55 protein-coding genes and 1 pseudogene (2 of these 56 cut by a window edge) are annotated in these 57671 nt (G+C 41.5%); 30 read left to right on the top strand and 26 right to left on the bottom strand.

Annotated features, from left to right (window positions below):
• On the top strand, window positions 1–238 hold the end of the coding sequence (locus tag AC4CU3_RS15945; protein WP_279044150.1) for an alpha/beta fold hydrolase. The gene continues 884 nt to the left of window position 1, outside the view; 238 of the gene's 1122 nt are visible here — the last part of the coding sequence; its start codon lies beyond the left edge, outside the window; its stop codon occupies window positions 236–238.
• Between the two features lie 32 nt (window positions 239–270).
• Here the strand turns inward: AC4CU3_RS15945 and AC4CU3_RS15950 are convergent, their stop codons facing one another.
• Both AC4CU3_RS15950 and dkgB read right to left on the bottom strand, forming a co-directional pair.
• A complete protein-coding gene (locus tag AC4CU3_RS15950) occupies window positions 271–1440 on the bottom strand; it encodes an MFS transporter (protein ID WP_279044149.1) in 1170 nt (389 codons plus the stop codon).
• Between the two features lie 8 nt (window positions 1441–1448).
• On the bottom strand, window positions 1449–2255 hold the full coding sequence (gene dkgB / locus AC4CU3_RS15955) for a 2,5-didehydrogluconate reductase DkgB (RefSeq protein ID WP_279044148.1): 807 nt from the start codon (window positions 2253–2255) through the stop codon (window positions 1449–1451).
• A gap of 110 nt (window positions 2256–2365) precedes the next feature.
• On the opposite strand from dkgB, the gene AC4CU3_RS15960 reads away from it, so the two are divergent.
• A complete protein-coding gene (locus tag AC4CU3_RS15960; RefSeq protein ID WP_279044146.1) occupies window positions 2366–3256 on the top strand; it encodes a LysR substrate-binding domain-containing protein in 891 nt (296 codons plus the stop codon).
• A gap of 58 nt (window positions 3257–3314) precedes the next feature.
• Here the strand turns inward: AC4CU3_RS15960 and AC4CU3_RS15965 are convergent, their stop codons facing one another.
• On the bottom strand, window positions 3315–3716 hold the full coding sequence (locus tag AC4CU3_RS15965) for an internalin (protein ID WP_263507048.1): 402 nt from the start codon (window positions 3714–3716) through the stop codon (window positions 3315–3317).
• Window positions 3717–3942: 226 nt separating this feature from the next.
• Here AC4CU3_RS15965 and pyrG point away from each other — a divergent pair, with 226 nt between their 5' ends.
• The 6 genes from pyrG to rodA all read left to right on the top strand — a co-directional run bounded on the left by pyrG (window position 3943) and on the right by rodA (window position 10160).
• Window positions 3943–5583 (top strand): CTP synthase, encoded by a 1641-nt coding sequence (pyrG, locus tag AC4CU3_RS15970; protein ID WP_004696627.1) that lies wholly within the window; start codon window positions 3943–3945, stop codon window positions 5581–5583.
• Between the two features lie 31 nt (window positions 5584–5614).
• Complete coding sequence (kdsA, locus tag AC4CU3_RS15975; RefSeq protein WP_005401052.1) at window positions 5615–6472, top strand: 3-deoxy-8-phosphooctulonate synthase; 858 nt, start codon at window positions 5615–5617, stop codon at window positions 6470–6472.
• 60 nt (window positions 6473–6532) lie between these two features.
• On the top strand, window positions 6533–7822 hold the full coding sequence (eno, locus tag AC4CU3_RS15980) for a phosphopyruvate hydratase (protein ID WP_004696631.1): 1290 nt from the start codon (window positions 6533–6535) through the stop codon (window positions 7820–7822).
• A gap of 7 nt (window positions 7823–7829) precedes the next feature.
• Window positions 7830–8231, top strand: a complete 402-nt coding sequence (locus AC4CU3_RS15985; RefSeq protein ID WP_078388790.1) for a septum formation initiator family protein — start codon at window positions 7830–7832, stop codon at window positions 8229–8231.
• Window positions 8200–8910 carry a 2-C-methyl-D-erythritol 4-phosphate cytidylyltransferase gene (gene ispD / locus AC4CU3_RS15990; RefSeq protein ID WP_058869804.1) on the top strand — a complete coding sequence of 237 codons (711 nt, stop codon included), beginning with the start codon at window positions 8200–8202 and terminating at the stop codon, window positions 8908–8910. Before AC4CU3_RS15985 ends, ispD begins: the two co-directional genes overlap by 32 nt.
• 113 nt (window positions 8911–9023) lie before the next feature.
• Window positions 9024–10160, top strand: a complete 1137-nt coding sequence (gene rodA / locus AC4CU3_RS15995; RefSeq protein ID WP_058869803.1) for a rod shape-determining protein RodA — start codon at window positions 9024–9026, stop codon at window positions 10158–10160.
• Window positions 10161–10241: 81 nt separating this feature from the next.
• Here the strand turns inward: rodA and AC4CU3_RS16000 are convergent, their stop codons facing one another.
• The 6 genes from AC4CU3_RS16000 to betI all read right to left on the bottom strand — a co-directional run bounded on the left by AC4CU3_RS16000 (window position 10242) and on the right by betI (window position 18139).
• Entirely contained in the window at window positions 10242–10727 is a 486-nt protein-coding gene (locus tag AC4CU3_RS16000) for a hypothetical protein (protein WP_279044142.1), read from the bottom strand.
• 56 nt (window positions 10728–10783) lie between these two features.
• Window positions 10784–12058, bottom strand: a complete 1275-nt coding sequence (locus tag AC4CU3_RS16005; protein ID WP_279044140.1) for an MFS transporter — start codon at window positions 12056–12058, stop codon at window positions 10784–10786.
• A 73-nt stretch (window positions 12059–12131) separates the two neighbouring features.
• Window positions 12132–13766, bottom strand: coding sequence for a malate dehydrogenase (quinone) (mqo, locus tag AC4CU3_RS16010; RefSeq protein ID WP_236770011.1), 1635 nt, complete (start codon window positions 13764–13766; stop codon window positions 12132–12134).
• A gap of 497 nt (window positions 13767–14263) precedes the next feature.
• Entirely contained in the window at window positions 14264–15928 is a 1665-nt protein-coding gene (gene betA, locus AC4CU3_RS16015; protein ID WP_279044139.1) for a choline dehydrogenase, read from the bottom strand.
• Between the two features lie 119 nt (window positions 15929–16047).
• Complete coding sequence (betB, locus tag AC4CU3_RS16020) at window positions 16048–17520, bottom strand: betaine-aldehyde dehydrogenase (RefSeq protein WP_279044137.1); 1473 nt, start codon at window positions 17518–17520, stop codon at window positions 16048–16050.
• Window positions 17513–18139: a transcriptional regulator BetI gene (betI, locus tag AC4CU3_RS16025; protein ID WP_279044136.1), complete on the bottom strand. Its 627-nt coding sequence runs from the start codon at window positions 18137–18139 to the stop codon at window positions 17513–17515. The genes betB and betI overlap by 8 nt, the downstream gene beginning before the upstream one ends.
• A 545-nt stretch (window positions 18140–18684) precedes the next feature.
• Between betI and AC4CU3_RS16030 the strand changes: the two genes are divergently transcribed.
• Window positions 18685–20745, top strand: coding sequence for a choline transporter (locus AC4CU3_RS16030; protein ID WP_490738385.1), 2061 nt, complete (start codon window positions 18685–18687; stop codon window positions 20743–20745).
• A 12-nt stretch (window positions 20746–20757) separates the two neighbouring features.
• On the top strand, window positions 20758–21372 hold the full coding sequence (locus AC4CU3_RS16035) for a MarC family protein (RefSeq protein ID WP_004981851.1): 615 nt from the start codon (window positions 20758–20760) through the stop codon (window positions 21370–21372).
• A gap of 54 nt (window positions 21373–21426) precedes the next feature.
• Here the strand turns inward: AC4CU3_RS16035 and AC4CU3_RS16040 are convergent, their stop codons facing one another.
• The 8 genes from AC4CU3_RS16040 to AC4CU3_RS16075 form a co-directional block, all read right to left on the bottom strand.
• Window positions 21427–21729: a cyd operon YbgE family protein gene (locus tag AC4CU3_RS16040; protein ID WP_279044132.1), complete on the bottom strand. Its 303-nt coding sequence runs from the start codon at window positions 21727–21729 to the stop codon at window positions 21427–21429.
• A gap of 3 nt (window positions 21730–21732) precedes the next feature.
• Entirely contained in the window at window positions 21733–21834 is a 102-nt protein-coding gene (gene cydX, locus AC4CU3_RS16045) for a cytochrome bd-I oxidase subunit CydX (RefSeq protein WP_002120988.1), read from the bottom strand.
• Window positions 21835–21858: 24 nt separating this feature from the next.
• Window positions 21859–23004, bottom strand: coding sequence for a cytochrome d ubiquinol oxidase subunit II (gene cydB, locus AC4CU3_RS16050; protein WP_279044130.1), 1146 nt, complete (start codon window positions 23002–23004; stop codon window positions 21859–21861).
• Complete coding sequence (locus tag AC4CU3_RS16055) at window positions 23001–24581, bottom strand: cytochrome ubiquinol oxidase subunit I (RefSeq protein WP_004696658.1); 1581 nt, start codon at window positions 24579–24581, stop codon at window positions 23001–23003. Before AC4CU3_RS16055 ends, cydB begins: the two co-directional genes overlap by 4 nt.
• Window positions 24581–24772 carry a cytochrome oxidase putative small subunit CydP gene (gene cydP / locus AC4CU3_RS16060; protein ID WP_004696660.1) on the bottom strand — a complete coding sequence of 64 codons (192 nt, stop codon included), beginning with the start codon at window positions 24770–24772 and terminating at the stop codon, window positions 24581–24583. Before cydP ends, AC4CU3_RS16055 begins: the two co-directional genes overlap by 1 nt.
• Window positions 24773–25478: 706 nt before the next feature.
• Window positions 25479–26096, bottom strand: coding sequence for an OB-fold-containig protein (locus AC4CU3_RS16065; RefSeq protein WP_148825878.1), 618 nt, complete (start codon window positions 26094–26096; stop codon window positions 25479–25481).
• Between the two features lie 18 nt (window positions 26097–26114).
• Window positions 26115–26426, bottom strand: a complete 312-nt coding sequence (locus tag AC4CU3_RS16070) for a Rieske (2Fe-2S) protein (protein WP_010326961.1) — start codon at window positions 26424–26426, stop codon at window positions 26115–26117.
• 14 nt (window positions 26427–26440) lie between these two features.
• Complete coding sequence (locus tag AC4CU3_RS16075; RefSeq protein ID WP_279043887.1) at window positions 26441–27445, bottom strand: adenosine kinase; 1005 nt, start codon at window positions 27443–27445, stop codon at window positions 26441–26443.
• A 139-nt stretch (window positions 27446–27584) separates the two neighbouring features.
• Between AC4CU3_RS16075 and AC4CU3_RS16080 the strand changes: the two genes are divergently transcribed.
• The 3 genes from AC4CU3_RS16080 (at window position 27585) to AC4CU3_RS16090 (ending at window position 32295) form a co-directional block, all read left to right on the top strand.
• Window positions 27585–28034, top strand: coding sequence for a GNAT family N-acetyltransferase (locus tag AC4CU3_RS16080; protein ID WP_004696669.1), 450 nt, complete (start codon window positions 27585–27587; stop codon window positions 28032–28034).
• Window positions 28035–28192: 158 nt separating this feature from the next.
• On the top strand, window positions 28193–31132 hold the full coding sequence (locus tag AC4CU3_RS16085) for an insulinase family protein (protein WP_279043886.1): 2940 nt from the start codon (window positions 28193–28195) through the stop codon (window positions 31130–31132).
• A 17-nt stretch (window positions 31133–31149) separates the two neighbouring features.
• Entirely contained in the window at window positions 31150–32295 is a 1146-nt protein-coding gene (locus AC4CU3_RS16090; RefSeq protein ID WP_279043885.1) for a phospholipase A, read from the top strand.
• A gap of 60 nt (window positions 32296–32355) precedes the next feature.
• On the opposite strand, the gene AC4CU3_RS16095 is transcribed toward AC4CU3_RS16090, so the two are convergent.
• Both AC4CU3_RS16095 and AC4CU3_RS16100 read right to left on the bottom strand, forming a co-directional pair.
• Window positions 32356–33705, bottom strand: coding sequence for a TrkH family potassium uptake protein (locus tag AC4CU3_RS16095; RefSeq protein WP_279043884.1), 1350 nt, complete (start codon window positions 33703–33705; stop codon window positions 32356–32358).
• Window positions 33702–34355, bottom strand: a complete 654-nt coding sequence (locus AC4CU3_RS16100) for a potassium channel family protein (protein WP_058869788.1) — start codon at window positions 34353–34355, stop codon at window positions 33702–33704. Before AC4CU3_RS16100 ends, AC4CU3_RS16095 begins: the two co-directional genes overlap by 4 nt.
• Window positions 34356–34505: 150 nt before the next feature.
• Between AC4CU3_RS16100 and AC4CU3_RS16105 the strand changes: the two genes are divergently transcribed.
• Entirely contained in the window at window positions 34506–35000 is a 495-nt protein-coding gene (locus tag AC4CU3_RS16105) for a hypothetical protein (RefSeq protein ID WP_234955940.1), read from the top strand.
• Between the two features lie 36 nt (window positions 35001–35036).
• On the opposite strand, the gene ilvA is transcribed toward AC4CU3_RS16105, so the two are convergent.
• Window positions 35037–36575 carry a threonine ammonia-lyase, biosynthetic gene (gene ilvA / locus AC4CU3_RS16110; protein ID WP_004981822.1) on the bottom strand — a complete coding sequence of 513 codons (1539 nt, stop codon included), beginning with the start codon at window positions 36573–36575 and terminating at the stop codon, window positions 35037–35039.
• Between the two features lie 107 nt (window positions 36576–36682).
• Between ilvA and rpiA the strand changes: the two genes are divergently transcribed.
• From rpiA to AC4CU3_RS16150, 8 genes are all read left to right on the top strand, one after another.
• Window positions 36683–37354: a ribose-5-phosphate isomerase RpiA gene (gene rpiA / locus AC4CU3_RS16115; protein WP_004696685.1), complete on the top strand. Its 672-nt coding sequence runs from the start codon at window positions 36683–36685 to the stop codon at window positions 37352–37354.
• 128 nt (window positions 37355–37482) lie between these two features.
• Window positions 37483–38166, top strand: coding sequence for a YgjP family zinc-dependent metalloprotease (locus tag AC4CU3_RS16120; RefSeq protein WP_279043883.1), 684 nt, complete (start codon window positions 37483–37485; stop codon window positions 38164–38166).
• Between the two features lie 259 nt (window positions 38167–38425).
• Complete coding sequence (locus AC4CU3_RS16125) at window positions 38426–39460, top strand: GGDEF domain-containing protein (protein ID WP_279043882.1); 1035 nt, start codon at window positions 38426–38428, stop codon at window positions 39458–39460.
• Between the two features lie 107 nt (window positions 39461–39567).
• Window positions 39568–40623 carry an N-acetyl-gamma-glutamyl-phosphate reductase gene (gene argC, locus AC4CU3_RS16130; RefSeq protein ID WP_178927735.1) on the top strand — a complete coding sequence of 352 codons (1056 nt, stop codon included), beginning with the start codon at window positions 39568–39570 and terminating at the stop codon, window positions 40621–40623.
• A gap of 79 nt (window positions 40624–40702) precedes the next feature.
• Window positions 40703–41449, top strand: a complete 747-nt coding sequence (locus AC4CU3_RS16135; RefSeq protein WP_178927699.1) for a DUF6776 family protein — start codon at window positions 40703–40705, stop codon at window positions 41447–41449.
• A 17-nt stretch (window positions 41450–41466) separates the two neighbouring features.
• Window positions 41467–41883 (top strand): ATP-dependent Clp protease adapter ClpS, encoded by a 417-nt coding sequence (clpS, locus tag AC4CU3_RS16140; RefSeq protein WP_004981811.1) that lies wholly within the window; start codon window positions 41467–41469, stop codon window positions 41881–41883.
• Between the two features lie 9 nt (window positions 41884–41892).
• On the top strand, window positions 41893–44169 hold the full coding sequence (gene clpA / locus AC4CU3_RS16145) for an ATP-dependent Clp protease ATP-binding subunit ClpA (RefSeq protein WP_178927698.1): 2277 nt from the start codon (window positions 41893–41895) through the stop codon (window positions 44167–44169).
• 87 nt (window positions 44170–44256) lie between these two features.
• The gene (locus AC4CU3_RS16150; protein WP_178927697.1) at window positions 44257–44610 is read left to right on the top strand and encodes a YnfA family protein; all 354 of its coding nucleotides are present in this window, start codon (window positions 44257–44259) and stop codon (window positions 44608–44610) included.
• Between the two features lie 28 nt (window positions 44611–44638).
• Here the strand turns inward: AC4CU3_RS16150 and AC4CU3_RS16155 are convergent, their stop codons facing one another.
• The 3 genes from AC4CU3_RS16155 to AC4CU3_RS16165 all read right to left on the bottom strand — a co-directional run bounded on the left by AC4CU3_RS16155 (window position 44639) and on the right by AC4CU3_RS16165 (window position 46893).
• Window positions 44639–45112, bottom strand: coding sequence for a hypothetical protein (locus AC4CU3_RS16155; RefSeq protein ID WP_279043881.1), 474 nt, complete (start codon window positions 45110–45112; stop codon window positions 44639–44641).
• A gap of 89 nt (window positions 45113–45201) precedes the next feature.
• Complete coding sequence (argF, locus tag AC4CU3_RS16160) at window positions 45202–46122, bottom strand: ornithine carbamoyltransferase (RefSeq protein ID WP_178927695.1); 921 nt, start codon at window positions 46120–46122, stop codon at window positions 45202–45204.
• Window positions 46123–46242: 120 nt separating this feature from the next.
• Complete coding sequence (locus AC4CU3_RS16165; protein WP_178927694.1) at window positions 46243–46893, bottom strand: TetR/AcrR family transcriptional regulator; 651 nt, start codon at window positions 46891–46893, stop codon at window positions 46243–46245.
• Window positions 46894–47139: 246 nt separating this feature from the next.
• Here AC4CU3_RS16165 and prpB point away from each other — a divergent pair, with 246 nt between their 5' ends.
• From prpB to AC4CU3_RS16195, 6 genes and pseudogenes are all read left to right on the top strand, one after another.
• A complete protein-coding gene (gene prpB, locus AC4CU3_RS16170; protein ID WP_062033198.1) occupies window positions 47140–48024 on the top strand; it encodes a methylisocitrate lyase in 885 nt (294 codons plus the stop codon).
• 2 nt (window positions 48025–48026) lie between these two features.
• Complete coding sequence (gene prpC / locus AC4CU3_RS16175; protein ID WP_125273344.1) at window positions 48027–49163, top strand: bifunctional 2-methylcitrate synthase/citrate synthase; 1137 nt, start codon at window positions 48027–48029, stop codon at window positions 49161–49163.
• Window positions 49164–49351: 188 nt separating this feature from the next.
• Window positions 49352–49813, top strand: a complete 462-nt coding sequence (locus AC4CU3_RS16180) for a DUF2147 domain-containing protein (protein WP_078424939.1) — start codon at window positions 49352–49354, stop codon at window positions 49811–49813.
• A 351-nt stretch (window positions 49814–50164) separates the two neighbouring features.
• Window positions 50165–50344, top strand: a complete 180-nt coding sequence (locus tag AC4CU3_RS16185) for a hypothetical protein (protein ID WP_490738392.1) — start codon at window positions 50165–50167, stop codon at window positions 50342–50344.
• Window positions 50345–50410: 66 nt separating this feature from the next.
• A protein-coding gene (locus tag AC4CU3_RS16190; protein WP_490738394.1) for an IS3 family transposase occupies window positions 50411–51543 on the top strand; the annotation gives its coding sequence in 2 pieces (ribosomal slippage) (window positions 50411–50663 and window positions 50663–51543; 1134 coding nt in all).
• Between the two features lie 59 nt (window positions 51544–51602).
• Window positions 51603–52274 (top strand): annotated as a pseudogene (locus tag AC4CU3_RS16195) (alpha/beta hydrolase); the annotation flags it as partial.
• Between the two features lie 68 nt (window positions 52275–52342).
• Here AC4CU3_RS16195 and AC4CU3_RS16200 read toward each other — a convergent pair.
• On the bottom strand, window positions 52343–53980 hold the full coding sequence (locus AC4CU3_RS16200) for a long-chain-fatty-acid--CoA ligase (protein ID WP_279043879.1): 1638 nt from the start codon (window positions 53978–53980) through the stop codon (window positions 52343–52345).
• A gap of 602 nt (window positions 53981–54582) precedes the next feature.
• Here AC4CU3_RS16200 and AC4CU3_RS16205 point away from each other — a divergent pair.
• Window positions 54583–54819, top strand: coding sequence for a hypothetical protein (locus tag AC4CU3_RS16205; RefSeq protein ID WP_490738397.1), 237 nt, complete (start codon window positions 54583–54585; stop codon window positions 54817–54819).
• A gap of 68 nt (window positions 54820–54887) precedes the next feature.
• Here the strand turns inward: AC4CU3_RS16205 and bioB are convergent, their stop codons facing one another.
• Both bioB and queG read right to left on the bottom strand, forming a co-directional pair.
• Complete coding sequence (bioB, locus tag AC4CU3_RS16210; RefSeq protein WP_058869775.1) at window positions 54888–55877, bottom strand: biotin synthase BioB; 990 nt, start codon at window positions 55875–55877, stop codon at window positions 54888–54890.
• Between the two features lie 301 nt (window positions 55878–56178).
• Entirely contained in the window at window positions 56179–57273 is a 1095-nt protein-coding gene (gene queG, locus AC4CU3_RS16215; RefSeq protein ID WP_058869796.1) for a tRNA epoxyqueuosine(34) reductase QueG, read from the bottom strand.
• Between the two features lie 22 nt (window positions 57274–57295).
• On the opposite strand from queG, the gene AC4CU3_RS16220 reads away from it, so the two are divergent.
• Window positions 57296–57671: the start of a bifunctional ADP-dependent NAD(P)H-hydrate dehydratase/NAD(P)H-hydrate epimerase gene (locus tag AC4CU3_RS16220; RefSeq protein ID WP_058869774.1), read on the top strand. Its footprint extends 1094 nt past the window's final position; 376 of the gene's 1470 nt are visible here — the first part of the coding sequence; the start codon lies at window positions 57296–57298; its stop codon lies beyond the right edge, outside the window.

A 57671-nucleotide genomic window follows, 5' to 3' on the forward strand; every position in this document is an offset into this window, starting at 1 on the left:
TCCATTGCTGATTTTAAATGCAGAGGATGATCCCGTCTGTCATATTAAAAATTTTGAACCGTATAAAGACATGATCCGTCAAATGCCGAATATTGCGGTAGTGACCACCAAAAAAGGCAGCCATTGTGGCTTCTATGAAGGGGTACTCAATACCGAGTCTTGGGCAACCAAGCTGATTGCGGACTTTTTGAAACTGGAACATCAAAAAACACTAAAAAAAAGACCTACAGCAGTGTAGGTCTTTTTTGATTGGTTCAGCAGTGTAAAGGCTTAAACGGCTTCACAGGCTTTCTTGCTAAGACCGAACTTCATTTGCAGTAAGACCAAGATCAAGGCCATAAAGCTGAGTGCGGCACCTGCATATGAAACTGCTGCATAGCTGAGTTGCATACTCAGTACCGTTGCACCTGCAAAGGCACCTAAGGCATTGCCTAAGTTAAACGCGCCAATGTTAACCGAAGAGGCGAACCCAGGCGCATCTGCTGCGATTGACATGACGCGCATTTGTAGTGGCGGTACTACCGCAAATGCTGCCGCACCCCAAATCACCAAGCCAATCGCTGCACCAATAGTTGTTTGCGCTAATACTGGGAAAACAAGCATCATCACCATTAAAAGTACAAGGAAGCCTATCAGGGTTTTCTCTAGGGATAGATCGGCAAACTTTCCACCCAAATGATTACCAATGGAGAAACCGATCCCGATTAAAACCAACATCAAGGTGATGGTTTGCGGTGATGCCTGCATAAATACATGTAGGCTCGGAGCAATGTAGGTATATAACGCAAACATTGCGCCCGCGCTCATGACCGTGGTTAATAAAGCAAGGACGACAGGCGCACGTGTTAAAACACGTAATTCTTCTGCTACATTCGGTTTAACCACATCGTGATCTTGCGGTAGCGCTTTCCATAGTGCCAACATGGTCATAATGCCTAAGATTGAAATCGCAGCAAAAGCCATGCGCCAACTGGTATTTTGACTGAGCCATGTTGCAAGTGGTACACCGCCAATGTTGGCAATGGTGAGACCCATAAACATCATGGCGACTGCACTGGCTTGTTTGTCTTTAGGCACAACACTGGCTGCCACCACCGAACCTAAGCCAAAGAATGCACCATGGTTTAAACTGGTAATTAAACGTGCACCCATGAGACTCATATAATCAGGTGCAACGGTTGCCAACACATTCCCAATCGTGAAAATAGCCATCAATAGGATTAAAGCTGTTTTCTTAGGAAAGCGTGCCAACCATAAGGTCATGAGCGGAGCCCCAAGCATGACGCCTACAGCATAGGCACTAATTAGCAGTCCGGCTTGTGGAATTGAAACGGACAAATCGTTGGCAATTTCAGGCAAAAATCCCATGGGTGAAAACTCGGTAGTTCCAATGGCAAAAGCACCCACCGCAAGCGCCAAAAGTGGAAAATTAATTTTCATAGCGATGCTCAATCCCAAATCGGTGCTAATCCGGCAGGATTAACTTCACGTTGATTTCGGTCTAATTGCGTAATTGCCATCATTTCTTCAGTCGACAGTTGAATCTCTTGAGCTTTTAAGTTGGACATCAAGTGTTCACGTTTGGTTGAAGAAGGTATGACTGCAAAACCACGTTGTAATGCCCAAGCCAAGCTAATTTGTGCAGTCGATACTTGATTTTGCTGCGCGATGTGCATTAAAACAGGATCATTCAAAACCTTACCGTAAGCCAGTGTCATATATGAAGTGACATCAATGTTTTGCGCTTGGAGGAAATCAACCAGTTGATGGTTTTGTAGGTAAGGACTGAGTTCAATTTGGTTGGTTGCGATATTTTCTAGCCCAATACTCTCAATCGCCTGTTGAGTCAGCTCAATATTGAAGTTAGAAATACCAATGTGTTCGGTCAAACCTTGTTGTTTCGCTTGCAATAAGTTCTGCATGAGTTCTGTAATGTTTACACCTGTACTTGGGGCAGGCCAGTGGATCAAGGTTAGATTCACGGTATCGGTTTTTAGTTTATGCAAACTTTCTTTTAAGCTTGGAATCAATTTTTCTGCTGAGTAATTTTCCGTCCAGATTTTTGTGGTGAGAAAAAGATCTTGACGATTGATACCACTGAGTTCAATGGCTTGACCAACTTCGGCTTCATTACCATAGATTTGAGCAGTATCGACCGCACGATAACCGACTTCTAGTGCAGTTTTCACAGACTCAATGACAGTGTCACCTGTTAAACGAAAAGTACCTAGGCCGAATTGAGGAACGATATTCATTTTTTACTCGATAACTTGTTGCATTGAATGAGGCTATTTTGTAGAAAAAAGACTTGCTTAAAAACTGGGTAATTTGCAAAATATTATTGACTATTAATCAATAATTACACATGAAATCAACCATAGAAGAATTAACGGCTTTTGTGAGCATTGTTGATAGTGGCTCTATCGTCAAAGCTGCGCAGCAATTGGATCAAACCACATCGGGTGTCAGCCGAGCCTTGCAACGTCTAGAGTCAAAGTTGAATGTGACTTTGCTAGAGCGAACGACACGGAAGCTCAAGTTGACCTATGAAGGACAGCAGTTTTTGGCAAAGGCGCGTAAAATTTTACTGGATCTGACCGAAGCTGAAGAAAGTCTGCAAAATACTGATGCTGAGGCGTCTGGTTTAATTCGGATTGATTCAGCAACGCCTTTTGTACTGCATGTGATAGTGCCGCTGATTGAAGAATTTATGCAGCACTACCCAAAAATTGATATAGAAATTACCAATCACGATCAGGTTATAGACTTACTTGAACATAAAACCGATGTCGCGATTAGGTTTGGTGAGTTAGCGGATTCCAGCTTACATGCCAAGCTGCTTTGTAAAAGTCGGTTATATATTGTGGCTAGTCCTGTTTATGCGCAAAAACATGGTCTACCCAAAAATGCAGCAGAATTAAGCTCACATACCTTGCTTGGTTTTAGTCAGCCTGCGCATTTAAATACGTGGCCTATTCAGTTGGAGGATGAACCTTTAACCATTCAGGCCAAAATTAAATGTTCAAATGGTGAAACTGTTCGTCAGTTGGCATTGCAGGGGGCAGGGATTGCCTGTTTGTCACGCTTTATGGTCGAGCAAGATATTCAAGATGGGCGGTTTATTGCTTTGTTGGAAGACCAAATTCAGATTAAAGAGCAGAAAATACATGCGGTCTACTATCAACAAAACTATGTGCCAAAGCGTATTCGCTTATTTATTGACTTTCTTGCCGAAAAATTAAAAGCTTATTTATAAGCCAGCAATAAAAAACCCGATATCAATCGGGTTTTTTTAATCATCTAAATAGTGATGATTAGTTTTCTAAAGCTGGTGTCGCTGCTGCAATGGCTGCTGCAACCGCATCATCTTCAGTTTGCGTATTTGGGTTTGTATTACTTGGACGTGCTTGCGTTGGTTTTTCTTCAGCTTTAGGTGCTTCTGCTTTAGGCGCAGGCTCTGCTGCTGGAGCAGGTGCTGGTGTTTCACGACGGATCTCAGTAGTTGTATTAGGTGTTTCTTCGCGAATCACTTCAACTTGCGCTGGAATCTCAGGCTCAGACGCTGCTAAAGGTTGAAGTTCAACAGTTTGTTGTTGCTCTGTAGTGACGACTTCAACTTGTTCTTGTTCATCTTCTTTAGGCGCTTCTTTCTTTACACATGCTGTTAATAGTAAGCCTGCTGTAATGGCACCACAAATTAAAAGTTTTTTATTCATAATTACATAAAATCGAGTGTTTGAAGGATCGCGCCATTATAACAGCAAAATGCAAGATGAAAATCCTATGAACTTAGCTTAATTTTATCTGCCAAATGCTGATAGAATATCCAATTGTTTATTGTTCTATGAATTGATGCGGATTGACTTTGCTTTATTGGTACAAGGTAAAGTAAAATTGCGCAACATTGCAGGCCGAATTAGGCTCGATTGTACGAGAAACCCAATGACCCATTTTATTTTCGTGACTGGTGGTGTAGTTTCATCACTAGGTAAAGGTATTTCAGCTGCTTCAGTTGCTGCGCTTTTAGAAGCCCGTGGATTAAAAGTAACCATGGTAAAAATGGATCCATACATTAATGTCGATCCAGGGACTATGAGCCCGTTCCAACATGGTGAAGTTTTTGTCACAGAGGATGGTGCAGAAACCGATTTAGACTTGGGTTATTACGAACGTTTCTTGCGTCGTGCGAAAATGACCAAGTTAAATAACTTTACATCTGGTCGCGTATACCAAGACGTTTTAAATAAAGAACGCCGTGGTGACTACCTTGGTGGAACTGTTCAAGTTATTCCACACATTACAGACAACATCAAAGAACGTGTACTTCGTGCAGGCGAAGGTTATGACGTTGCGATTGTTGAAATTGGCGGCACAGTAGGTGACATCGAATCTCTCCCATTCATGGAATCGGTACGTCAACTTATGGTTGAACTAGGTCATAAGCGCACTATGCTTATGCACTTAACTTTGCTTCCATATATCAAATCTGCGGCAGAGTTGAAAACTAAACCAACTCAGCACTCGGTAAAAGAATTGTTATCGATTGGTATTCAGCCTGACATTTTAATTTGTCGTACTGAATATGATGTTGATGCAGACACGACCCGTAAAATTGCCTTGTTCACAAACGTTGAAGCACGTGCAGTTGTGGTGTGTAAAGATGCGCGCAGCATTTACCAAATTCCGCGTACATTCTATGAACAAAATGTTGACGACTTAATCTGTGAACGTTTTGGTTTCAATGACTTGCCTGAAGCTGATTTAACAGACTGGGACAATGTTGTAGAAGCACTACTAAACCCTGAATACACTGTACGTGTTGCAATGGTTGGTAAGTATGTTGAACTTCCAGATGCGTATAAGTCTGTAAATGAAGCGCTTTTACATGCGGGCATTCAAAATCGCGTTAAAGTTCAAATTGACTATGTCAATGCTGAAGAACTTGAAAGCCAAGATGTCAATGAAGTATTGAAAGATATGGATGCAATCTTGGTACCGGGTGGTTTTGGTGAACGTGGTACTGAAGGGAAAATGCAAGCGATTAAATTCGCACGTGAAAATGGTGTTCCATTCTTGGGTATTTGTTTAGGTATGCAGTTGGCTGTGATCGAATATGCACGTAATGTCGTGGGTATTAGTGACGCGAGTTCGACTGAATTCAATCGTTCGACTAAGTCTCCATTGATTGGTCTAATCACTGAATGGTTAGATGAGCGCGGTGAAGTTCAACAGCGTAATGTTGACTCTGATCTTGGTGGTACGATGCGTCTTGGTGCTCAAAAATCAGAATTGGTTGAAGGGACTAAAACACGTGAAGTGTATGGTTCAGCAGATATTATTGAACGTCACCGTCACCGCTATGAGATGAATAACCGTTTTATTCCAGCGCTTGAAGAAGCTGGCATGAAAATTTCGGGCTATTCACCTGTACAGCACTTAGTAGAAACAGTTGAAATTCCTCAACATCCTTGGTTTATTGCTGTACAATTCCACCCGGAATTTACAAGTTCACCACGTGATGGACACCCATTATTTGCTAGTTTTATTGATGCTGCGAAAGCACAGTACAAAAAAGCGAAGTAATTGGGGTTAAGCAATAAACTAGGAAGTTTAAATGTCACAATTAAAACCACAAGAAATTGTACGTTTAGGCGATATACAAATGGCAAACCACTTGCCATTTGTACTATTCGGCGGAATGAACGTACTTGAGTCTAAAGATTTGGCTTTTGAAATTGCAGAGACCTATGTCGATATCTGCAAGCGTTTGGAGATTCCTTACGTATTTAAAGCCAGTTTTGATAAAGCCAACCGTTCAAGCTTGAACTCGTTTCGAGGGCCAGGCCTAGAAAAAGGGATTGAGTGGTTAGCTGACATTAAAAAACATTTTAATGTACCCATTATTACTGATGTACATGAACCTTACCAAGCTGCACCTGTAGCGGAAGTTGCGGATATTATTCAACTTCCTGCTTTTCTAAGTCGTCAGACGGATTTGGTTGAAGCGATGGCCAAAACGGATGCCATCATTAACATCAAAAAAGCACAATTCCTTGCACCTCATGAAATGCGCCATATTTTGCATAAGTGTTTAGAGGCAGGGAATGACAAGCTCATTATTTGTGAACGTGGTTCGGCATTTGGTTACAACAATTTGGTTGTAGATATGTTGGGCTTTGACATCATGAAAGAAATGAATGTCCCTGTGTTCTTTGATGTAACCCATGCGCTTCAAACTCCGGGTGGTCGTGCAGATTCTGCGGGCGGTCGCCGTGCGCAAATCACGACACTTGCTCGCGCGGGAATGGCAACAGGTCTAGCAGGTTTATTCTTAGAAGCGCATCCAGACCCAGAAAAAGCCAAGTGTGATGGACCATGCGCGTTGCGTATGTCTCAACTTGAGCCTTTCTTGGCGCAGCTAAAAGAATTGGACACCTTGGTTAAAGGTTTCAAAAAGCTAGATACACACTAAATTATAAACTCATTGATGCCATCTAAAGCATCTCGTTATTAATCAACTGAGGAATTGTTCATGAGCCAAATCGTTGACATTCGTGCACGTGAAATTTTGGACTCTCGTGGTAACCCAACCATCGAAGCAGACGTAATCTTAGCATCTGGCGTAGTTGGCCGTGCATGTGCACCATCTGGTGCTTCAACTGGTTCTCGTGAAGCTTTAGAACTTCGTGATGGTGACAAAGCACGCTATTTGGGTAAAGGTGTTAAAACTGCGGTTAACAACGTAAACACGATTATCCGTGATGCTTTAGTGGGCAAATCAGTATTTGAACAAAAAGACATCGATAACACGATGATCGAACTTGATGGTACTGAAAACAAAGAAAAATTGGGTGCGAATGCAACTTTAGCTGTATCACTAGCTGCTGCACGTGCTGCTGCTGATGAAAAGAAAATTCCTCTTTTCCAATACATCGCAGACTTACGTGGTCAAACCATTTTGACTATGCCTGTACCAATGATGAACATCATCAATGGTGGTTCGCATGCAGACAATAATGTGGATATTCAAGAGTTCATGATTGAGCCTGTGGGCTTCACTTCATTCTCTGAAGCATTACGTGCGGGTGCTGAAATCTTCCATTCTCTAAAATCAGTTTTAAACAAAAAAGGTTTAAACACTGCTGTAGGAGATGAAGGTGGTTTTGCGCCGAACTTACGTTCAAACGAAGAAGCAATCACAGTTATTCTTGAAGCGATTGGTCAAACGGGTTACAAAGCAGGTTCTGACATTATGCTTGCGCTTGACTGTGCGTCTTCAGAATTTTACAAAAATGGCCAGTACATCCTTGCTGGTGAAGGCAATAAAGCATTCACAAGCAACCAGTTCTCTGACTATTTGGCTGGACTTGTAAACCAATATCCAATTATCTCTATTGAAGATGGTCTAGATGAGTCAGATTGGGAAGGTTGGTCTTACTTGACATCAATCCTTGGTGACAAAATCCAGTTGGTGGGTGATGACTTGTTCGTTACAAACCCGAAAATCCTTCAACGTGGTATTAATGAGAAAGTGGGTAACTCTATCTTAATTAAATACAACCAAATTGGTACGTTGACTGAAACTCTAGATGCAATCTATCTTGCGAAAGAAAATGGTTACTCTACAGTGATTTCACACCGTTCCGGCGAAACTGAAGATTCTACGATTGCAGATCTTGCGGTGGGTACTGCTGCTGGTCAAATCAAGACAGGTTCACTTTGTCGTTCTGACCGCGTAGCGAAATACAACCAATTGCTTCGTATTGAAGAATTGACAAATGCTGCTTACCGCGGTAAAGCTGAGTTTAAAGGTTTAAACTAAGCGACTGATGTCAATGTTCAATGTATTCGACTCGTTGATGAGTAAAGTACTACTAGGCCTTGCGATCATTTTGATCGCAGGGTTTCAGTATTTATACTGGTTTGGTGAGGGTGGTTATCAAGACCATTTGCAACTCACACAAAAAATCCAACAACAAACTGAAATTAATAACGACTTAAAAGAACGTAATCGTGTCTTGGCGGCAGAAGTGTATGATTTGAAAAATGGTATTGAAGCCATTGAAGAGCATGCGCGCTTGGACTTGGGTTTAATCAAACCTCGAGAAACGTTTATTCAAATGAGTACCATCAGTACTCAATATAAGCCTGTTTATATTAACCCTAACGCCCAAATTGATTTGCGAACCAATGAAGACGATGAGCCTGAAACCCCTCCAGCTACCCCATAAATTGTGGGCTATTATTCCTGCTGCTGGCTCGGGTAGTCGCTTTTCTCAAACTGAACTAAAACAATATCAAATGATTGGACAAAAGACCGTACTTGAACATACGGTTTTACGTCTTAACCAATTGCCTTTACAGGGCTATGTTTTGGCGATTGGTTCAGATGATGATGTCGCTCAAAGTTTGCCTTTTACCAACATGGAAAAAGCACATTTCTGTGAAGGTGGTGCTGAGCGTGTAGACTCAGTGCTCAATGCACTCCATTATCTTTCCACAATCGCTGATGCTGACGACTGGGTCTTTGTGCATGATGCTGCACGTCCATGTGTCACGCAGGATTGTTTATTCAAACTGTTTGATACTGCTATTCAGTCCAATACAGGGGCGATTTTAGCTATTCCTGTAAGAGATACTTTAAAGCGTGTGATCTTGGCGCAAGATATTCAAGAAACCGTTGATCGTTCACAGCTTTGGCAGGCACAAACCCCGCAGATTGCTAAACTGGGGGTGCTGAAAAAAGCAATTGAACATGCACTAGAGGCACAAGCCTTAATTACTGATGAAGCCAGTGCTTTAGAGTTTGTTGGTGAAAAGGTTCAAGTTGTACAAGGGCGCTCCGATAATATTAAAATTACCTATCCAGATGACCTTGAGCTTGCGCGCCTGATTTTGGCGGCACAATAAAAATTATTTGGATTTATTGAGCTAAAACTACAGAAATATGGGTTTGAATGATGTTATCTAAAACACTTTGAACTTATAATTTGCCCTGTCTTTAGCTCATTCAATTTACGCAAATGATACCATCACAGCAGTATCGTTTTTTACGTCAGTCTTTACGTGACGGTAGAAGCATTAAACATGACTCATCTCGTTGGGCTAAATTACATTTAGATCCATGGCTTTTATGTTTTCTTATTTTAAATGCCGTGTTGGGGTTGTTGGTCATTTATAGTGCTTCAGCGCAAGATATGGGCATGGTGTTTCGCCAAGGCACGAGCTTTGCTGTGGGCTTCATTGTGATGATTATCTGTGCACAAATCCCACCCAAGGTCTATCAGGCCATTAGTCCTTATTTTTTCATCTTTGCTGTGATTTTAATGGTATTGGTCTTGGTGGTGGGGGAAACCCGCATGGGAGCCAGACGTTGGATTAGTCTACCTGGTATTGGTAGCATGCAGCCTTCTGAGTTTATGAAGTTTGCCATGCCTTTGATGATGGCGTGGTACTTTGCAGGCCGCGCATTCCCGCCGAAGTTTATGCATATTGTGATTTCGTTGGGTATCATGATGTTGCCGTTTTTATTGGCAGCTTTACAGCCCGACTTAAACCTAGGTCTCTTGATTCCTGGTGTGTGCGTCATTTTCCTCAGCGGTATCTCTTGGCGGCTCATTGCTTTGGCCTGTGGTGCGTTGGCTGTTGTGGCTCCCTTACTTTGGATGTTCTTTTTGCAAGAGTACCAAAAAAAGCGAGTGCTCACTTTATTTGATCCAGAGTCAGATGCATTGGGTGCGGGTTGGAATATTATCCAATCCAAAATTGCCATTGGTTCAGGTGGCTTAATGGGGAAGGGCTTTACAGAAGGTACGCAGTCACATTTAGGGTATTTGCCTGAGCACCATACCGACTTCATTATGTCGACGTATGCGGAAGAGTTTGGCTTTATTGGGGTGTTCTTGCTGTTTAGTTTGTTTGCGGCCATTATCATTCGTTGTTTGATTATTGGTATGAACAGCTTCCATAATTTTGGACGTTTATATGCGGGTGCTGTGGGCTTAACGTTCTTTTTCTTTGTATTGTTAAACTCTGGGATGGTGAGCGGGATTTTACCTGTAACAGGTGATCCATTGCCACTGATGAGTTATGGCGGAACCGCGGTGATTACCATGCTAGCGAGCATGGGCATCGTGATGTCGATTCATACTCATCGCTAAAGTCTAGAAGAATCAAGCCAGCGATATTGCTGGCTTTTTGTGCTTAAAATAAGAAGAAAACTCTAACGGTTTTTTTGATCTTTATAAAGCACCATATTGCTGCCATGTTTCACCTGTATGCAGGCTATTATAATAGTTTTGTAGAGTATTCAAGTCATGGTATTGCGTATAGGCTAATACTAAAAGCCCAAAAATTAAAGCCGCCTTCAATAGATTTAAACGCGAATGTTGCTGTGAAAAATAGCCTAAGCTAAGTAAGGTGAGTATGACTGAGGGAAGAATGGCAATACTTTCAGTCTGAGAAAGAAACATCCAATGATTGAGATAAACCAGACTTAAAATGAGTCCAATCAATCCCATATAGTTATAGATCTTTTTATTTACAGATGTTTTAAAAATAGTAATCGTTTGAAATATTAAAATCAGATTACTGAAAAGGTATGCGCTTTTTCCACCAATAATCACACTATAGATTGCATTGAATAGGCAATAAGCCAACAACACGGATAGTACGAAAGAATAGAGTTTGGCATAGAGTGTGTGTGAAAAGGGGAGAATCTGTTTCATAATTTGCTCTATTGAAAACTCACATCATATTAAAAGAGGATTTGAAGCTTAACATGCTATTCACTTTTTGCCACTGTGGCATGTTTTTGTTGTGTTGGAGATGGCTTGAGTAAATGTCGCGTACGAGTAGAACTTAGACCACAGATTATTAAACACAACGTCCCTCCAATAAGTACTGCTGGCACCACAGAAAAATAGCGCGTCATCAGGCTCATGTGTAGGGCGCCGAGCTGATTGCCTGAAGTGACTAATATGCCATTTAAAGCCGCTACACGCCCTAATAGTGCTTTTGGGGGGAGTTGCTGTAATAAAATTTGTCGAATGACCATGCTGATGCTATCAAAGGCACCGATTAGAACAAGGAAGAAGACTGAGAGCCAAACATGGGAGGATAGTGCAAAGGCTAAAGTACACAAAGCAATTGCAAAACTACTATAGAGCATATTTCTCCATGCATTTTGCATCGGAGAATAACAGGTCAACATCAACATCATGATACAGGCGCCAATAGCTGGTGCAGCTCTGAGTATACCTAAGCCTTCAACACCAAGATGCAGGATATCGTGTGCAAAAATAGGCAGTAAGATAATGACACTACAAAAAAGCATGGCGCTGAGATCCAGCAACATACTCCAAAACATTAGTGGATGTTTAAAAATAAACAAATAGGCTTCTTTCAAACTTTTGCTTAAATGCTGTTTATGTGGGCTAGGGAATTGACGAGGACTTAATCCGAATAAGCAGATGCTACCCACGCAACACAAGAAAAAAACAATAAAGAGGGTCTTTTCAAGCCCAAGTTGGCCGAGTAAAAGTCCTGCGCATAAAGGCGCTAAAATGCCGCCTATTTGCCAAATGAGCGCGGTCCATGTGGCTGCATTGCTATAGGCTGACTCGGGGGTTAGAAAAGGGCGTAATGAATTAAAAGATGGGCTGTAAATGCCTCTAAGTATGCCTAAGCAAAAGATGAGGCTATAAATGCCGCATAAAAGAGTATTTTGTTGAATGTGCTGTTGTTGGTACTGAGAAAAAAGAACAATAAATAATAATGGAATTAGAGTGCTACAGCTAAAACTCCACTGCACAATTTTTTGTCGGTTATAGCGGTCAGCCCAGTCGCCACTAATCAGGGAGAGGCAAATAAAGGGAAGTAACTCAATTAATGCAATCATGCCAAGGCTGAGTGGGTTCTGAGTGAGTTGGTAGACGCTATAGGCAATGACGACTTCTTGAATCATGATGGCTAGAATTAAGCACAACTGATTGACACTCAGAAGTGAAAAATCACGTGAACGAAAAGCCAAAAAAGCGTCGGAATGGAAAAGCGACATAAACAGAATAGTTTCAAATATGAATTAAAAAAAGGATGGTGCAAAGTCCATCCTTTTTAGGGTTTAAAGCAGATTACTGTGCTTTTGCTACCGCAATAGTTTCGTCATTTGCAGCCTTAGCCATAGGTGTGTATTTCAAACCTAGTGTTGTGCTGGTGTACTGGCGAACTTGGTCAAGAAGAACAGGATTAGTGCTAAGTTCTTGTTGGTACGATTTTACAATTTCATGTAATTTCGGATTCCATTTACCTTCTACGTGTTGTGGGAATGCTTTCTCAAGCAAGCTCAACATAATATAAGGAGAAGTTGAAGCACCTGGTGAAGCACCTAATAGGGCAGTCACAGCACCGTCTTGTGACGCAAAAATCTCGGTACCAAATTGCAAGCTTGCAGGTTTACCTGGTTCTTTCTTAATGATTTGAACACGTTGACCACCTTGATTCATGCGCCAGTCTTCTGGTTTTGCATCAGGGTAATATTTTTTCAACTCATTAAAACGGTCAGCATCGGTCATCATTACTTGGCTAACTAAGTATTTGACCAAATCAAGATTTTCCATACCCACAGCAGTCATTGGTAAAACGTTGTTCTTCGTGGTTGATTTCAATAAATCAAGCTGAGAACCTTGTTTTAAGAACTTATTTGAATAAGTCGCAAATGGACCAAACAACACATATTTTTTACCGTCGATATAACGTGTATCAATATGTGGAACAGACATTGGGGGTGCGCCTAATTCAGCACGACCATAAACTTTTGCAGTATGACCTTCAGTGACTTTCGGGTTGTCGGTCATTAAGAACACGCCACCTACAGGGAAGCCAGCATATTGCTTCGCTTCTGGTAAGCCTGTCATTTGTAAAAGTTTAACCGCTGCACCGCCTGCACCAATGAAGACAAAGCGCGTTTTCACGTGATCTGTTTTACCTGTAGTGAGGTTTTTAAATGCAACGGTCCACGTTTTATCATCGTTTTGGCTAATGCCAGTCACTTCAGTCGATGTTTGTAGTTTGAAGTTAGATTGTTTTTTAAGGTGATCGACCAATTGAGTGGTGATCGAACCATAGTTCACATCCGAACCGACATCCATGCGTGTTGCGGCTACTTTTTGTGCAGCATCACGGCCATTCATTACCAATGGCGCCCATTGTTTAATTTCAGCAGGATTCTCAGAGAATTTCATGCCATAGAACATTGGGTTTTTAACCATTGCAGCATAACGTTTTTCTAGGAAATTCACGTTATCGCCCCAAACGAAGGCAATGTGCGGTACAGGATTGATAAAGCTATTTGGTTGACCCAAAACGCCTTCTTTCACCTGATAAGACCAGAACTGTTTTGCAACTTCAAATTGTTCCGCAACGTTCACCGCTTTAGAAATGTCCATTTTTCCATCTTTTTCAGAGGTATAGTTCATTTCCATAAAGCCAGAGTGGCCTGTGCCGGCATTGTTGAAGCCGTTTGAGCTTTCTTGCGCAACATTGTCTAGGCGTTCATACATGCGAATTTGCCAGTTTGGCTCAAGCTCGCTTAGATATGTGCCTAAAGTTGCACTCATGATTCCACCGCCGACTAAGACTGCGTCAACAACAGGCTCATTGCTGGTGGTTTGAATTTTTTTAGACGTGATGGGTCTAAATAAGAAAATTACGACTGCAATAATAAGCAGTACGATCAATACCAAAAGGTATTTTAAAAATTTGTTCATGCGATTATGACCTTGGGGAGCAGGTTTTGGATCGCTTTATAGCGAAAAGAATAAAAAAATAAGAAGAATGATAGAGCTGCTTATAAATGACCAGCTTGGTATAGTTGAAGTAATACTTAAAAGCTGAAAAGCGCACAAAAATATAACTTTTGAGCCTATCACACAGTCCTAATTTATGAATATTTTAGACTAAATATGTATTGACTTAGTAATTTTTATTGTAAATGGGTTGGATTGAACTATAAATATGAGTGATGTATAAGATTAATCATTGTTTTTATTGGTGTTTATTTTTGTTAAGATTTGATATTTAAGATATTGATGTTGAATATATATACAGGCATTCAATTTTTTAAAAGCTAAAATGTATAAATTGGATGTTAATAGGAATAGCACTGTCTATACAAAACGCAGCACTGTTGTTTAAGAAAAAATGAATAATCACCTGACCTTATTATTTTAAAGATAATTAAAGTCAGGCGCTGAGCTATTAAAAATTATTCAGTTTCAGCTTGATAAAAAGGTGCATGAGAGCGAGGTAGGGCTGGGCGGCCACGGATTTGATCCGCGATTTTTTCAGCCATCATAATAGTGGTTGCATTTAAGTTACCCGTGATAATCAGCGGCATAATTGATGCATCCACCACACGTAAACTTTGCAGGCCATGCACGCGACCTTGTCCATCAACTACCGCCATATCATCTTCACCCATTTTACAACTACAGGATGGATGATAAGCCGTTTCGGCGTGATTGCGTACAAATTCGTCTAATTCAGCATCGCTACTCACATCTTTTCCGGGACTGATTTCTTCGCCACGGTAAGGATCAAGCGCAGGTTGCTGCATGATTTCGCGAGTAATACGGATGGCATCACGAAATTCCTGCCAGTCTTGTTCTGTCGACATGTAGTTAAATAAAATACTTGGATGGTCGAAAGGATTTTTAGATGTCACCTGTACTCGACCGCGTGAAGGCGAGCGCATCGAACCGACATGGGCTTGGAATCCATGCTCTTTGACTGCATTACTGCCATTATAGTTAATTGCAACAGGCAAGAAGTGGTATTGAATATTTGGCCAAGCAAACTCTTTAGATGATCGAATAAAGCCACCTGCTTCAAACTGGTTGCTTGCTCCAATCCCTGTTCCGTTAAACAACCACTCTGCACCAATTGCAGGTTGATTTTGCCATTTTAAAGCAGGGTAGAGAGAAACAGGTTGCTTACACTTATATTGTAAGTACATTTCTAAATGGTCTTGCAGGTTTTCACCGACACCCGGTAAGTCATGCACGACTGGAATGTCGAGAGACTGAAGTAAAGTACTTGAACCAACACCCGAACGTTGCAAAATTTGCGGTGATGCAATTGCCCCTGCACAGAGTAAAACTTCCTTATCGGCATAGACCTGAAGCAAGTTGTTTTGATTAGCACCTTGAATATATTCAACACCAATCGCTTGTTTGCCACTGAACAAAATTTGATTGGTCATGGCATGGGTAATAATGGTTAGATTCGCTCGACCTTTGGCCATATCTAAATAGCCACGTGCAGTGCTTGAGCGTCGACCTTTGGGGGTCACGGTTCGATCCATTGGACCGAAACCTTCTTGTTGATAACCATTTAAGTCATCGGTGCGTGGATAGCCTGCTTGCACACCAGCTTCAACCATGGCATTGAATAAAATATTGTTGTCTGATTTAGGCGTGGCGACAGAAACAGGGCCAGCATCGCCATGATAATCATTGCCACCAATATCACGGGTTTCAGCTTTTTTGTAGTAAGGCAAGCAGTCCGCATAGCTCCAATTTTCAAGACCTTTAAGGCTGGCCCATTGTTCTAAATCCATGGCATTTCCACGGATATAACACATACCATTAATGAGGGACGAACCACCTAGGCCTTTGCCGCGACCACATTCCATACGACGGTTGTTCATGTGGGGTTCTGGGTCAGTTAAATATGCCCAGTTATAACGACGCCCTTGCAGAGGATAAGCCAAAGCTGCAGGCATTTGAGTACGAAAGTCGAGACGATAATCAGGTCCACCCGCTTCGAGTAACAGTACTGAAACATCGGGGTCTTCGGTTAAGCGAGCAGCCAGTACATTACCTGCTGAACCTGCGCCAATAATAATATAATCGTAGTGTTGAGAATGCATAATGATCCTTTTTCTATGGCAGGGCCACGTTGCATGAGAACGTGGCCACATGTTGAGTTGAGGATGAAAAAAGAATAAATAAAAATGGAGTAAGGATTTAGATAGTTAAAATTCAGACTTTAAAAAATACTTTGGTATTCACCCAGTTCAACTTGAACCGATTTGATGTGGGTATAGTGTTCAAGTGTGGTGATGCCATTTTCACGTCCGACCCCTGACTGTTTATAACCACCTACAGGCATTTCAGCAGGGGATTCGCCCCATGTATTGATCCAGCAAATACCTGCCTCAAGCTGATGAATAATGCGATGTGCTTGGGAAATATCTTGTGTGACCACACCTGCGGCTAAACCATAACTGGTGTTGTTGGCACGTTGAATGGCTTCTTCAATACTGTCATAGCTTAAAATGCTCATCACCGGACCAAAGATTTCATCTTGCACAATGTGCATGTCGTCATGACAGTTGGTGAACACGGTCGGTAATACATATGCACCCTGAGCAAGTGCTGCTTCGGTGGCACGTTGTCCACCAATCAATAAGGTCGCACCTTGTTGTTTGCCTGACTCAATATACGACAAGACTTTTTCCATATGCGGAAAGCTGACTAAAGGTCCAAAGTTGGTTTCAGCCTGCATAGGGTCACCCATACGGATACGTTTTACACGCTCAATCACTGCTTGTTCAAATGAAGCCTTGAGGGTTTGTGGTACAAACACACGGGTGCCATTGGTACATACTTGACCTGAGCTAAAGAAGTTCGCCATCACCGCAATATCGGCTGCGCGATCAAGGTTGGCATCGGCACAAATAATCAGAGGTGACTTGCCACCGAGCTCCATGGTAACTTCTTTGAGACTAGAAGCCGCAGCACTGGCCATGACCTTTTTACCCGTTGCCACACCACCTGTGAATGAAATTTTTTGAATATCTGGGTGTTCAGTCAACCATTGACCCACTTCAGCACCAAAACCTTGTACAACGTTGAAAACCCCAGCAGGTACGCCTGCTTCAGTATAGATCTCTGCCAACTTTAAGGCGGTAAGAGGGGTCACTTCGCTCGGTTTAAAAATCATGGCATTCCCAGCAGCGAGGGCCGGAGCTGATTTCCAAAGTGCAATTTGAATGGGATAATTCCAAGCACCAATGCCTGCTACCACACCTAAAGGTTCACGGCGCGTGTAGAAAAAACTACTTTCACGTAGCGGCACTTGTTCACCTTGAATGGCCGTTGCAAGTCCTGCGTAGTACTCTAAAACATCTGCACCAGTGACAATATCGACGGTAGAGGTTTCACTGAACGCTTTACCTGTATCCAGTGTTTCTAGGCGTGCTAATTCGTCATTACGAGCGCGTAAAATATCGACTGCACGACGTAAAATACGGGCACGCTCGACCGCTGTTTTGGCAGCCCATTTTCGCTGCCCTTGTACAGCACTTTGCACTGCTGAATCGACATCAGCTTTGGATGCTTGCTGAATAGTGGCAATGACCTGACCTGTAGCAGGATTGATACTGTCAAAGCTTTGACCACTGGTGGCATTGACATATTGTCCGTGAATATAAAGCGAGTGAAGCTGTACATTATTCATTTTGTTGTTCCTGCCGTATCTGTTGAATTAAGCGAAGTTGCATATCGACATAGTTGTATGCAATAGAACGTGCCAAATCACGATCAAATGCTTGATGACCACTTAAACTTCCACGTAACCATAAGCCATCAATCAGTGCTGCTAGCCCTTTAGCGGCTTGGCTTGCTTGGGCCTTTGGCATGAGCTGCAAGAAATGAAACTTCAAATTTGAATAAAGACGTTGGTCATTAATTCGTTGCAGTCGACCTAAGTCGGGTAGGTGCATACTGGCAGACCAAAAATCCAGCCAAACCCGCATAGCAGTGTTGTTGACCTGGCTGATGTCAAAGTTGGCATCAATAATGGCTTTGAGCGAATGTTCTGGACTGGGCTGCACCACCTTTGCCTTATAGCTTGCCGTGGTCTCGGCTAAGACATTGAGCATTTGACGCATGCAACTGTGAATGAGGCCTTGTTTATCGCCAAAATAATGACTCACAATGCCCGTAGAAAGCTGTGCTTTTTTCGCAATTTGAGCCATGGTGGTGTTGGATAAGCCCACTTCATAAATGACTGCATAGGCAGCATTAATGATTTCTTTACGGCGCTCATGCTCAGGTTTTACTCTACGTTTATTCATGACAATCCAGAACAATTTGCCTTAAATTTAAAGGCGTTAGATTCAATAACTTACATGGAAAGCATCATAGCATTTTTTTATGATACTTTTTATTGATTGAACGTTCAATCAATAAAAAGTACACTTATGGTTAAATTCAAAGCAAAATACTGCTAAATTGCTTTGAGTATCCGACATAAAGTTTTATTTATCAAAAGGATGTGTCATAAAAGTTTAATCTCAGAACATCATTCAGAAAAGTGAGTTGATGAGCTATGAGCTTACGGTTTTATACTTTTTTCGAGTTGAGAAAGCTCTTATAGTCATGTTGAAGGGGGATATGTGTAAGATTCCTATCGAAATATCGATGAATAAGGGTGGCTCACATTTTAAGCCTGTGTAGCAAATGCACCTCATAAATGATTTAGACCTTCAGGTTTAAAGAAGATAGCGTTTTTATTTCTGATAAAAATACTGTCGTTTTCGTTAGTCGATTTTTAAGCTCTCGATCACGAGAAGTTTAAAAATTGGCTTTTGTCTTTTTTATTTACTTTCTTGAGGATTGTATGGCAACAGATAATCCAAGAGCAGTTGATGATCAAACATTAGCGCCTAAAGACCGTTTAAATGGTGTGGTCTTTTATATTTCAGCTCTCATTATTTTAATTTTTTCTCTTACCACCATTTTGTTTAATGACTTTGCTAACCGAACCTTAAATACAGTCTTGGCGTGGGTAAGTTCAACCTTTAGTTGGTATTACTTACTCGCAGCGACTTTGTATATGGTCTTTGTGATTTTCATTGCCTGTTCTCGCTATGGCAACATTAAATTAGGCCCCAAACATTCCAAGCCAGAATTTAGCCTTTTAAGTTGGTCTGCAATGTTGTTCTCAGCTGGGATTGGCATCGATTTGATGTTTTTCTCGGTGGCGGAACCTTTATCCCACTATATGCATCCACCCGTAGGTGAGGGGCAGACCCTAGAGGCTGCACGTCAAGGCATGGTGTGGACCCTGTTTCACTATGGTCTAACTGGGTGGTGTATGTATGCCTTGATTGGCATGGCATTGGGATATTTTAGTTATCGCTATAACTTACCACTGACTATTCGCTCTGCTTTATATCCGATCTTTGGCAATAAGATTCATGGGCCGATCGGTCATAGTGTCGATACCGCAGCGGTCATCGGTACTATCTTTGGTATTGCCACAACCTGCGGGATTGGGGTAGTACAGCTGAACTATGGCTTGCATGTGTTGTTCGATTTACCTGAAAACCTCTGGATGCAAACCGCATTAATTGTGGTCGCGGTGGTAATGACGATTATTTCAGTGACTTCAGGGGTGAATAAGGGACTGCGAGTTCTCTCCGAAATCAATATTTATGTCTCTGTTGGTTTGATGCTATTTATTTTGTTTTTAGGCAATACCGAATTTCTATTGAATACTTTTGTGCAAAATATTGGGGACTACATTAACCGTTTTCCAAGTATGACTTTGGAAAGTTTTGCCTTTCAACAACCGAAAGAATGGATGAACAGTTGGACATTGTTCTTTTGGGCATGGTGGGTGGCTTGGTCACCATTTGTAGGTTTATTTTTAGCACGGATTTCACGTGGTCGAACCATTCGTGAATTTGTTAGTGGTACGCTCATTATTCCTTTATTTTTCACACTCACGTGGTTATCAATTTTTGGAAATAGTGCACTACATAGTGTGATTTTTGATGGTAATTTAGCTCTCGCACAGAGTGTGATTGCAAATCCTGCGCATGGTTTTTATGACTTGCTGGCTCAGTATCCATGGTTTCCGTTTATTGCAGGGGTAGCCACAATTACAGGCTTACTATTTTATGTGACCTCGGCGGACTCTGGTGCATTGGTATTGGGTAATTTCACCACTCAATTTACCAATGTTGATCATGATGCACCGCGATGGTTGAGCGTATTTTGGGCCATAGCGATTGGTTTATTGACCCTTGCAATGTTGATGGCTAACGGGATTACGGCACTACAAAATGCCACGATTATTATGGGGTTGCCGTTTAGTTTTGTGATGTTCTTGGTCATGGCAGGTTTGTATAAGTCATTGCGTTTAGAAGACTATCGACAAGCTAGTAGCAGTTTAAATGCCGCACCCGTGGTGGGCAATGTCGACATCCTCAACTGGAAAAAGCGTTTGTCCCGAGTCATGCACCATCCAGGAACAACCGATACTCGGCGTATGCTCGATGACATTTGCCGACCGGCTGTGATGGCGGTTGCAGAGGAAATGCAAAAACGAGGTATCGACATCAGTGTTCAAGAGAGTGCGCTTGAAGAAGACCCAAATCTGTATCATTTAGATTTGATGATTCATTTGGAAGAAGAACAAAACTTTGTCTATCAAATTTGGCCAGTACGTTATATCGCGCCGACCTTTAGTGAACGCGGCAAACTGGGTAAGCGCTTCTATTACCGTCTTGAAACTTATTTGTATGAAGGTTCTCAAGGCAACGACCTAGTCGGTTACACCAAAGAGCAAGTGATTAATGATGTGCTGGATCGTTATGAACGCCACATGACCTTCTTACATATCAATCGAATCAGTCCGGGGAATCGTCCCTTATTTCCAGACCCTCAAGGATAATTAGGAGGAACCATGTTGACCTCATATTTACATGCTTTTGCTTTGTTTTTCTCATTGCTGAATCCGTTTTTAATGAGTATTTACATGATTGGCATGATTCGGAACTCCGAAGCTAAAGTGTTTAATAAGGCCTTGATTCAGGGCTGTCTCATTGCCTTTATAGTATTTATGCTGTTTGCATGGGGCGGAGAAGCGATTTTTAGTAAATATTTAAATGTACGCTTTGAAGCCTTTCAAATATTTGGTGGTCTGATCTTCTTGGTGATTGGTTATCGCTACGTGTTTCAGGGGGCAGATACCATTGGTGAAATGCGTGGTGCGCCTGAGCATTTGGCGGGAACTATTGCTATGCCTTTTATGATTGGTCCCGGAACTATCAGTGCTGCTGTGGTGACAGGTATGGCACTGCCAATCAGTGGTGCGGCCATGATTATTTTCCTGACTTTGGCGTTGACCTGTGGCTTGATGATTTTAATGAAATTTGCGCATGACCATTTGCGTTATAAGCATGCCAAATATATTGACCGTTATGTTGATATTGTCGGACGACTGTCGGCCTTACTGATTGGAACGATTGCGGTAGATATGATTATTAATGGCATTATTGGCGTCATGGCGGAAATGTAGAATCCACTAATAGCGGACCATAAAAAAGCCCTCAGTAAATGAGGGCTTTTTTATTTAACTGGAGAACCAAGTGTAATAACCCCAGATCATCAGTGGCCACGATAGAAACGGGCTAAACAGCCATTTCCAAATCCAGTGGCGTGGCACGAACCCGACGCCGTGGATAAAGCCACCTGATATACCAATCATGATATACATCAGCGCACTGTGGCTATAGTGACCATTGTCATCCAACATAGCAGCAGGATGCACTAACAACACCGCTGCAAGTGGAAAGGCCAATAGGCAGGAAATTAGCATCGCAAATTTGTTCGGCTTTTTATCTACAGTTTGGTTTTCCATAGCAACGTCTGTCATGGTTTATTCCTCATCAAGGTCTTGATGATGTTCGATATACAAAGCACTGAGTACACCTGCAAAGCAAGCCATCAAAATGCCGAGAATCCATGCAAAATACCACATAATTTGATCTCCTTAGACACAGCCTTAGTAAAGGCTGTGTGAATTCTCTTTAATGTGTGTGTTGGTAATAACACCCCACATTTTGTAATAACACCAGGTGGTATAGCACAAAATGAGTGGGACAAAGATACAGGCTGCAACGGTCATTACAGTTAACGTCGTTTTACTTGAAACGGCATCCCACATGGTCAAGCTTGCAACAGGTTGAATGCTTGATGGCATTAAGAATGGGAACAGCGCAAAACCAGCAGTTAAAATTGCACCCACGACCGCTAAACTCGAACCTAAGAAGCTAAAGCCCGCTTTGTTTTTGCCAGCTGCAAGCACCACAATCAAACCACCTAAGATACCTGTGATAGGCGCAATCATGGTCATTGGGTAAGTCGAGTAGTTGTTCATCCAGCCATGGTTGGCATTGGTCAAGACTTCTTTTGCCAATGGGTTAGCAACACCGTTGGTGTCAAATGGAGTGACTAAGGTATAACCTTCGATTCCACCAAAGTACAACCAAGCACCAGCACCTAAGAAACAGATGAGATAAACAATGCCCATAAGTTTCGTTGCTTGTGCTGAGCGTCTGCGTAAGTCACCATCGGTACGAAGCATGAGCCATGCACCGCCGTGTGCACACAGCATTGATAAACTAACTAGGCCGCAGACTAAAGCAAATGGGTTAAGCAGGGCGAAAAAGCTTCCTGTATAAGTTGAACGGACGGTGTCATCTAAACTAAACGGCACACCTAAGAACATGTTCCCAAAAGCCACGCCGAAGACCAGTGCAGGCACAGCACCACCGACTGCTAAACCCCAGTCCCATGACGTACGCCATTTGGTATTTTGCAGTTTAGAGCGGTAGTCAAAGCCGACAGGTCGTAAGAATAGGGCAAACAGTACCAACAGTAGCGCCCAATACATGCCTGAGAATGCTGTTGCATAAACCATTGGCCATGCGGCAAACAATGCACCGCCAGCAGTAATGAACCAAACTTGGTTACCATCCCAGTGCGGAGCAATGGTGTTGATAGCCGCACGGCGTTCTTCATCTGTTTTGCCCACAAATGGCATGATCGCCATAGAGCCCATATCGAAGCCATCGGTGAGGGCAAAGCCAATCAGTAAGACGCCGACTAAAACCCACCAAATGATTTTGAGTAATTCATATTCGATCATGCTTGAGTCTCCTCATTACGAGCTGCTTCAAGTTTTTCAAAATGGTATTTACCAGTGTGAAGCGAACTTGGACCAAGACGTGAGAATTTGATCATTAAATACATTTCAATAATCAAAAGAACGGTATAGAACGCAGCTAAGGCAGCGATAGAACCCCATACATCACCTGTGCTTAAGCTTGATGCTGACAAGTGTGTAGGTAGAACTTCACCAATCGTCCACGGTTGACGACCTACTTCAGCAACATACCAACCTGTTTGTGCAGCAATCCATGGCAGAGGTAGAGCGAATAGTGCGAACTTCAGTAACCATGGTTTGTTTTCTGCATTGCGTTTTGCCACAGCAAAGGTTGCTAGAGCAAATAACAACAGCATAAGGAAACCAGATACAACCATGGCACGGAATGCCCAGAATAAGCTTGGTACGTGCGGAATCGTGTCTTTTGCAGCAGATTTAATTTGATCTTCAGATGCATCAACTACATTTGGTGTATATTTTTTCAGCAGTAAGCCATAGCCCAAGTCTTTTTGAGTTTCAGCAAAGGCAGCTTTTAGCTCTGGAGAAGTATCACCCGCGCGTAGTTTTTCCAGTTGTGAGTAAGCCACCATACCGTTACGAATACGATCTTCGTGTTGTACGATCAAATCTTTAATGCCAGTCACTTCTTTGTCTAAAGAACGTGTTGCAATAAGACCCATCACATATGGAATTTTCACTGCATAATCTGTAGTCATGGTTTCTTTATTTGGAATACCAAACAAAGTAAAGGGTGCAGGTGCAGGGTGAGTATCCCATTCTGCTTCAATGGCTGCGAGTTTAGTTTTTTGAACATCACCCAGTTCATAACCTGACTCATCGCCCAGTAAAATCACTGAAAGTGTTGAAGCTAAACCAAAAATTGCGGCAATCGCAAATGAACGACGCGCAAAAGGAATATCGCGTTTTTTCAGTAAGTAGTAGCTTGAAATAGCAAGGACGAAAATAGCGCCTGTCACATAACCCGCAGACACGGTATGTACAAATTTTACCTGCGCAACTGGGTTAAAAATGAGAGCACCAAAATCTACCAGTTCCATACGCATGGTTTCATAGTTAAATACAGAACCGACAGGGTTTTGCATCCAACCATTTGCAACCAGAATCCATAAGGCAGACATATTAGAACCGAGTGCAACTAGCCATGTTACACACAAGTGCTGCACTTTGGATAAGCGATCCCATCCAAAGAAGAACAGACCGATGAATGTCGATTCTAAGAAGAATGCCATTAATCCTTCAATGGCTAATGGAGCACCGAAAATATCCCCCACATAGTGTGAGTAATATGCCCAGTTAGTCCCGAACTGGAACTCCATGGTTAAGCCAGTAGTGACCCCTAAAGCGAAGTTAATACCGAAGAGTTTCCCCCAAAACTTGGTCATGTCTTTATAAATTTCTTTACCTGAAATCACATAGGTGGTTTCCATAATGGCAAGAATAAAGGCAAGCCCCAGTGTAAGTGGAACAAAAATAAAGTGATACATCGCGGTCATAGCGAACTGGAACCGCGAAAGATCGACCACGCTTTCAGATATCATCAACGTGTCTCCTTGATTGGGGATGGATTGCCTGCAATACGCTCAGCAACTTGATTGTCAAAATTTTTAGGAATAGTCGGGGCGTCAAACCAGATGTTCTTAATGACCATTAAAATAATCACCTTAATGATTAAAATGGCCACAATTTCTCTGGTGACTTTTTGATTGAGATTTTTGGGGACTAAGCTCATTTCACAAAGCCTATTTTTTAACTTGCTTTATATTATTAAACAAAAACATACAAAAGATAAATAGTCTTTAAACTTAAATAAAAAATATATTATTAAGTTGTTTAAATACATGCACTTAAAATAATGATGTGGTGAAAAATAAACTAATATTTTTCTATTTTAAAGTTGACCAAATTACTTATGTTTATATTTAAATACCTGACTAAAATACTTGTGTATATTTATTTTAAATCCGACTAAAACGCTTATATTTAACGTTCATCGTTATTTTATTGATAATTCGTCTTAAGATAATAAAAGTGATAGGGCTTTTAAATGATGGATTTTAACGGATATGAATCATGGATGATTTGATCTGTCGCATACATCACAAGGAAATTAGGAATTGAAAATCGAATTAATATTTAAAAAGTCTTTTATTGTGTCATATAAGCTTGAAGGCAGAGGCGGGGAGTAAAATTCTCATCCTGATCTTATTTTGCGCAAATATTTTTAAATTGTAGAAAGCTGGATTATGAATGAAAGATTGCTTTTTAAAGATTGAACAAGAAGATGAGGAGAGGGTTCGATTTAAACAGTGCGTTGTGAGGCGTTTTTGGAGGCTGACGCTGTATCAATATCTTGGTAGGGTAGTAAGGCCATGGCAAAGGTTAAACTTGCTCATAAAGACGTACAGCGTTGAAACGAGGTCAGATTGAGTGCTTGTTTAGCGCGTATTTTCACCACTAAAAAGTTGATTGGATTTTGAAATTTTTTTTGCTATGTAATGCGATTTTTTTAAACGAATGAGAATAATTTGTGACTGAAACTCAAGCTCACCAAACTCAGGTTCAACTTGCACATAATGGAGTTGACCATATTCATCGCGAACGCGAGCTTGAGCCGAAAAACCAGGACGTGCATTCCCGCTGGAGATGGTCGCCAGACGACCCAGTAAGTTGGTTTGTTTTTTATCCGGTCTTGGTTTAATAACTTGATCCAAACAGTGAATCATAAAAACGGTAAAGAAAATTGCAATAATTAGCGCAGGCAAGATTAGATAGTAAGCCGAAGTAAAGGCTTGTTCTTTGGCATAGATGCAGAACTGAAGGAAATATCCTGCAACACTAAAATTAAGTAAGAGAAAAACCACAATCAGTACTTTAGAAAACTTAACGTCCAGCAGCGGAGATTCAGTCAGTTTTTGTGGCGAGAGCCTTTTAAGGAAATGACTTGGGCGAGATTTAAAAAAGTAGCCTAAGGTTTCCACCATGCTGAGTATGACTAAAGTCAATAAGCTGAAATGAAAGAGCATCAAATCAGGGTGATGTAGCAACTCATACATGGTGAACGTCCAATTTCATTATTCTTCTGTGAGATAAATCCCACCGTCAGAATGCACGGTAATCGCTACTTTTTCAAGTGCTTCGCCTTGGCAGGGGCCAGAAATGCATTCACCTGTTTCCACCATAAACAACGCACCATGGGTCGAACATTCAATAAATTCTTGGTCGCGGTCTAAGAACTGGTTTTCCAAAAATTCAAGTTCAACTTGCAAATGCGGGCAAATGTTTTGGTAAGCAAAGAAGGCACCGTCACGTTGGGTGATAAAAATCGTATCCCCTTTAGGTGTTTCAAAAGAGCGCGCTTCGCGTTCTGGGATGTCTTCCGTCATGCAAATTTTTTGCATCATGCACATTCCTTTTGCAGTTGTTGGAACAATTCAGCGTAATTTGCCACAGCCAAACGAGGGCCAAACTGTGACACCACTTCACTTGAAATCAAAATTGCAAGTTGCGCAGCTGTATGTAAGCCTAAGCCCGCATTCACTGCATAAAGGAAGGCACCAGCAAAGGCATCACCTGCACCATTGGCATCGATAGCGTGTACTTTACGACCCACGACATTAAATGTTTCCTGTGCATTTGAAATAAGTGCACCTTCCGCCGAAAGCGTAATCACCACATGCTGGCTCAGTGTTTTGAGTTTTGCTAAAGCCGCCTCAACTGTTTCAGTTTCGGTGTACATCATGGCTTCTTGCTGATTACAGAACAATAAGTCCACACCATCCGCAATCATTTCATCTAGACCATGACGCGCGTATTGCACCATCGCAGGGTCAGATAGGGTTAATGCAATTTTAACACCATGAGCTTTGGCAATTTCACGAGCCTGCTTGACAGCTACACGTGCGCTATCGCTGGTTGAAAGATAACCTTCGATATAGAGCCATTTCGCTGTTTTTAAGGGTTCAAAGTCAATCTGTTGTTCAGTTAACTCGGCCGTGATCCCCAAATAGGTATGCATAGTGCGTTCAGAGTCTTCACTGACTAAAACCATACACGTGCCTGTTACGCCTTCACTGATTGATTTTTCAGTGTTTTTAATGCCTGCTTCGTGTAAACCATTGAGGTAAGTTTGCCCTAGTTCATCATTACCCACGCGGCATGCATAAAATGCTGAACCACCCAAGGCACTAAAAGCAACGGTGGTGTTGGCTGCTGAACCACCTGAAGCCTGACCTTTATAGCTTTGTGTTTCTTTTAATTTTTTGTAAAGATCTGCTTGTGTTTCACCATCAGTTAACTGCATAGTGCCTTTTTGCAAATGTTGTTGAATAAGGAAGTCGTCAGAGACTTTAAATTCTTGGTCGATTAGTGCATTACCAATTGCAAAAAGATCAACAGTTCCCATGTCTTTTTTCGTCACGTATTGAAAATAAAGCGACATTTTACACCAATGCTCAAGATTGCTGTAGTTTGTTGAGGAAAATTCATTTTATTTACGTGGCAAATGTAGTGAAATGGCTTTGCTCATATTCAAGGAAGTTTAGATGGAAATTTTAATTCAAGCGGCAGAACAATTACCTCCTCAAATACAAGCTTTGGCACAACTCGCAGCAAAAGAAGGATATGAACCGTTGACCCGCTTGATCGAAGAATATCAAAGTGGAAAAAATCGTTTTGATCAAAAGGGTGAAGTGTTGTTATTGGCTTATGATCAAGACCAATTAATTGCCTGTGGCGGTTTAAATCAACAATGGGGTGAAAATGAAATCGAGGCGCGGATTGGGCGCGTACGCCGTTTTTATGTACATCCTAAATACCGTAAGAGCGGTGTGGGTCGTCAGTTGTTGGCACATTTAGAAAAATGTGCACGTCCGAACTTTTCTGCGCTGTGTTTAAATACCGCGGATTTGTCCGCAGCCAGTTTTTATCAAAAGCAAAACTATGTTTTTGTGGAAAATCACCCGAACTATAATTATTTTAAATATCTCATCTAGTTTTACTTTTGAGAACGCTTCCCTCAAAAAGACTGAAATTTGGAAAGCAGTGAGATGCTTTTCAAATTTCCAGCAAATTACTCGGGTTTTCAGCGTGAAATCTTTTGACAACTAAAGCTATAATGCAGGCAGTGTATTAATTATTGTTAGGAGATCACATGACTGTAGATGTCACTGAAACCATTTCTCAAACTGTACATCCTGCGTTTCAGTTGGTACGTCAACACCATGTTGAAGCTTTAGACATTTTAGTGTCTGAATATAAACATAAAGTCACTGGGGCAGTGCATTATCACTTGGCCACCAATCATGATGAAAATGTATTCTTGGTTGCATTTCGCACCCAACCTATGGATTCAAAAGGCGAAGCGCATATTTTAGAGCACACAGCACTGTGCGGTTCGGAAAAATTCCCTGTTCGTGATCCGTTCTTTTTAATGATTCGTCGCTCACTGAATACTTTTATGAACGCCTTTACTGCGGCGGACTGGACAGCGTATCCATTTGCGACTCAGAATAAAAAAGATTTCCAAAATTTACTCGAAGTATATTTAGATGCGGCTTTTGCAGCCAATTTGAATCCGTTGGATTTTGCCCAAGAAGGAATCCGCATTGAGCTTGAAAACGGTGAGCCTGTTTATAAAGGTGTGGTTTTCAACGAAATGAAAGGGGCTATGAGTTCGCCTTCAGACCAGTTGTATCATCAGTTAGCGCATCACTTATTTCCTGAAACCACTTACCACTACAACTCAGGTGGCGACCCTAAAGATATTCCAGACTTGACTTACCCTGAGTTGGTGGATTTCTATAAGTCGCATTATCACCCAAGTAACGCAGTTTTCATGACCTTTGGTAATGAACCTGCTTACAATCTACAAGAGCAGTTTGAAACTTTAGCCTTGGCCAAGTTTTCAAAAGGTGAAACGCTATTCTCTAAAGAAGAGCGCCGTTTGACTGCGCCACTAGAAGTGACTGAAACCTATGCGGTAGATGCGGAAGATTTAAAAGACAAAACTTATCACATTATTTCGTGGTTATTGCCTAAAGCCAGCGAGATCAAACTACGCTTAGGTATGCGCCTTGTAGAAGGTATACTGTTAGAAGACTCGGCTTCTCCATTACGTCATTATTTAGAAACGTGTGGTTATGCACAGTCTACTGGCCCGATTATGGGTGTAGATGATTCTAACTATGAAATGACCTTCTACTGCGGTGTACAAGGTTCAAACCCAGAACATGCAGCTGAGTTTAAAGCAGGTGTGTTTAAAGTTTTGGAAGACGTTGCTGCAAAACCTGTCGATCAAAACATGGTCGATGCGATTTTACATCAAATTGAATTGCACCAACGTGAAATCAATGGCGACGGCATGCCTTATGGTCTAAGCCTGATTTTAAATGGTTTGGGCAGTGCGATTCACCACAGCGACCCAGTCACTGTATGGGATGTGGACTCAGCCATTGCTGCGGTAAAAGAAGAACTGAAAGATCCAATGTGGTTGTCAAACTTAATCAAAACCTATTTGATTGATAACCCGCACCGTGTACAAATGACGTTGGTGCCTGATGCCAATAAATCAGCGGTGGAAGCGGCGGCAGAAAAAGCACGTTTAGCCGAAATTGGTGCGCAGCTAACAGACGCTGAAAAAGCAGAAATTGAAGCACAAACTGAAGCACTCAAAGTCCGTCAAGATACCCCAGATGACCTTAACCTTCTGCCAAAAGTGGGTTTGGAAGATGTGCCTGCTGAACTGCAAATCGTACAAGGGCAGTTGCGTGAGATTATCTCAAATCGTATCGATTATCCGTTAAATCTTTATCATGCAGGTACGAACGGCATTTACTACAATCAAGTGCTGATCCAAATTCCGCAAGATGTAGTGCAGTCGCCTTACTTTAACTTGCTGTCCATTTTGATGGGTGAAGTTGGTGCAGGTCAATATGACTATCTAGAACTACAACAACTGCAAACTGCGGTGAGTGGTGGTTTAGGTATGGGTGCCTCTTTACGTTCTCAAGTAAATGACAAAAATCAAATCAGTGCATGGTTAACGCTGACCACAAAATCGTTGGTGAGTAATTTTGACAGTATCGCTTTGTTGAAACTGGCATTTGAACAACTGCGTTTTGACGAAAAAGATCGAATTGTTGAGTTATTGCAACAACGTAAAACGCGTTGGGCATCTCGTCTGTCAGGTTCAGGACACAGTTATGCCATGCAAATTGCAGGACGTAACCACAGTGCTTTGGCAAAACGTGATTATCACAACACAGGCTTGGGTGCATTAAACTGGTTAGGCGATTTAGTCAGCCGTATTGAAAAAGATGCAGCAGCTTATGATGATTTGATCAATGAATTAAAAGCGATTCATTTGAAACTTTTACAAGCACCAAAACAGTTCTTACTGGTTTGTGAAGAACATCAGTCAGACCGTTTGGTTGAAGAAGTTCAAAATGTGTGGGACAAGTTAGCCATTCCTGAGCAAACTGTGAGTTTGAAAACGGCTGAGCAGATCGATACCGATGCAGATGAGGCGTGGTTAATTCAAGCCAATGTTCAATTCTGTTCATCGGCTTATCAAGCCGTTGAGGTGTCACATCCAGATGCTGCACCGCTAATGGTACTGGCAGCGTACTTGCGTAATGGTTTCTTACACAGTGCGATTCGTGAAAAAGGTGGGGCTTATGGTGGTGGCGCAAGCTATGACGGCAATGCATGTTCATTCCGCTTCTATAGCTATCGTGACCCGCGTTTGGCTGAAACCTTCAATGACTTTGAAGCCAGTGTGCAATGGTTGCTCAATACTGAGCAAAAGCCTCATCAGCTTGAAGAAGCAATTTTAGGTTTGATTGCGGGTATGGACAAACCAGGTTCACCAGCGGGTGAAGCGATTACGGCATGTTATGCACTTTTACATGCACGTACACCAGCCTTCCGTAAGCAGTTACGTAGCCGTCTTTTGGCTGTGAGTTTAGAGGACTTGCAACGTGTGGCGGTACAATACTTGCTTGAACAAAAACCAACGAAAGCCGTGGTTGCACCTATGGCGAAGCGTGATACTTTAATTGAGTTAGGTTTTAGTATTCAACAAGTTCAGTAAAACAATAAGAGGGTCATATGGCGTTCAAATCATTTGAGCGTTCAACTTTAGTACTGAGCATGACTGTGCTCAGTACTTTGGGTGTCGCTAAAACACATGCACAAATTTCCGAAGTACCTGCAACTCCTGCAACAGCCGAGGCATGTGTTGCATTAGCATCTAATGCAGACCGTTTGGCTTGTTATGATGCATTATTCAAAATTCCTGAAGCAGTAAAGCCGCGCATTGTTTCTGAGCAACGTGCAGCCATGGAAATTGCGCCAGAACCTGAAAATATCACAGGGAAGATTTCACAAGGTGTGAGCTCTGTTTTCGCTTCTGAAGGTCCTAAAATATCCCCGAATTTATCTTTAATGGATAGCCGTTGGGAGCTTTCACCCGAAAGTAAATTAGGGACTTGGAATATTCGTGCTTATCAACCTGTGTACTTAATGCCTGGTTTTTGGACGACAGATAAAAATGAACGTCCATCGAGCCCAAATGAAAACAATACTGTAAATGCCGATCGAGAGCAAAACCTGAAGTCGATGGAAGCGAAATTTCAACTGTCTTTAAAAACCAAAGCAGTCGAGAACTTATTTGGAGACAATGGCGATGTTTGGTTGGGTTATACCCAGTCTTCTCGTTGGCAGGTGTATAACGGTGAAGAATCACGTCCGTTCCGTGAAACCAACTATGAGCCTGAAGCCAGTTTGGTTTTCCGTACCAATTATGAACTGTTGGGTTTAAATGGTCGCTTACTGGGATTAACTTTCAACCACCAGTCTAATGGTCGTTCCGATCCGCTGTCGCGTAGTTGGAACCGTGTCATGTTGAATGTGGGTTTTGAAAGAGACAACTTTGCGCTCATGCTGCGCCCTTGGTACCGTCTAGATGAAGATGCAGGTGATGATAATAACCCTGATATTAAGGATTATGTCGGACGGGGCGATTTAACAGCATTCTACCGTTGGAATGAACATGATTTTTCACTCATGCTACGCCATAGTTTAAAAGGTGGCGATGACTCGCGCGGTGCTGCACAGTTTGACTGGGCTTTTCCTATTTCAGGGAAGTTGCGTGGCCATTTCCAGTTGTTTGATGGTTATGGCGAAAGCTTAATTGATTATAACCACCGAGCGACTTATGTGGGCTTGGGCGTGTCTTTAATGAATTGGTACTAATTTAGAAACATAAAAAACCACGTTTGATACGTGGTTTTTTATGTTTAAGTGTTAGGTGTTTTAACCAATTTGAATATCGGCAGTTGGGTGTTTTAGGCGGCTCTTTTTCGGCGTCGCAATCAGGTAGGCCAGCGTTAAAGGACCTAAACGACCTGCAAACATCAAGAGCATCAAGATAAATAAACTTGCAGGTTGAAGTTCACCGGTGATGCCACGTGACAAACCGACAGTACAAGCAGCGGAAATGGCTTCAAATAACAAATCCATAAACTGATGATTAGGTTCGATTAAAGATAAACTAAAGATGCCTAAGAAAATAAGTGCCGCGGTAATAGAGACAACAGCCATCGCCTTAAAAGAGGTTTTTTGAGAAACGGAGTGATTGAACACGCGAATTTCATCTTCACGTCTAAGGAAGCTAATCACGCTGAGTAAAACAATAATAAATGTACCTACTTTAATCCCGCCTGCGGTACTCATCGAGCCTCCCCCAATGAACATCAGTAACATGGTCACGAGGGTCGAGGCATCTTTCATTTGTGCCAAATCGAGGCTGTTAAAACCCGATGAACGAGGCACGGTGGCATGGAACCATGCATTTAAAGCTTGGTCACCTAAGCTCATTGGCGCTAAAGTGAGGGGATTGTTCGATTCAATCGCCCATAAAAGAACAAAAGCAATCAGGTTCAAACCGGCAATGGTGGATAAAATCAGTTTGCTATTGGTACTTAAGCCTTTCCAGCGCTTGCTGCGCTTAATGTCCATTAACACCACAAAACCTGTCCCACCAATGATATATAGCATACTGATGGTAAAGGTAATGAGATACTGACCCGAGAAGTTCATTAGACTGTTGGGAAACAGTGAAAAGCCACCATTGTTAAATGCGGATACACTATAAAAAGCCGCATAAAACAGAGCTTGATTGAAATTGTAATCTTCTAACCATGCAATGGTCAAAATAACCGTGCCGATCGCCTCAAAAAAGAAGGAATATAGCAGTACACCTTTAATGGTGAAGGATACTTTGGATAAGCTGGTTTGACCAATGGTCTCTTGCGCCATGATTTGTTGCTTTAAACCGAGTTTGGTCGACAGACTCAGTGCGGCTAAAATTGCAAAAGTCATAAAGCCTAAGCCACCAATTTGAATCAGTAGCATGATGATGATTTTACCTGTTACGGTAAAAGTTTCACCGACATTCACCACAGACAGTCCCGTAATGGTGACTGCTGAGCTGGCGGTGAACAAAGAGTTAATCCAACTGAGTTCACCGTAGTGTGAAATGGGTAACTTTAATAATAGAGTCCCAATAATAATAAAGCTCAAAAAACCCAAAGCCAGCAGGCTGGGCGGGCTTAAATTAATGGTGCTGTTTTTGGGGGTTTGCCATTCTTTGACTTTTTTCATGATTTGAACCGTGCTGAAAGACGACGTAATGTTTCAACTAAACCTTCAACAACTAGAATATCACCCACTTGTAAAATTAAATTGGGGTCAATGCTGTACAAAACGTCTTTGCCACGTTTATGGAGTAAGGTTTTCACATCAGGTGCTTGATCCATCAGTTGGCGGAAGCGAGTCCCTTGTAGTTTTTCATCAATTTCAATTTTGACAATATAGTGGTTATCTTCAAGTGCCATATAGCGGCTGACCATGGGGTAGCATAAAGACTGCGCAATCCGCACGCCCATGTCCTCTTCAGGGTGAATAATTTTACTAATCCCTAAATGGCTTAAAATCATATGGTGCGACTTCGATTTGGCTTTGACCCAAATTTTTTCAACCCCAATATTTTTGAGGTGCAGTACACACAAAATACTGGCTTCAATATTTTCACCAATTGCGACCACCACGGCATCGCAGTTTTTAATATTTAATTCATCGAGGACATGTTCATCTGTTGCGTCGGCGATGACAGCATGGGTCACCTGCTCAGAAATATTTTCAACATATTTTTTTTCACTATCGATACCAATGACATCATGTCCCAGTTCAATGAGTTGAGTTGCAACTGTGGCTCCAAAGCTTCCTAAACCAATCACTGCAAATTGTGCCATGTCATCTTTCCTTTAAATTTTTTTATACGTCGATTGTTAACGAATGTTGTGCCAAATTTCACAAGATGTCATCTTTATACAGACACGCTATTTTCGATCAACCGCGCTTTGCCTTATACCAATATATCACTCATCCAAAGGAGTATATAAATGCGGAAGACACTGTATGAATCCCTCAGGATCGCATTTCCAGAATTGAATGATACCGCAATTCCAGAAGAACAAGATGAGTTCGAGCACTTTGTACGTTGGTTGAATACCTATTATTCAAACATTCAAAAAATAGAACTCGATGATTTTCGACAAAATGGTATTGATGAATGCCATCGCCTCCAGCAGTTAGGTATTGACTTAGACGAGCTGAAAAACCAAATTAATGATGATATGGCGTCTTTTTATCAAATGTATGACAGTGAGGAAGAAGAAACCTCAGACATGCATGGTTATGATTTTGAATTTAGTTTTGATGTTATTTTTAATCACATTAAAATTTTTATTGAGCCTTATGAACTCAGTTTATTGGTTATTGAGCGGGAAAACCCTTATTGGCTATTGGTACCGCATAATGATGAGCTGATCGATAGAATTATTGTTACGTATAACCACACGTTTGGTGATGAAGAGCCGATGCAGCTCATAGAATAAAACCGCCTCGAAGGGCGGTTTTATGTATGGTATCTGTTATTTTAAGAAACGTTGATAACCTAGGTTATTGGTAATTTCTTCATATGGATAAGAAATACTTTCTAAGGTTTCAATTAAACCATCGGGGTTTTGTTTCGCATCACTTGCTTCTAAACCAACAAGGACACGACCTTCCGCCGCACCGTGGTTACGGTAGTGGAATAGGGTAATGTTATGTGTAGGGCCAAGGCGTTCGAGGAACATTAACAGCGCACCTGGACGTTCAGGGAACTCAACACGGAACAAACGCTCATTTTCAAGGTCTGCATGACCACCAATTAGGTAGCGAATATGCAGCTTTGCCACTTCATCATCAGACAAGTCATCGACATCGAACTGCGTTTTCAGCGCTTCAAAAATATCATGACGCTCTTTTTCGCCGCCTTTTAAGCTAATGCCGACAAAGACTTGCGCTGCGCTGGCATCACTCGCACGGTAGTTAAACTCAGTGATATTACGGCCCTGTAGCGCTCGGCAGAAATTCAGGAATGAACCTTTTTTCTCTGGAATGGTCACAGCAAAAATAGCTTCTTTGCGTTCACCCAATTCAGTGCGTTCTGCAATATAGCGTAAACGGTCAAAGTTCATGTTGGCACCACATACAATTGAGACGATGTTTTGCCCAATCAGCTCGTGAGTTTCAACATATTTTTTAATCCCTGCCAAGGCCATCGCACCCGATGGTTCAACGATGCTACGACATTCATCATAGGTGTCTTTAATGGCGGCACAAATTTCGTCGGTATTGACTAAAACCACTTCACGTTCAACGATCGGCCCTGAGTTATCCGACTTTTGTAGTTGAATCACTTCAAATGGTTTTTCACCAATTTGTGCGACAGCCGTACCGTCGGCAAATAAGCCGACTTGAGGCAGTACAACTCGTTCACCAGCTTCAAATGCGGCTTTTAAACAAGCAGATTCGTCATATTCAACAGGAATGACTTTAACATGCGGTGCAACATCGCCTAAGTAGGCCGCCACACCAGCAATTAAACCGCCGCCGCCAACAGCGACGAAAACGTAGTCGACATCGCGCCATTGACGCAAAATTTCATTGCCAATCGTACCTTGACCTGCCATAACCAGTTCATCGTCATAGGGTGGGATAAAGCTCATACCGTCTTCTGCGGCACGTTGAATTGCGTATTTGTTTGCAACGTCAAAGGAGTCGCCGTGGAGAACCACTTCACCGCCTAAGCGTTTGACCGCCTGAACCTTAATATCTGGGGTGGTTTTCGGCATCACAATAATGGCACGAATTCCGAGTTTTTTACCTGACAGCGCTACGCCTTGGGCATGGTTGCCAGCAGATGCGGTAATCACGCCACGTTCAAGTTGAGCTCTAGGAAGTTGGCTAATGCGGTTATAGGCACCGCGTAGCTTAAATGAAAAGACGGGTTGTAAGTCTTCACGTTTAAAACGAATGTTGTTATTGAGTTTCTCACTAATTCGAGGTGCCGCTTCGAGTGGAGTTTCGATTGCAACATCGTAGACTGTTGCTTGTAATATTTGTCGAACCAAACGAGACAGCATGTTAATTTCCCATTTAACAGTTTAAAATAGAGGATCATTGTAACAAACCCCTGTACATTTGGGCTGTAAAATCAGCAACAAATGTCAAAAAATAGTTGAGCCAAATTATGAGTCTGTATGCTACCCAAGATGAAAAAAAGCAAGCTGCTGCAAAAGCTGCCTTAAAGCACTTACCTAAAGGTGGCATTTTAGGGGTGGGTACAGGCAGCACCGTCAATTTCTTAATTGAACTATTACCAGAACTTCAGCTTGAAGCGGCTGTGGCAAGTTCAGAAGCAACGGCTGAGCGCTTAAAGAAATTAGGCATTGAAGTGGTTGATATGAACTCTGTAGGCGGTTTAGATGCCTATGTAGATGGTGCAGACGAAATTGACCGTCATATGCATATGATCAAAGGTGGTGGTGCCGCACTGACTCGCGAGAAAATCGTGGCTTCAATTGCGAGAAAATTTGTTTGTATCGTTGATGACTCTAAGTGGGTCGATCAATTGGGGCGTGACTTTCCACTTCCGATTGAAGTGATTCCAATGGCTCGTTCAGCTGTGGCACGTAAAATTGTAGCGCTCGGTGGTGATCCTGCTTACCGTGAAGGCGTGGTGACGGATAACGGTAACGTGATTTTAGACGTTTATAACTTAAATATCTTAAATGCGCTTGAGCTTGAAAAAACCATTAACGACATTCCTGGTGTGGTGTGTAATGGTATTTTTGCAATCAATAAAGCAGATGTGGCAGTTGTTGCAACAGACAGCGGTATTGAAGAGCGTACCGCTGTTTAATTTTAAATCTTCCCTAAGCTCTTCTTTGAAAAAGAGGGGCTAAAAGCAAAAACATTTTTATCTTATGTTTTTCTCCCTCCTTTCAAAAGGAGGGCCGGGCAGGATGATTCAATAAAAGAATAATATTAATGACCTTAGCAGACCTACCAGAAATTCAAATCACCCATCATGCAGGTGCGACCCGGTTACGACTTCGTGTTGAACCAACTCAAATTCGTTTAACCGTGCCTAAGTTTTGTAGCAAACGGCAAATTCAGGATTTTTTAAATCAATCTGAACAGTGGATGGTTGAAACTTGGCAGAAGCAACAAGCTAGTCTGGTACGGATAGATCGAACCCTTCCCATAGAGTTGCGGTTATTTAATCGCCAAAATGCTTTAACGGTGAGCTATAAAACACAAAAAAATGCGTATATTTTGGATGAGGATAATCACCAGCTTTGGATCAGTGACCGTCAGCCCGAAAGTTATTTAAAATCTTTTGTAATTGCATACGCCAAACAGCACTTGCCTATTTATTTGCAACAGATTAGTCATGAAACTGGTTTAAAATTTGCACAATGTTCAATTCGTCAGCCCAAAACCCGCTGGGGGAGTTGTAGTGCCAAACACGACATTATGCTTAACAGTGCTTTAGTGTTGTTTCCTGAAGCCATTACCCGTTATGTCTGTGTGCATGAACTCGCACATACGCAACATTTTGATCATAGTGCAAGTTTTTGGGCGGAAGTTGCCAAATATGATGCCGCTTTTCAACAGCATCAAAAAACCTTAAAAACAACCGCATTGCCGTATTGGTGGGCAAGCGCTTAAAGTTAATTTGACGTGCAAAATTTAAAAATAACTTCTTCTGACCGATTGAGCGTGAGTCAAAAAATGCTCTAAACTTCATGATCTAAGGTAAACATTCCTCAATTTCAGTCCAAAGACCTCAAATGTGAATTTTACAGATATCCACTATTTTATATTAATCGTTCCAGCTTGCCTGATTTTAATGGGAAGCTTGCTTTTAATATGTCATTTTGCTTTTAGGGCTCCCTCATATTTATTGTGGCTCGGGCTTGGATATATTGTGCCTTCGTTTTCTGTGGCCGCGCAAAGTTTTATGTCAAATAAGCAGTTGGCTTTGTCGGCACCCATTTTAGGTAGTATGTATTTGTTTGGCGCATGGGCCAGCGCCTACGCCATGGGCTTAAGAAAGAATGCCAATGCACGTCCATATTGGTGTTTGGCCTTGATCATCATGGCTTTATTTTCACTCAGTTATTATTCCTATGTAGATGATCAACTGTGGATCAGGATGCTGATTCTGAACATTTCAATTGCATTGGTTGAGTCTTTGGTTTTGTTTTCAATGTTTAAACATTATCAAGGGATTGATTTGCTCAATAAAATAGTCGACTTTTCCTACTTGTTTATTGTGCTGTATACCTTTGTTCGCGGAATCATTATTTTTCTTTTTTTAAGAAATATCGAAGCAGACATGCTGGCAAATTCAGTTTGGTGGCTGATGATGCTTGCTGCGAGCATTATCTTAAGTATGTGGTTTGCAATAGTGCTGCTCGGAACCTTGGTACGCGATATTATCCATCAACTCAATGATGAGCGGCTAAGAGATCCGCTAACGCATTTATTCAATCGACGTGGCTTTAACGAAGCCGCTAAACGAAAGTTGCATCAGCTCTCTAAACAGTCTTATTTCTTGCTCATGTGTGATATTGACCATTTTAAGAAAATTAATGACACCTATGGGCATTTGGTGGGTGATCAAATTTTACAACAAGTCGGTCAAATTATTGGGAAAAACGTCCGTGATCTTGACTTAGTGGGGCGTTTTGGCGGGGAAGAGTTCATTGTCTTATTGCAAATTGATGACCCCACGCTGGCTTATAACATTGCCAATCGTATTCGTTTAGGTATTGCCGATGCACGATTATCCTCAAAAAGTATTGCCGTGACAGCAAGTTTTGGACTGGCTGCAGTACATCATTCCAACTTAAAATATGCCATACAAGCTGCCGATCAATTATTATATCAGGCGAAACATTCGGGACGAAATCAGATTGGTTTTGAGCCTGCACAGGGTATATTGGATGTGTCTCATTAGGTGTCGATAGCACTAAAAACGCATAAATTCCAAGTAAAACAGTTTAGAAAGCAGAAACTTCCTGTCATACTAGGCAGTTACGAAATGGACAGTTTAAGTTTGAGGTAATACACGTGATTTCAGTTGGTATTGTCGGCGGTACAGGTTATACAGGCGTTGAATTGTTGCGTCTTTTACTACGACACCCAAATGTGCAAGTAAGCGTATTAACATCGCGTACAGAAGACGGTCGCCGTGTAGATGATATGTTCCCAAGCCTACGTGGACATACCGAACTTAAATATTCAGATTTGAATATTGATGAACTGAAAAAATGTGATGTGGTGTTCTTTGCGACACCGCATGGCGTTGCCATGAAGCATGCCGAAGAGTTGGTGGCTGCAAATACTAAAGTGATTGACCTTGCCGCAGACTTCCGTTTACAAGATTTAGAACAGTTTGAAAAATGGTATGGCATGCAACATGCGTGCCCTGAACTACTGAAAGACTCGGTTTATGGTTTGTCAGAATTAAACCGTGAGCAGATTAAACAAGCTAATGTCATTGGTAACCCTGGTTGTTATCCAACAACAGTACAACTGGGCTTAGCGCCGTTATTTAAGCAAAACGACACATTAGTTAAACCTGAAAGTATTATTATTGATGCAAAATCGGGTGTGTCTGGTGCAGGTCGTAAAGCCAGCCTTGGTATGATCTATTCTGAAAATGCTGATAATTTCAAAGCTTATGGCGTTGCAGGTCACCGTCATCATCCTGAAATTGTGGAAGCATTGGAAAATATTTCAGGCTTAAAAGAGGTGTTTAACCACATTTTGTTTGTTCCGCATTTGGTGCCCATGATTCGTGGCATGCTGAGCACGATTTATGTGGACTTAACCGATGCGGGTGAAGCTGCTGATTTGCAAAGTTTATATGAACAGTTTTATGCCAATGAAGCTTTTGTCGATGTGATGCCTGCGGGAAGTTCACCAGAGACACGTTCTGTGCGGGGTGCAAATCAACTTCGTATTGCGCTGTATAAGCCACAACCGAAAAAATTAGTGGTCATTTCAGTACAAGACAATTTAGTTAAAGGGGCAGCAGGTCAGGCCGTTCAAAACATGAACTTAATGTTTGGGTTTGCTGAAACTGCAGGCCTAGACGGAATTGGTTTATTACCATAAAAAACGTTTTAAAACTTCACACACATTTAGATTTCGATTTAAATGTGTGTTTTGAATTGAATCAAAATAAGAGATGACGATGCCGAACACTGACACAAATATGACGTCACAACAGCCTGAACCTGCAAAGCCGTTTTTACAGACCAATAAGCCCTTGGTAATTGGTGCTGCAATATTGATGGTTGCAAGTGGGGCATTGGGCTATACCGTCGGACATCGTCAGGGTTTAACGGTGGTAGGTTTTGATGCAGATGCTGAACAACTGGTTGAAGTGGTACAAAAGCAAAAGACCAGTCTGGATGCTTTAAATAAAAACTATAATGCTGCTGTTCAGGAGCGTGACGTTGCTGTGACCAATTCAAATGAGCTGTATTTGTCATTGCAAAAAGCTCTGGATCAACAAGCGCAATCTGAAACCACTGCGGTGATTTACCGTGAGGTTTTGCGTCAACGCGGTGGTATTCCACTGGCTGTGCAGCATATTGCGATTAAACCTTTGCCTGAGAATGCATTTGAATATCAACTCGACTTGGTTCAAGTCAGTCCATCTAAACGTGCAGCTTCAGGTACAGTTGAACTCCGACTCATTCGTGGTACAGATGTTTTAGTTGTGCCTCTTGAAGACAAAAACTTTAACTTTGAAAACTATGAGCGTTTAACAGGGCGTTGGACAATGCCTAAAGGCTTTACGCCGCAGTTTATCGAAGTCCGTTTAACAGGTAGCACACCAGTGACACGACGCTTTAGTTGGTCACGTGGTGAAGCCGTAGAAAGTCAATCAGCATTTGTCTCTGAAATTCCTCAGGCTGAGGCGAATGCACAATAATTGTGAATTGTAAGTTTATGGGTATCTCTAAGCGTTCAACGTGTTTAAATGAAATCAAGCAGTCTTTTCATGAATCTGGCTATGTCGATTGGCATATCAGCCCGCGCTTGAGCAATGATGAACCGCATGAAGAAGAAAATGGGGATGTCGCTGTCCAAACCGCGCCACCAGAACTTAAGCGTCCGCCACTCTATGCTGTCGTTTTAATGAACGATGACTACACCCCAATGGACTTTGTTATTGAAATTTTACAACAATACTTTGCTTTGAATCTTGACCAAGCCACTCAAGTAATGCTAACTGTACATTATGAAGGAAAAGGTGTTGCAGGCGTTTACCCGAGAGACATCGCGGAAACAAAAGCAAACCAAGTCAATAATTACGCTCGGTCTCAAGGTCATCCTTTACTTTGTCAGATTGAGCCGAAAGATTAAGGGGGTTCCATGCTCAGTCGTCAATTAGAAGTATCCTTACGTTTGGCTGTTAGTATGGCTCGACAAAAGAGACATGAATTCCTAACCGTTGAACATTTATTATTGGCTTTACTCGATAATGATTCGGCCGTAAATGCATTGAAAGCCTGTGGTGCAGATATTATTGTGCTTCGCAAAGAGCTTGAAGAATATGTAGAGCAGCACACTCCTAAGCTGGGCGAAAACAGTGACCAAGCTCCGCATCCAACTGAAAGTTTTGACCGTATCTTACAACGTGCAATTTTTCATGTGCAATCAAGCGGTGGTGATCGTACAGTTGAAGGCGCAGACATTTTAGTGGCGATGTACTCTGAGCGTGACTCTTTTGCAGTCTACCTCTTGAAACGCCATCAAATTAACCGTTTAACTCTGACACAATACTTGGCCCACGGCACACGTAAAGACGAAGTGCAAGTGGAAGAAGAAATTGAAGATCTCGATGGTGAATCGACCAGTTCAAGCAACGCAGGCCCTTTAGAGCTGTATACAACCAACTTAAATGTTGAGGCACAAAAGGGCAAAACGGATCCTTTAATTGGTCGTGAAAAAGAAATTGAACGTGCTGCGCAAATTTTGTGCCGTCGTCGTAAAAACAACCCGTTATTGGTCGGTGATCCTGGCGTCGGTAAAACATCGATTGCTGAAGGCTTAGCTTGGCTCATTGTTAATGGTAAAGCACCGAAACCATTGGCAAATGCTGAAGTGTATAGTTTGGACATTGGTGCTTTGGTAGCAGGAACCAAATACCGGGGTGACTTTGAAAAACGTTTAAAACAGCTTTTGAACGCGTTGAAAAAGAAACCAGAAGCAGTTTTGTTTATTGATGAAATCCACATGATTATTGGTGCAGGCTCAAGTATGGGCAGTACGATGGATGCATCAAACTTGATTAAACCCGCTTTGGCCAATGGCTCATTGCGCTGCATTGGTTCAACCACATTCCAAGAATACCGCCAAGTCTTTGAAAAAGATCATGCATTGTCACGCCGTTTCCAAAAAATTGATGTCAATGAGCCATCTATTTCAGAAACGATTGATATTCTACGTGGTTTGAAGAGCAAGTTTGAGGATTTCCATCATGTTAAATATGATGACAAAGCTTTAATTTCTGCGGTTGAGCTGTCTGCAAAGTTCATTAATGATCGTTTCTTGCCAGATAAAGCCATTGATGTCATTGATGAAGCAGGGGCACAACGTCGTCTGAAAGCTGAACAAGATGACACCTTGATTACCGTGGAAAATATTGAAGATATCGTGTCGAAAATTGCACGTATTCCACCAAAAACTGTGTCTAAAGATGATAAGACCGTTCTTGAAAATCTTGAACGTGATTTAAAACGTGTGGTCTTTGGTCAAGATGAAGCCATTGAAGCTTTAGGCTCAGCAATTAAGCTGTCGCGTGCAGGCTTAAAATCACCAGATAAGCCTGTGGGTAGTTTTGTTTTTGCAGGCCCAACTGGGGTAGGTAAAACAGAAGTCACTAAGCAGCTTGCGAAATTACTGGGTGTTGAGATGGTTCGCTTTGATATGTCAGAGTATATGGAGCGCCATGCAGTTTCACGTTTGATCGGTGCACCTCCAGGCTATGTCGGCTTTGATCAAGGTGGTCTGTTGACCGATGCGATTCATAAAAATCCGCACTGTGTATTATTGCTAGATGAGATTGAAAAAGCGCATCCAGACGTATTCAACTTATTGCTACAAATCATGGATCATGGTTCATTGACCGATAACAATGGTCGTAAATCAGACTTTCGTAATGTGGTGTTGGTCTTGACCACAAATATTGGCGCAGAAAGTATTTCTCGCGTGAGTATTGGTTTTATGGATCAAGACAACAGTAATGATAACCAAGATGCGATGAAGAAAGCGTTTTCTCCAGAGTTCCGTAACCGTTTAGACAGCGTGATTCAGTTTAAAGCTTTACCAACGACAGTAATTGAAAATGTGGTGGATAAGTTCTTAACTGAACTACAAGCGCAACTGGATGAGAAAAAAGTCATTCTAGAAGTGGATCAAAGTGCGCGTGAGTGGATGGCTGAAAATGGCTATGACCGTTTAATGGGCGCTCGCCCAATGCAACGACTCATCCAAGAGCATTTGAAAAAACCACTGGCTGAAATGATTCTATTTGGTGAGCTTGCAGAACATGGTGGTAATGTTGCGGTCTCTGTGAAGAACGAAAATGGTAAAGCGGTTGGCTTAAAACTTGAAGTTTTTGAAGATCAAACGGCTGAACCTGCTTAAAGATTGCTACATAATAAAAAACCCGTGTTCGCACGGGTTTTTTATTGAAAAAGTATTTAACAAATAGAAGTAATAAAAGTAGGTTGTATGGATATTCAATTGACGAAAGTTTTAAGTACATTTGTACTGTTTTTGGTAACCGCTGTGATGGAAATATTAGGCTGTTATTTCCCTTATTTGATTTTAAATCAGGGAAGAAGCCATTGGTTGTGGATTCCTACAACTTTAGCGCTAGGTGCTTTTGTCTGGTTGTTGACCTTACATCCAGCTGCATCAGGACGTATTTATGCCGCTTATGGCGGAATTTATATTTTTACCGCATTGCTATGGTTGCGTTATGTCGATCAAGTTTATTTATCCCGTTGGGACATAATGGGTGGGGCAGTGGTGTTGATTGGTGCGGCCATGATTATCTTACAACCGCAAGGATTGGTTCGCTAAAGTAGGGAACCAATCGCTAAAAAGGGTACTATTTGATGCCACAATCTTTTTGCTTTAATTCTAAATCGTAGCTATTTTTCTCAGAGCTGAGCTGTAATTTGACAAAGTAGGGGTTATGGCGTTGATATTGATGCTCGAAGAAAGTATTACAGTTTTGCACAACATTCTTTTTAATCACTTTTTGAACTTCTTTTGTGCCTAAATCTTGTTCAAACTGCGCGAAATCAGGGGTAATGATCAAACCCTTAAGCTCGGTACGGTCTGCATATAGGTTAAATTGTTCAATGATGGTGTTGTTATCAATCTCAATTGGGAGGGTTCTAGAGTCTTCTGCAGTTAATACCGTTAAGATCTCGTTCAACGTTTCTGGTTGTTTAATTTTAAAATTTTGATCAATGATTTGTTTGGACTGTAAGTAGTCATCAAACTCTGAGGCTTGAATCTGAAAAAATGTAGAGCTTAGAATTGTAGCAAGGCACAGGCCAGTTTTTTTGAAATGCATGGAAAGTGTCGCTTATAAAAATTATGTTCCGATTATAGCTTTGCCCGTATAAAAAAAGCACCCTTAGGTGCTTTTCGTTGGAAAATTAATTAATCTTTCTTGGTATTTTCATTGATTAAAAACTCAACCAGTGCTTTTTGAGCATGTAAGCGGTTTTCAGCTTCATCCCAAACTACAGCATTTTTATGGTCGAGCATCTTTTCAGAAATTTCTTCGCCGCGATGCGCAGGTAAACAATGCATAAATAAACAATCAGGATGAGCAAGATCCATAAGACGTTCATTTACTTGATAGTCTGCAAACGCAGCTTCACGAATTTTTTGCTCTTCTTCTTGGCCCATGCTTGCCCATACATCGGTCACGATAAGATCTGCGTTTACGGCAGCATCTTCAGCTGAGTTAACCAGTTCAGCACAATGCGCAAATTCACTTAAAAATTCTACTTTGGGTTCATAACCTTTAGGTGCAGCAATCTTTAACTTAAAACCCCACATATGCGCAGCTTCAATATATGAATTACACATATTGTTGCCATCACCAATCCACGCGACTGTTTTGCCTGCGATAGGTCCACGGTGTTCAACAAAAGTTTGAACATCTGCAAGCAATTGGCAAGGGTGGTGATCATCGGTCAAAGCATTAATCACAGGAACTTTTGAATAAGAAGCAAAACGTTCAACAATGTCATGTCCAAAAGTACGGATCATCACAATATCCAACATGCTTGAAATCACGCGTGCTGAATCTTCAATCGGCTCACCACGACCCAATTGGGTGTCTCGTGGAGAGAGGAAAATTGCACTGCCACCAAACTGGCTCATGCCTGCTTCGAACGATACACGGGTACGGGTGCTCGATTTTTCAAAAATCATCCCCATGACTTTACCAACAAACGGTTGGAAGACTTCGCTGTTGTGCTGTTTACGCTTTAGTTCGATACCGCGTTGCACAACTTGGTTCAGTTCTAAAGTAGATAAATCGCGTAAGGTAAGAAAGTGACGTAGAGCCATTGTTACTCCACAATAATTGCTGAAAACCGAAATAGGTATAGAACAACAATTAGTTGTTGGTTGGTGGAAAGAAAAAGAGAGTCGATTAATATACTATATGCAAAGGAAATTGCAAAAAAACTAGACTTTTTGATGACCTGCTAAGAAACGATCTACGCAATAATGAACATATTCTAGATTTTCTTTTTCATTTTCTTCAACATAGATGTTCATCAGCACGCGCCATTCTAATTCGCGCACAATGCCAAAAAAAAGCTGCGCAGAATAATTCGGGTGTTCACATCGAATAATGCCTATTTCATCTGCTTTGCTTAAAATGCAAGCCACGGCATCTTCAATATGTTTAGGTCCTTGTTTGTGAATATGAAAGGCCAACTGCGGATTACGCTGTACTTGTTCCATAATGAGTCTTAAAAAAGAAGCATTTTCTGGAAGTACAAGATGCGTTTGAATATTTAAAATGGTTTGTATTAAATAAACGCGCAAATTGTCCTTCGTAAAATCAAAAGGCATACAAATGTCTTTAAAAAATAGCTCACGTCGGTAGTCGCAAATTGCCGTAAAAAGACCGTCTTTATTCCCAAAATATTTGTAAATCGATGCTTTTGAACCACCCGCATGATTGACAATATCATCAAGTGAAACAGCATCGTAGCCATGTTGCAAAAACAACTCGTTTGCACTTAATAAAAATGCAAGACAGCGTTCATGACCTCGTTTTGTGTGAGGTATATCACGTGTAAGGGGTTCTAGTTGAACTGAGTCGTGCATATAACTAACAACAGCCTAATAAATGTGGATTTCTAGTTGCTATCATAGCAAAAATATGTACACATTGTTGATTTGGGGCTTATCTGTTTACCACTAAAGCCCAATGCATGGAAGAAAATTACACAATAAAAACGTGAACCATGGGACTAAAGTTTTAGAGTTTTCATTCTAAAATGTCATAGCCAATTCAGTCATTATGGCTATACTCAAAACTCGAAAATTAAAGTAAATGCCGTGGAAAGGACGATGACAGAACAAAAATCTGCAGGCTTAAGATTTAGACAAGCACTAGAAGTGGAAAAACCATTACAAATTATCGGTACAGTCAATGCTTATGCAGCAATGATGGCGAAACAGGTGGGCTACAAGGCCATCTACCTTTCGGGTGCTGGTGTAGCCAACTACTCTTATGGATTGCCTGATTTAGGCATGACCAGTCTGGATAATGTTTTGGAAGATGTACGCCGCATTACCGAACGTGTAGACACCCCGTTACTGGTCGATATCGACACGGGTTGGGGTGGGGCATTTAACATTGCCCGCACTGTGAAACAAATGATTGCCGCAGGTGCAGCCGCAGTGCACATCGAAGACCAGGTGGCACAAAAACGTTGTGGCCACCGTCCAAACAAAGAAATCGTCACCCAACAAGAAATGGTTGATCGCGTAAAAGCTGCAGTCGATGCTAAAACCGATGCAAACTTTGTGGTGATGGCACGTACCGATGCTCTACAAAAAGAAGGCCTACAAGCGGTAATTGACCGTGCCTGTGCCTGCGTAGAAGCCGGTGCTGATGCGATCTTTGCCGAAGCAATGACTGACATTACCATGTACAAAACCGTCTGTGATGCAGTCGGTGTCCCTGTACTGGCCAACATTACCGAATTTGGCGATACCCCATACTACACCAAAGAACAACTGGCAGAACAAGGCATCTCGATGGTGCTGTACCCACTGTCACCGACACGTGCCATGCAAAAGGCAGCACTTGAAGTCATGCATGCCATCCGTAACGACGGAACCCAAGTCAACGTCCTCGACAAAATGCAACAGCGCAAAGAACTCTACGAATTTCTGGATTATCACACCTTTGAAAATACATTAGACAAGCTGTTTAAACAGGAGAATTAAAAATGGCTGAAGGAAAAGTCCTCACAGGCGCAGGATTGCGCGGACAAGTCGCAGGAAAGACAGCACTATCAACCGTAGGCAAAAGCGGGGCAGGTTTAACCTACCGTGGTTATGACGTTCAAGACTTGGCTGAAAACTGCCAGTTTGAAGAAGTTGCATACCTGATTTTCTTTGGTGAATTGCCGACTTCAGAGCAATTGGCTGCTTATAAAGCAAAATTGAAATCTTTACGCACCTTGCCACAAGCACTGAAAGAAGTGCTAGAGCGTATTCCTGCGGATTCACACCCTATGGATGTGATGCGCACAGGCGTTTCAATGCTAGGTAACCTAGAAACCGAACAGTCATTTGAACAGCAACAAGATGTTGCAGACCGAATTTTGGCGACTTTGCCTGCTATTATTTGCTACTGGTATCGTTATAGCCATGATGGTGTGCGTATTGAAGAAAATACGGATGATGATTCAATTGGTGCACAATTCCTTCATTTATTGCGTGGTGAAAAACCAAATGAATTGCATGAACAAGTGATGAATGTCTCACTGATCCTCTATGCAGAGCATGAATTCAACGCATCGACTTTCACCGCACGTGTATGCGCATCCACCTTATCCGATATGCATTCATGCATTACCGGTGCAATTGGTTCACTGCGTGGTCCACTACATGGTGGAGCAAACGAAGCAGCGATGGAAATGATTGAAAACTGGACGTCACCTGAAGAGGCTGAGCGAGAAATGCTGGGCAAATTGGAACGTAAAGAAAAGATCATGGGCTTTGGTCATGCAATCTACAAAGACAATGATCCACGTAATGGCATCATCAAAATTTGGTCAGAGCGCTTAGCCAAAGATGTCGGTGACACGGTACTGTACCCAGTTTCAGTCCGTTGTGAAGAAGTGATGTGGCGTGAAAAGAAATTATTCTGTAACGCAGACTTCTTCCATGCATCGGCATACCACTTCATGGGTATTGCGACCAAATTATTCACACCAATCTTCGTGATGAGCCGTGTGACAGGTTGGGCAGCGCATGTGATGGAACAACGTGCAGACAACCGTATTATTCGCCCAAGTGCGGACTATACTGGGCCTGAGCTGCGTAAAGTAGTACCGATTGAGGAGCGTTCAGCGGCTTAATATGAAGTTCTGATACATTATAAAAAAAGCCTCTTGGGAGGCTTTTTTTATATGCAATTTTTTGTTGATTTTTCTCACGGATTAATTTATATAAATATTTAATTTTAATGAAATAATAGATAATAAAAAGAATAAAATTGCTATAATCGCGACCGTTTATTTCTTCATTTTTTATTGTAGTTTATTTTATGAAACATAAGTTTTTTTGTGTATCAGCACTGTTTTTGGGGTTGTCTCATTCTGCTTTCGCCATGCCATTTGACCCGCTTATTGGAACATGGAAAGTGATTGATGATCGGACAGGGTATTATATTTCAGATATTGTGATTCGTAAGAATTCTAAAACATCACAATATAGCGCAGTGGTGACCAAGTACTATCCTTTGGCTGGAGCGCCTGTGAGTGATGTATGTAGTAAGTGTCAGGGTGGACTCAAGGATAAACCGATTTTTGGTATGCAAGTGCTGAATGGCTTAATGGGTGATGCAACAGGTCAAAAATTCGCAAAAGGCCAATGGCTGAATCCTCAAGATGGCCGTGTGTATAACATCAATACTGCGCAGTTAAATGCAGGTAAAGATCAGATGAAGGTACAAGCCTCAGCAAAAGATGCGAAAGGTTTGAGCAGCATGACATGGAAAAAGCTTTAAGTCTTTTGATTGTGTCGATAAAGCCATTGCACTTTCATAGTGCGGTGGCTTTTTTATGGATAAAAAAGCTGGAAGGGTATTTGCTAGATTTGCTTAATCCGTATAAAAAGGAAAAATCATCTTTCTTAGTGAGTATTCAAATAAAATTTTGTCTATACAATGAAGAGAGATGATTAAGAATTACTTAATTAATAATGATTATTATTATCATGTGTTAAGATTCAGTATTTCATGCTGTGTATACGAAAAATGACTCATCTTTATAGAAAGATTTTTACTTCTCTGCTTTCGCGAATTTTTAGCTCGTTGTTGATCTTGGGTGCCAGTTTAAGTATTTATGCGAAACCTGAAATGAAACCTTTACCTGCCAATATTGCAGTAATCGGTTCGGCTTATTACAGCTTTAAAGTCAAAGAGTTTGCAACTACAGATCCAAATAAAACTTATAGCGTTTGGTTGGGTATTCCAAAGACAGTACAGAAGACGAAGGATGCTTATGCATCGGTCTTAGAGATGGATCCGGAAATTTGAACAACTCCTATAAGTGATATTCTGCTCCTCAAATGATGTTATAAACATCAATATATGGAGTATTTTATGGCACGTAGACCAAGAAGAAATCATTCAAACGACTTTAAAGCTAAGGTAGCACTTGCTGCGATCAAAGCAGAAAAAACACTTGCTGAATTGAGTTCTGAGTTTGATGTTCATCAAAACCAAATTATTGACTGGAAAAATCAATTGATCTCAGCTTCCTCGCAAGCTTTCGATCAATCAAAAGCTCCATCAGAACCCCCCATTGATCTTAAAAAGTTACATGCAAAAATCGGTGAGCAGGCATTAGAAATTGATTTTTTAGAAGGTGTGTTGAAGAAACTGGGCCGCTTCAACCACAAAAGTTAATCGATCACTCACTTCAGATTTCAGTATCTAAACAGGCTAAGTTACTGAAAGTCTCTCGTGGTTGTTATTATTATCGCCCAAAACCTGTTAGCTCATCAGATCTGAAACTGATGCGATGTATTGATGAATTACATATGCAATATCCTTTTGCAGGCAGTCGTATGATGCGTGATTTGTTGAATCGTCAAGGGCATCATATAGGACGACGTCATACACGTACTTTAATGAAGAAAATGGGTATTCAGGCGTTATATTGCAAACCAAATTTAAGCCAGGCTAATCAAGCTCACCGTAAATATCCATATCTGCTCAAAGGGTTGGCTATTCTGCGCAGTAATCAAGTGTGGTCTACGGATATAACGTATATCCCTATGGCAAAAGGCTTTGTTTATTTATGTGCTGTGATTGATTGGCATAGCCGCAAGGTACTTGCGCATAGAGTATCGATTAGTATGGAGGTTACATTTTGCATAGAAACATTAAATGAAGCTATTGAAAAATATGGTCGACCTGAAATATTTAATACAGACCAAGGCAGTCAGTTTACCAGTGATGCATTTATTGATGTATTGAAATCAAATGGCATTCAAATCAGTATGGATGGTAAAGGTCGATGGATTGATAATGTGATGGTTGAACGATTATGGCGGAGCGTTAAATATGAAGAGGTGTATCTCAAAGCTTATAGCAGTGTCACAGATGCGAAAAAGCAATTGAGTGCATATTTTGAGTTTTATAATTTGAAACGACCTCATTCGAGTCTAGACAAATTGACACCAAATGAGTTTTACTATGATCAGCTACCCCAACAAAACAAGGTGGCTTAACTAGAGCGGAATATCACTTATAAATACGCTTTTAGTTGTTCAAACAAGTGGGACCACCTCTCTTTATGCTGGATGGGAACGCTGCGATGTCCTATCTGAATGAAGAAATACTTAAGTCTTTGTATGAAAATGATGCCCCTGTATTGGTTGCTATTGGTTATAAAACCAATTTGCCATTTGCCACAGCTCTTCGTTCACTTGACTATACTCCAGCAGATTTATTAACTGGAAAACCCGCCCAAGATCCACGAAATCCAGAGCGAATGAGCGGGGGAAGTGCTGATTTTAGAAATGTGATTTTGAAGGACATCGCTCCTTGGGTTGAGCAGAATGTAAAGCTGGATGCGCAAAAAAGAGCGTTATGGGGGCATTCCTATGGAGGGCTTTTTGTGCTTGATAGCTTGCTCGATGGTCGTTATTTCAGCCATTTCTTTGCTGCAAGTCCATCACTTTCTTGGGCGGATGAGCGCATGATGCAAAAAATTAGAGCCGTAAAATTAGTCAAAGAGCCACAAAAACATGTATGGCTGATGGAAGGTGATCTTTTAATACATACTGGAGCACAGCAAAGCGCTAATTTTGATGCAAATGGCATCAATAAAAATAGAGAAATTTTGTCTATATTCGATCAGCAGGGCGTAGAGGCTAAATTTTTAATCTATCCAAATCTAAAGCATGGTGAGGTGTTTAAAGCATCTTTATTAGACGTGCTTTCAAATAAATTGTATTGATGGTATTTAAACTATCCGAACATAAAGAAAAGCCTGACCATATGATCAGGCTTTTATTCTCAACAACGTTAAACAGGATTTTGTTCCAGTAGTACTTGGCCATATTGAGCACGGAGTTCACGTTTTAGCATTTTACCCGTACCGCTCAGTGGAATACTGTCGACAAAGATCACACGGTCAGGGATCTGCCATTTCGCAATTTTATCAGTATAGTAGTCTAAGACACCTTGTTCAGTGACCGTGCTATCGGGTTTCTTCACAGCGATGACAATAGGACGCTCATCCCATTTTGGATGTTCAGCTGCAATAACGGCTGCCATAAGAATGTCTGAATGTCCCATCGCAAGGTTCTCAAGTTCAACCGATGAAATCCATTCGCCGCCAGACTTAATTAAATCTTTAGAGCGGTCACTGATGCATAAGAAGCCGTCTTCATCTAAGGTTGCAATATCACCTGTGTCAAACCAGCCATCGGTCGTGAGGGCAGATTCATCTTTACCAAAGTAACTGTCAATAATCCAGTGGCCTTTAATTTGTAGATTTCCAATCTGCTCACCATCGCGGACAATTTCATGGTTGCCTTTTTCTTCATCGGTAAGACGTAAATCTACGCCAAAAGGCGGACGGCCTTGAGAAAGACGTAGCTTGAAACGCTCTTGTTCAGAGAGCTGTTGATGTTTGGCTTTAAGTTGGTTGGCAGAGCCTAAAGGACTGGTTTCGGTCATGCCCCATGCATGGATGGTGTCACAGTTATAGTCATTTTTAAAGGCCGCTAACATGGATGGTGGGCAGGCTGAACCACCGACAACGTTACGGTTCATACTTGCTAGCTGGCTGCCTGTTTGTTTGGCTGCTGCCAGTAAACCTTGCCAAATGGTTGGTACACCCAAAGCCACAGTGACTTTATATGTGTCAATCATATTCACTAAACTTGGCCCATCTAAGCCTGGCCCTGGTAATACAACCGTACAACCGACCATAGCTGCTGCATAAGGTGTACCCCAAGCATTAACATGGAACATTGGCACTACAGGCAACATAATGTCATTTGCAGACAGATTGAGAGAATCGGGTAGGCTGATGGCAAAACTATGCAAAATGGTGGAGCGGTGGCTATATAGTACACCTTTTGGATTTCCAGTTGTGCCTGAGGTATAGCACAAAGAGCTTGCAGTTTGCTCATCAAAGCTTGGCCAAGTGAACTGTTCAGACTGTTTGCTGACCAAGTCATCATAAAATTTTACATCGGCAATTTTTTCTGCAATAGCATCATCTGTGGCATCTAGGCAAATAAAGTGTTCTACATGGGGTAAGTGTGCTTTTACTGCAGCAATAAGTGGCGCAAAGGTTTTATCAAATAACACCACGCGGTCTTGGGCATCATTGATAATAAAAATCAGTTGTTCTTGAAATAAACGTGGGTTGATAGTATGGCAAATATAACCACTGCCAGAGATCGCATACCAAGATTCTAGGTGACGATGGTTGTTCCATGCGATGGTCGCCACGCGGTCACTTTGAGAAAGCCCTAAATCTTTGAGTACATTGGCAAATCGCTTAGAATTGACTGCGACGTTGGCCCAGTTGGTTTCAGTGATACTGCCGTCTGTATTTTTAGAAATAATGGCTGTATCCGCATGGTAGCGTTCTGCGTGATCAATAAGATTGCTAATTAATAGCGGTTGAAACATCATACGTCCAAGCATGTATAAATATCCTTATCGTTGCTTTTTTATCAAATTCTTTATTGGTTGCTCGAAACATCTGTTTTGAGCATTCAGTGTATTTTTATCCTAGCTTGATCCAAATTTAAATCAAGCATTCTTTCAATCTCAGCATCATTTAAAAAATGATGTGATGCAGAACCACAAGTAAATGAAAAGCATCATTTAAAAAAGTAAATGACCATTTATCACTTTATGCTGTTATTCGACAAAAGGCACTTGAAATTTATAAAAAGTATGTTTAAAACTGTGTATAGCTCATGAGATATGAGTTGTGGGTATTTCAGGAAGATATACCTATTTTAAGAAGCGAATTTTTAAAAAATCATTTACAGGAGTTAAAAATGCTTCAGTTGTTTAAAAAATTATTTTGCATCCACGTTTATGAATATGAACAAATGACTGAAATAGGGGAGCATATGGAATGCCGAAAGTGTGGTGATTCTAAAACCGACTAATCATCTTAAGGAAAAGTGAGCGTAGGCTCACTTTTTAATGCCTGTATTTTTTTATGGCTTAGTTCGACTGAATTGACGCAGAACGGCTTACAATAGCCGAATAACAGTGTTTAGCGTATACAGATAATGACTAAAAATTTTCAAGCACAAACTTATATTGTCGATGATAATCTGAGTGATACCTTAAGCTGGCTGTGTCACCATCAAGAATGTTTCGAATCTTTTCACTATGACGCGATTCGCCAAACGTTAACTGTCAGTCATGCCAATGGTGAAGATGAGATATTCCAAGGTGATTATCTGAATGCCAGTTATGGTATTTTAATTACTGCGCATAATTTTGCTCAGTCGCCTGAAGGTTAAATAGATAGACATTAAAAAAGCCCCATACTGAATAAGGGGCTTTTTTTGTGCTTAGCAAATCTTGGGAATTAGCTTGCCATGGCATCTAGACTAAGGTCTGCCACCGTTGGTTTTGGCTTTTCTGCCACTAAACCTAATTTGGTGAACAGTTGACGGTCTTTACCTTCACCTGCATTTGGTGTGGTTAATAGTTTCTCACCAGAGAACAACGAATTTGCACCCGCCATAAATGCAAGTGCTTGGTCTGAGTCAGAAAGTGCTTCACGACCTGCAGATAGGCGGATATAGCTGTGCGGCATGATAATGCGCGCAACTGCAATGGTACGAATCCATTCCGTCAAATCGAGTTTTTCAACATCTGCCAGTGGCGTGCCTTCAATTGGAACCAACATGTTGATTGGAACAGATTCTGGATGAATTGGCATGGTTGCAAGCTCTTGCAATAAACCAATACGGTCTTCTTTCTTTTCACCTAGACCAACGATACCACCGCTACACACTTTCATACCTGCTTGACGGACATATTCTAAGGTATTTAAACGATCGTCAAAGGTACGAGTACTAATAATATGTGAATAATACTCGCGTGAAGTGTCGAGGTTATGGTTGTAATAATCTAAACCTGCATCTTTTAAACGCCCAGCTTGAGACTCATTCAGCATCCCTAAAGTCATGCAAGTCTCTAAACCAAGAGCTTTCACTTCTTTAACCATTTCTAGTACGTAAGGCATGTCACGTTCATGTGGATTCCGCCAAGCTGCGCCCATACAAAAACGAGATGAGCCTGAGGCTAAAGCTTCTTTGGCTTCTGAAATCACTTTGTCTACAGCAATGCGTTTTTCGGCTTCAAGTTTTGAGTCATAACGTGCTGACTGAGAACAGTACTTACAGTCTTCAGGACATTTACCTGTTTTAATCGACAATAAAGTACTGACTTGAATGGTGTTGGCTTGGAAATGTTGGCGATGTACGGTCTGCGCTTGAAAGACGAGATCAAGAAAAGGCTGATCATACAAAGCTTCGATTTCTTCACGCGTCCAATCATTGCGTAGGTTCATAATGGCGATCCATTTTTAATTCTAACTTGTATACATCATACATTTAACGTGCCAACTTAAAAGGCATTATTGCTCATTTTTAATAGTATCTCCCGATTATGTTTTTAATTTTATCTTTTTATGAGATTGTAAAAATAGTTGCAAAGTTGAGCGTTTTTCCGGAAATTTGGCCACAAAATTCTATTTATTTGGATTTTGAGTTACACTGAAAATGCAGCTAAATAGATAAAATAAATAAAATTATGCAAGCAAATGGCTATTTGATTGAACTTTTATTGATTAAGTCTGTTTGAAGCAAGTTTTAGTGCTTTTTCATCAGTTGCTCTTGGATGGCCCAGTCAATATGGACTTGCACAATATCGTTAAGCTCTGGGCGAGAAGCTTGTAATTGCTGCAATATTTCATCTGAAAATGGTGCATTACCTAGACCAATCGCGACGTTACGCATAAAGCTTTGGTAGCCTGTACGACGTAGGGGACTCCCTTCTGTATTTGCCATAAAAGTGTTTTCATCCCATTGCCAAAGGTCAATTAGTTGAATGTCATCCAAACCATGACGCGGGTTAAAATCATCAATTGGTGTGGTTTTGGCAAAGCTATTCCATGGGCAAATGAGCTGACAGTCATCGCAACCAAACACACGGTTACCAATACCGCGGCGTAGTTCTTCAGGAATAATGCCTTGAAACTCAATAGTTAAATAGGCAATGCATTTACGCGCATCTAATAAATAAGGCTCAACAATGGCTTGGGTCGGGCAAATATCAATACACGCGCTACATGAACCACAGTGTTTGGTGGTGGCTTGGTCAAAAGGTAGCTCTAAAGAGGTGAAGAGCTCGCCCAAAACAAAAAATGAGCCTGATGTTTTATGAATGAGTAAGGTGTGTTTACCGACCCAGCCCATGCCCGCATTTTCAGCCAATGATTTTTCAAAAATGGGTGCCGAGTCTGCAAAGGGGCGAGATTCAAAATCGCTAACTTTGGCTTTGATTTTCTGAGAAAGGGTCTTTAAACGCCCACGCATGACTTTGTGATAGTCACGTCCGCGTGCATAACGCGCAATGATGGCGCTATTTGGTGCAAAAGGCACAAGACGTGGTTCAGGAACGGCTACCAAATAATCCATACGCACACAAATAATACTTTTGGTGCCCGGAACAAGCAGTGTTGGATCTGCGCGTTTTTCTAAGTTTTCAGCAAGAAAATGCATGTCACCATGATAACCAAGTTCTAAATATTTTTTAAAACGCGGCAATTCAACTTGAGCATCTGGTTTGGCGATGACACAATCAGAAAATCCCAAAGCCAGTGCTTCAGCTTTAATCCAAGCCTTAAGCTGCTCTGGATCATATTGATCTACAGGGATTTTTGAGGAAGATGTGGATGTTGTCATAACCAAGAACAAAGGAAAAATCATGCATCAGCAAGTGTACCACAGCAGTGAGATTCAAGCATGGGAAGGACGTTGGTTCGCGCAGCAAAATAGCGCTTATGGGCTGATGCAACAAGTCGCATGGGCAACAACTGAACATATGCTGCCTAGGCTTAAACAGCAGCAAGTCAAAAGCGTTGCGGTGTGTTGTGGTCAAGGCAACAATGCAGGTGATGGTTACTTGATTGCATCGTATCTAGCCGCGCAAGGTTATGACGTTGAAATTTATGCAGCTGCTTTGGGAGAGTCTACTTCACTGCAACAAGCACATGCAGCAGCTGTGCAACAGGGGATAATGATTCATACCGGTTTTGCTTTTCAACACCCTTATGATGCGTATATTGATGCTTTGTTTGGCA

This window comes from Acinetobacter sp. 802_lipA (assembly GCF_058242885.1).

Bases quoted from the DNA above. Each gene is read 5' to 3' on its own strand.
- AC4CU3_RS16105 (WP_234955940.1), top strand. From the start codon at position 34,506: ATGCGGAAGACACTGTATGAATCCCTCAGGATCGCATTTCCAGAATTG.
- AC4CU3_RS16100 (WP_058869788.1), bottom strand. From the start codon at position 34,355: ATGGCACAATTTGCAGTGATTGGTTTAGGAAGCTTTGGAGCCACAGTT.
- clpS (WP_004981811.1), top strand. From the start codon at position 41,467: ATGGGTATCTCTAAGCGTTCAACGTGTTTAAATGAAATCAAGCAGTCT.
- AC4CU3_RS16090 (WP_279043885.1), top strand. From the start codon at position 31,150: ATGGCGTTCAAATCATTTGAGCGTTCAACTTTAGTACTGAGCATGACT.
- AC4CU3_RS15950 (WP_279044149.1), bottom strand. From the start codon at position 1,440: ATGAAAATTAATTTTCCACTTTTGGCGCTTGCGGTGGGTGCTTTTGCC.
- dkgB (WP_279044148.1), bottom strand. From the start codon at position 2,255: ATGAATATCGTTCCTCAATTCGGCCTAGGTACTTTTCGTTTAACAGGT.
- clpA (WP_178927698.1), top strand. From the start codon at position 41,893: ATGCTCAGTCGTCAATTAGAAGTATCCTTACGTTTGGCTGTTAGTATG.
- AC4CU3_RS16080 (WP_004696669.1), top strand. From the start codon at position 27,585: ATGGAAATTTTAATTCAAGCGGCAGAACAATTACCTCCTCAAATACAA.
- argF (WP_178927695.1), bottom strand. From the start codon at position 46,122: ATGGCTCTACGTCACTTTCTTACCTTACGCGATTTATCTACTTTAGAA.
- AC4CU3_RS16005 (WP_279044140.1), bottom strand. From the start codon at position 12,058: ATGTCGCTTTTCCATTCCGACGCTTTTTTGGCTTTTCGTTCACGTGAT.
- eno (WP_004696631.1), top strand. From the start codon at position 6,533: ATGAGCCAAATCGTTGACATTCGTGCACGTGAAATTTTGGACTCTCGT.
- betI (WP_279044136.1), bottom strand. From the start codon at position 18,139: ATGAATAAACGTAGAGTAAAACCTGAGCATGAGCGCCGTAAAGAAATC.
- prpC (WP_125273344.1), top strand. From the start codon at position 48,027: ATGGCTGAAGGAAAAGTCCTCACAGGCGCAGGATTGCGCGGACAAGTC.
- AC4CU3_RS16065 (WP_148825878.1), bottom strand. From the start codon at position 26,096: ATGTATGAGTTGCTACATCACCCTGATTTGATGCTCTTTCATTTCAGC.
- rpiA (WP_004696685.1), top strand. From the start codon at position 36,683: ATGAGTCTGTATGCTACCCAAGATGAAAAAAAGCAAGCTGCTGCAAAA.
- AC4CU3_RS15965 (WP_263507048.1), bottom strand. From the start codon at position 3,716: ATGAATAAAAAACTTTTAATTTGTGGTGCCATTACAGCAGGCTTACTA.
- cydP (WP_004696660.1), bottom strand. From the start codon at position 24,772: ATGAGCTTAGTCCCCAAAAATCTCAATCAAAAAGTCACCAGAGAAATT.
- mqo (WP_236770011.1), bottom strand. From the start codon at position 13,766: ATGAACAAATTTTTAAAATACCTTTTGGTATTGATCGTACTGCTTATT.
- rodA (WP_058869803.1), top strand. From the start codon at position 9,024: ATGATACCATCACAGCAGTATCGTTTTTTACGTCAGTCTTTACGTGAC.
- AC4CU3_RS16205 (WP_490738397.1), top strand. From the start codon at position 54,583: ATGACTAAAAATTTTCAAGCACAAACTTATATTGTCGATGATAATCTG.
- AC4CU3_RS16155 (WP_279043881.1), bottom strand. From the start codon at position 45,112: ATGCATTTCAAAAAAACTGGCCTGTGCCTTGCTACAATTCTAAGCTCT.
- AC4CU3_RS16185 (WP_490738392.1), top strand. From the start codon at position 50,165: ATGAAACCTTTACCTGCCAATATTGCAGTAATCGGTTCGGCTTATTAC.
- cydB (WP_279044130.1), bottom strand. From the start codon at position 23,004: ATGATCGAATATGAATTACTCAAAATCATTTGGTGGGTTTTAGTCGGC.
- AC4CU3_RS16035 (WP_004981851.1), top strand. From the start codon at position 20,758: ATGTTGACCTCATATTTACATGCTTTTGCTTTGTTTTTCTCATTGCTG.
- ilvA (WP_004981822.1), bottom strand. From the start codon at position 36,575: ATGCTGTCTCGTTTGGTTCGACAAATATTACAAGCAACAGTCTACGAT.
- AC4CU3_RS16095 (WP_279043884.1), bottom strand. From the start codon at position 33,705: ATGAAAAAAGTCAAAGAATGGCAAACCCCCAAAAACAGCACCATTAAT.
- AC4CU3_RS16030 (WP_490738385.1), top strand. From the start codon at position 18,685: ATGGCAACAGATAATCCAAGAGCAGTTGATGATCAAACATTAGCGCCT.
- kdsA (WP_005401052.1), top strand. From the start codon at position 5,615: ATGTCACAATTAAAACCACAAGAAATTGTACGTTTAGGCGATATACAA.
- AC4CU3_RS16070 (WP_010326961.1), bottom strand. From the start codon at position 26,426: ATGACGGAAGACATCCCAGAACGCGAAGCGCGCTCTTTTGAAACACCT.
- pyrG (WP_004696627.1), top strand. From the start codon at position 3,943: ATGACCCATTTTATTTTCGTGACTGGTGGTGTAGTTTCATCACTAGGT.
- AC4CU3_RS16135 (WP_178927699.1), top strand. From the start codon at position 40,703: ATGCCGAACACTGACACAAATATGACGTCACAACAGCCTGAACCTGCA.
- queG (WP_058869796.1), bottom strand. From the start codon at position 57,273: ATGACAACATCCACATCTTCCTCAAAAATCCCTGTAGATCAATATGAT.
- ispD (WP_058869804.1), top strand. From the start codon at position 8,200: ATGAGCCTGAAACCCCTCCAGCTACCCCATAAATTGTGGGCTATTATT.
- AC4CU3_RS16150 (WP_178927697.1), top strand. From the start codon at position 44,257: ATGGATATTCAATTGACGAAAGTTTTAAGTACATTTGTACTGTTTTTG.
- AC4CU3_RS15960 (WP_279044146.1), top strand. From the start codon at position 2,366: ATGAAATCAACCATAGAAGAATTAACGGCTTTTGTGAGCATTGTTGAT.
- AC4CU3_RS16200 (WP_279043879.1), bottom strand. From the start codon at position 53,980: ATGCTTGGACGTATGATGTTTCAACCGCTATTAATTAGCAATCTTATT.
- betB (WP_279044137.1), bottom strand. From the start codon at position 17,520: ATGAATAATGTACAGCTTCACTCGCTTTATATTCACGGACAATATGTC.
- AC4CU3_RS16120 (WP_279043883.1), top strand. From the start codon at position 37,483: ATGACCTTAGCAGACCTACCAGAAATTCAAATCACCCATCATGCAGGT.
- betA (WP_279044139.1), bottom strand. From the start codon at position 15,928: ATGCATTCTCAACACTACGATTATATTATTATTGGCGCAGGTTCAGCA.
- AC4CU3_RS16180 (WP_078424939.1), top strand. From the start codon at position 49,352: ATGAAACATAAGTTTTTTTGTGTATCAGCACTGTTTTTGGGGTTGTCT.
- AC4CU3_RS16075 (WP_279043887.1), bottom strand. From the start codon at position 27,445: ATGGGAACTGTTGATCTTTTTGCAATTGGTAATGCACTAATCGACCAA.
- AC4CU3_RS16055 (WP_004696658.1), bottom strand. From the start codon at position 24,581: ATGATATCTGAAAGCGTGGTCGATCTTTCGCGGTTCCAGTTCGCTATG.
- AC4CU3_RS15985 (WP_078388790.1), top strand. From the start codon at position 7,830: ATGTCAATGTTCAATGTATTCGACTCGTTGATGAGTAAAGTACTACTA.
- AC4CU3_RS16085 (WP_279043886.1), top strand. From the start codon at position 28,193: ATGACTGTAGATGTCACTGAAACCATTTCTCAAACTGTACATCCTGCG.
- cydX (WP_002120988.1), bottom strand. From the start codon at position 21,834: ATGTGGTATTTTGCATGGATTCTCGGCATTTTGATGGCTTGCTTTGCA.
- AC4CU3_RS16000 (WP_279044142.1), bottom strand. From the start codon at position 10,727: ATGAAACAGATTCTCCCCTTTTCACACACACTCTATGCCAAACTCTAT.
- AC4CU3_RS16040 (WP_279044132.1), bottom strand. From the start codon at position 21,729: ATGACAGACGTTGCTATGGAAAACCAAACTGTAGATAAAAAGCCGAAC.
- bioB (WP_058869775.1), bottom strand. From the start codon at position 55,877: ATGAACCTACGCAATGATTGGACGCGTGAAGAAATCGAAGCTTTGTAT.
- AC4CU3_RS16165 (WP_178927694.1), bottom strand. From the start codon at position 46,893: ATGCACGACTCAGTTCAACTAGAACCCCTTACACGTGATATACCTCAC.
- prpB (WP_062033198.1), top strand. From the start codon at position 47,140: ATGACAGAACAAAAATCTGCAGGCTTAAGATTTAGACAAGCACTAGAA.